We start from the raw sequence: 56,257 nt of genomic DNA, 5'->3' as shown, positions 1-56,257 counted from the left end.
TGTCTGCGAAAGCCATTCTTTTTGGAGGATTCCCCATGACGGCACCCCACGAGCCTGTAGATCAGACGCCCGAAGCCGGCCATAAGGCCGACGCGGCACCCGCCGAGCAGGACGCCGCACAGGCCGAGCTGAACGAGTTGCGCGCCCAGTTGGACGCCGCCCAGGCTACCGTCAATGAGCAGCACGACCAGCTTCTGCGTATTCAGGCCGAAGCCGAGAACGTGCGCCGCCGCGCCCAGGAAGAAGTGTCCAAAGCGCGCAAGTTCGGCATTGAATCGTTCGCCGAAAGCCTGGTGCCGGTCAAGGACAGCCTGGAAGCCGCTTTGGCCCAGCCTGACCAGACCGTCCAAACGCTGCGCGAAGGCGTCGAAGTAACCCTCAAGCAACTGACCGCTGCCTTTGAGCGCAATTTGCTGAAGGAAATCGCGCCGGCGCAGGGTGACAAGTTCGACCCGCACCTGCATCAAGCAATTTCGTCCATCCCCAACGAGCAGCCCGCCAATACCGTGGTTCAGCTGCTGCAAAAGGGCTACGCCATTACCGACCGGACGCTGCGTCCGGCGCTGGTGGTGGTGTCTGCCGGTCAGGGCTGAATCGCACCCTGGCGACATGACCGATCCCCGTTTTGATCCGGCTCAGGTCTTTCAGGTGTTCGGCATGCAACATGTCGACACCGGGGGATTTGATGCAGCCGTGGTCCAGGCGCCGGGATCGGATCTGCGCTGTGTGTTTCTGTGGGGCCAGGATTGCTATAACTGCAATCTTTTCAAGCAGGCGGCGCTATTGCATCAAGAGGCGCTGCTGGGTCTGGGCCTGACTTGGTTCCAGGCCGATGTCTATGCGGACGAGCCCCTGGGGCGCCGGTTTTCGCTGCACGGTGTCCCCACTTTTGTGTTGTACCGAGCCGGAAAACGGCTTGGACGTATAACGGGTTGGCCCGGATTGCCCCAATTTACGGCGGCAATCCAGCGGTTGCAGGACCAGGCTGCGGAAAATTCCGGCCAGGCGTCTTGAAAAACCCTGCGAGTAGCCCCAGTTATGTGGGGACAAGAAGTTTTTCTCTATTTTCATAGATTTAATTCAAGGTAACCCACCATGAGCAAGATTATTGGCATTGACCTGGGCACGACCAACAGCTGCGTAGCTGTCATGGACGGCGGGCAGGTCAAAATCATTGAAAACGCGGAAGGCACTCGCACCACCCCCTCGATCGTCGCCTACATGGATGACGGCGAGACCCTGGTCGGCGCCCCCGCCAAGCGTCAGGCCGTGACCAATCCGCGCAACACCCTGTATGCGGTGAAGCGCCTGATCGGCCGTAAGTTCGAAGAAAAAGCGGTGCAAAAGGACATCAACCTGATGCCCTATACCATCGCCCGCGCCGACAACGGCGATGCCTGGGTCGAAGTGCGCGGCAAGAAGATTGCGCCTCCTCAAGTGTCGGCTGACGTGCTGCGCAAGATGAAGAAAACCGCCGAAGACTATCTGGGCGAAGAAGTGACCGAGGCCGTCATTACCGTGCCCGCCTACTTCAACGACAGCCAGCGTCAGGCAACCAAGGACGCCGGCCGCATCGCCGGTCTGGAAGTCAAGCGCATCATCAACGAACCCACTGCTGCTGCGCTGGCGTTCGGGCTGGACAAGACCGAAAAGGGCGACCGCAAGATCGCCGTCTATGACTTGGGCGGCGGCACGTTCGACGTGTCCATTATTGAAATCGCCGACGTTGACGGTGAAAAGCAGTTTGAAGTGTTGTCGACCAACGGCGACACCTTCCTGGGCGGCGAAGACTTCGACCAGCGCATCATTGACTACATCATCGGCGAGTTCAAGAAAGAACAAGGCGTTGATCTGTCCAAGGACGTGCTGGCGCTGCAACGCCTGAAGGAAGCCGCGGAAAAGGCCAAGATCGAACTGTCCTCGACACAGCAGACCGAAATCAACCTGCCGTACATCACGGCGGATGCCTCGGGTCCGAAGCACTTGAACCTGAAGATCACGCGCGCCAAGCTGGAAGCGCTGGTTGAAGAGCTGGTCGAACGCACGATCGAACCTTGCCGCGTTGCCATCAAGGACGCGGGCGTTAAGGTTTCCGACATCGATGACGTGATCCTGGTCGGCGGTATGACCCGCATGCCCAAGGTTCAGGAAAAGGTGAAGGAATTCTTTGGCAAGGAACCGCGTAAGGACGTGAACCCGGATGAAGCCGTCGCCGCTGGCGCAGCCATTCAAGGTTCCGTGCTGTCGGGCGACCGCAAGGACGTGCTGCTGCTGGACGTGACGCCTCTGTCGCTGGGTATTGAAACCCTGGGCGGCGTGATGACGAAGATGATCCAGAAGAACACGACGATCCCGACCCGGTTCTCGCAGACCTTCTCGACCGCTGACGACAATCAGCCGGCCGTGACGATCAAGGTGTTCCAGGGCGAGCGCGAAATTGCCGCAGGCAACAAGGCGCTGGGCGAGTTCAACCTTGAGGGGATTCCGCCGTCGCCGCGTGGCATGCCGCAGATCGAAGTCACGTTCGACATCGACGCCAACGGCATTCTGCACGTGTCCGCCAAGGACAAGGGCACCGGCAAGGAAAACAAGATCACCATCAAGGCCAACTCGGGTCTGTCGGAAGACGAGATCCAACGCATGGTCAAGGATGCCGAGGCTAACGCCGAGGAAGATCACCGCGTTGCCGAGCTGGCTCTGGCGCGCAACCAGGCCGACGCGCTGGTGCATGCCACCCGCAAGTCGTTGACCGAGTATGGCGACAAGCTCGACGCTGCTGAAAAGACCAGCATCGAAGCCGCCATCAAGGACCTGGAAGACACGTTGAAGGACGGCGACAAGGCCGCGATCGACGCCAAGGTGGAAGTCTTGTCGACAGCTTCGCAAAAGCTGGGCGAAAAGATGTACGCCGACATGCAGGCACAACAAGCCGCCGGCCAGCAACAGGCGGCCGATAACGCGAAGCCGGTGGACGACAACGTCGTCGACGCCGACTTCAAGGAAGTCAAGCGCGACCAATAATGGCCGGGCGCTGACCAGCCTCTGCCGCCCGGTAGCCGGAGAAATCCGCCTACCGGGCGAACTCATTCTGTAGCACTGAAAAGACGGCTCGATTTTGAGCCCACGGATCATGGCAAAACGCGACTATTACGAAGTCCTGGGCGTAGCGAAAAACGCCGCGGACGACGAACTCAAGAAGGCCTATCGAAAGCTGGCCATGAAGTACCACCCGGATCGCAATCCGGACAGCAAAGAAGCCGAAGAGAAGTTCAAGGAAGCCAAGGAAGCCTACGAGGTCCTGGGTGACGAACAGAAGCGCGCCGCCTATGACCGCTATGGCCATGCGGGTGTTGATCCCAACTCCGCCGGCATGGGCGGAGCGGGTATGGGCGGCGGTTTTGCCGACGCTTTTGGGGATATCTTTGGCGAGATATTTGGTGGCGCAGGCGGTGGCGGCGGCCGTCGTGGCGGCGGCCCGCAGGTCTATCGCGGCGCTGACCTGAAGTACGCGCTGGAAATCACGCTTGAGCAGGCCGCGGCCGGTTTTGATACCGAGATTCGCGTACCCAGCTGGGAACACTGCGACACCTGCCACGGCTCTGGCGCCAAGGCGGGCACATCGCCCAAGACCTGCCGCACCTGCGGCGGTTCGGGCGCCGTGCGCATGCAGCAAGGTTTCTTCAGCGTGCAGCAAACCTGCCCGACCTGCCACGGTAACGGCAAGGAAATCACTGACCCTTGCCCGTCTTGCGATGGCGTGGGCCGTATTCGCCGCAACAAGACCTTGCAGGTCAAGATTCCGGCTGGCATTGATGACGGCATGCGCATCCGCTCCAGCGGCAATGGCGAGCCAGGCATCAACGGTGGTCCTCCGGGCGACTTGTATGTGGAAATTCACATCAAGCAGCACAAGATCTTCCAGCGTGATGGCGATGACTTGCACTGCGAGCTGACCATTCCGTTCACCTCGGCGGCATTGGGCGGCGAATTGCAGGTGCCTACGCTGGGCGGCAAGGCCGAGATCTCGATTCCCGAGGGTACCCAGTCGGGTAAGACCTTCCGCTTGCGCGGCAAGGGCATCCGCGGCGTGCGCGGCAGCTATCCGGGCGATCTGTATTGCCACGTAGTGGTCGAAACGCCGGTGCGCCTGAGCGAAGACCAGAAGAACATCCTGCGCCAGTTCGAGGCATCCCTTAACGACGGTGGTGATCGCCATTCGCCGCAGAGCAAGTCGTGGACGGATCGCGTGAAGGAATTCTTCAGCTGAATCGTCTGACGCGGATTCGTCCGCGGCGGCATTCAATCAAAACCCCGCAAACAGGCGTCGCCTGTAGCGGGGTTTTTTTCTTTTTCGCTTTGCGTGCGCTGACAACTCGCCGGGCATGGCCAGCCTCGCGAGCCGTCCACATTTGGGTGTTGCATCATGAAAAAAGCCGCGGCTTTCGCCGCGGCCGTACTGCTGTTGCTACACGTGCTGCATTTACATCTACATCTACATCGACTTCAGTTTCGACTTCAACTTCGACTTCAACGGCAACTTCAACTTCCATTGCAACTCAACCAGCAACTTCAACTTCAACTTCAACAGCAACCGCCGCTGTACCGGAAAAAACCGGCCTCAAACCATGATGCCGCCTGAGGCCGGCCGGGCTACAGCAAGCAGCTCACCGGGAGATCGGCGGGTATTCAAGCTCGCCGAACGTGTATTGGCCGCTGGCCTTGGCTTGCGCCAACTCTGCCTGAACTTCAGCGCGTGTCTTCACGCTGCTGGCAGCGGTGGCAACGGGCGGATATTGCAGTTCGCCAAACGTGTATTGACCGCTGATCTTGGCCTGTTGCAGCTGCGCTTGCACTTCCTGCGCGCTCAGGCTGGCGGCTTGGGGCAGGGCGGGCGGATAGTCCAGTTCACCGAAGGTGTATTGGCCGCTGGCCTTGGCTTGTTGCAACTCGGTCGCGACTTGGGCGCTGCTCTTGGCTTGTTCAACACCGGCGGCTTGCGCGCCAAAGCCAACCAGGGCTAGGGACAGAAGCAGGGTAGTGGTAAGGGTTTTCATGGTCAGACCTCCAATTCGTCTTTACGTGGGACCGAATCCGGCGGCCCTCCGTCGTGGTTCGTTGTTTGTTCCCGATGACTGAATTGTGCGCGTCATCCCACCTGGGATAAACCCTTATTCCTTGAAAACATTTTTCCAAATAACCGAGTAATGAGCGGATATGTTGAAAATCTCCCCGTTATTGGCATGGTCATGGACGGCTAGCAGGAGGGGGTGCGCATGCCCGAATTTCACGATGCAAAAAAAAGCCCCCGCGTGTGGCGGGGGCTCGTCATGCTTGCAGCAGACTCAGGGTGCTGTTTTCTTTTTGAAGTCGCCGGCAACTGCCGTGCTGAATCCGTCCGCACGCAGGTATTTGCGCAGAGCTGCATTCACCGCATCAGGGGTCAGCGCCGAGATCTTTTTGTCCATCTCGGCTGACCATTCAAAGGTGCGGCCGCGTTGCAGATAGTCCAGCCAGGTGCTGGCCAGGATGTCGTCCTGTGCGCGGGCCAGGTTGCGGAAGTTCAGCAGGGCGTTGATGCCGTCTGAGATTTCCTTGTCCGTGAAGCCGTCTTTCAGCACGCGGGCCAGTTCTTCGTTCATGGCCTTTTCCAGGCGCTCGCGGTTTTGCGGGGCGTAGATGGCGTACATGGTCCAGCTGGCGCTGGGTTCAAACGACGAGACCGACAAGGAGCTGCGAACGGTATAGGACAGCCCCTCCGTTTCACGTACGCGGTTCCACAGGCGCGACGTTTCCGATGCGCCGAACAGGTAGTTGCCCAGATACAGCGCGGCGTAGTCGGCATCCGTGTCCTGCAGCTTCAGGGGCATGCGGGACAGATAGAACGCGTTCGCCTTGTCGGGTGTGTCGATGTCGAATTGCTTGGCGGGAATGTCGCGGTACGGATTGGCGACGCGGGTATAGGCAGGAGCCTTTTTCCAGCCGGCAAGACCCGCCTTGATGGCTTTTTCCACGGCTTCCGGTTCAAAGTCGCCGACTGCCGAGTATTCGATCTTGCCCGTGCCGTAGAACTTGGCATGGAACTTGGCCAGGGCATCACGGTTCAGAGCGCGAACGTTGGCCAGGGATTCCTCGAATGTGGGCACATAACGCAGGTCATCGGCAGGCCACGGATTGTCCTGACGGGCCAGCGCGCGTCCGGCCAGGGCCGAGGGTTCGGTCATGGCGTTCTGGATCGACGTTTCAAGCTGACGCTGATATTCCTCGAGCTGGTCCTTCGGGAAGTTGGCGTTGCGCACAATGTCCAGCGCCAGCGCGGTCAGCTCGGGCAGATTCTCGCCTTTGGTCGACATGGCGATTTTCAGCGTGGTGCCACCGCCACTGAACCCCAGTTCTGCCTGCAACTTGTCCAGGCGGTCCTGGATGTCCTGGCGCGACAGCTTGGCCGTGCCGCGGGTTAGCAGATCTGCCACGGCGCTGGAATTCACGCGTTGGCCAAGCAGATCCTTTTCGTTGCCGAATTGGATCAACATTTGAGCTTGCACGCGATTGCCGCGCGTAGCCTTGGGCAGCAATGCCAGTTGAACCGGGCCGTTAGGCAGGTCCAGTTTCTTGCGTTGCGTCAGCTTGTCGATGTTTTCGGGCGTGGGGTCAAAGGCCGATGCGGCCTTGAAGTCCGGGTCACCCTTGTAGTCCTTGAAGACGGCAGTCAGGTCTACGCGCTGCGTTTGCGGCGCGCGCAGCGGTTTTTCCGTGGGGATATAACGGCCTTCAATGCGATTGCTTTGAACCAGATAGGTCGTTGCGGCTTGTTGGACCTCAGTGAGCGAGGCCTTGCGGGCGCGGTCGCGCTGCAAGAAGAACAGGCGCCAGTCGCCAGCGGCGATGGCCTCGGACAGCGCCACGCCGACTTGTTCGGGATCGCTATAAGTCTGCTCCCATGAGGTCAGCCACTTGCTGCGCGCCCGATCCAGTTCCTGCTGGGTGAAGGGTTTTTTCTTCAGGGATTCCAGCGTGCTGGTCAGCGTCGTCATGGCCGTGTCCAGGCTCTTGCCGGGCGTCAGTTGCGCGCCGAACATCGCCAGACCTGGGTCCAGGTTTTCCATCGTGAAACCGAAGACGCCCGAGGCCAGCTTGGTGGGAACCAGCGCATGGTACAGACGGCCTGACGGCGTGTCGGACAGAATGACCGTCGCCAGGTCCAGCGGCACGAAATCCGCGCTGCCAGCGGCAGGGATGTGATACATGGCAGCGACCAGCGGCGTGCCGCCGGTGCGGCGCAAGGTCACCGAGCGCTCGCCGTCTTGCGTGGGTTCCACGGTGTATTCGGGTGGCAGCTTGCGGTCCGGCTTGGGCAATTTGCCCAGCGTGGCTTCGATGTCGGCGAGCGTTGCTTGCGGGTCGAATTTGCCAGCCACGATCAGCACGGCGTTATCCGGCTGGTAGTACTCGTGATAGAAGGCGCGCAACTGGGCAATATCGACGTTTTCCACGTCGGCCCGCGCGCCGATGGTGTTCTTGCCGTAGCTGTGCCACTGATACGCAGCTGCCTGCATCTTCTGCATCAAGATCCGGGAAGGGCTGTTTTCACCGCTTTCCATCTCGTTGCGCACCACCGTCATTTCCGAATCCAGGTCTTCCTTGGCGATCAGGGAATTGACCATGGCATCGGCCTGCCAGCCCAGATACCACTTGAGGGTGTCCGGGTTGGCGGCGAAACTGGCGAAATAATTTGTGCGGTCGCTGGACGTTGAACCGTTGGCTTGCAGGCCGCGGCGCGAGAACTCGCCCATGGCGTTGCGGGTGGTGGACGTACCCTTGAACAGCATGTGCTCAAGCAGGTGAGCCATACCGGTCTGGCCGTAGTTTTCGTTGCGTGAGCCGACCAGGTAGGTCATGTTGACCGTGGTCGAGGGCTTGGATTCATCGGGAACCAGCAGCACTCTCAGGCCATTGGCCAAGCGGTATTCGGTGATGCCTTCAATCGAGGCGGCCTCCGAAACGCCGGCCGGCAGACTGGCGGCGCCGGCCTGGAAGGCCAGGAAGGAGGAAAACAGCAGCACACCCAGGGGGCGTGGCAGCTTCGACAGGGACAGGCGCATGGCAGACAATTCCTTTGGCATGGCAGAATCCGTTGGAGTGTATACGTTGGCATTGGTTCAGGGGCAGGTGCAATGCAAGAGCGGCTCCTTTGGCCGCTAAGCAAGGAATATCGTCATGTCTTTATCGCTGGAAGTTGAGACGCCGCGCCTGGTGTTGCGGCAATGGCGGGCCGATGACCGCAAACCTTTCGCGGTGCTGAATGCGGATACGCGCGTCATGGAATACATGCTGCCGTTGACCGGGCCAGACAGCGACGCGCTGGCCGGACGGCTGGCGGCGGGCATCGATGAACACGGGTGGGGTTTCTGGGCTGTCGAGGCGCCCGGGGTGGCGCCGTTCGTGGGTTTCGTGGGCATCAAGCCGCTGACGCCGCTGCTGCCCTTCGCGCCAGGGGTCGAGATCGGCTGGCGGCTGGCGCTGCCGTTCTGGGGGCGCGGTTATGCGAGCGAGGCCGCCGAGGCGGCTTTGCGCGTGGGATTTGAGCAAATCGGGCTGCGCGAGATCGTGGCGTTTACTGCCACGGGCAACCAGCGTTCGCGTGCGGTGATGGACCGCTTGGGCATGATTGCTGACGCAAACCCGTTCGATCATCCCGCCGTACCCGAGGGGCATGCGCTGCGCGAACACGTGCTGTACCGGCTGGGCAGGGAGCAATGGCAGCGGCAAACAAATGGTGACGCAGACGCAGGCGGGGCGCCGGTCGCCGCAGCATAAGGGCCGGAAAGCCGCAGTCTCATAGGGTGCTGCAGTGCAACACCCTTAGCGCGCAAGGCAAATTTGAGGTCTGCCGCCTTGCGGGTGTAAGCTTTTGAAGACGTAGTAGCTGTTGCCGACGGGATGCGCGACAGCCGTCTACCGGCTTCCCGTCCAACACCAGACGCCGCTCGATGCGCGGCGCCGGTGCTTGTCGTTCGCGCCTTCGCTGCCGGCATCCTGCCGGCGCATTTTTCGGAGGAACGACCCATGCTGACCGAAATCGTCACGCGTGCTTTGTCCCAGTTGACCGGTAGCGCCCTGAGCGGCGACGGAATCAAAGGACAGTTTCAGTACGCCTATGCCAGTGATGACGGCCAATTCGTGGCCATACTGACCCACGATATGACCACCTATGTGGTGGACTTGAGCACAGAACGATATTTTGCGGAGTGTGGCGGTTCGCCTCGCGGGTTTGCCGGACATGTGCTGGAAATGGAGGGCGCCGCAGCGCGCGTCCATCCCTGGCCTGCCGCCAATGATTTGTTCGATCTGGATATGGACGCGGATGAGCTGTCGTGGCGCCAGTGCCCGGGCCTGCGGCGCGCGGCGGCTGCCAACCGATCTGTGGAGAGCCGCGCCGCCTAAGAGTGGCCAGAAGCGGCAACACCTCACTGAACCGGCGGATTCGCCGGTTTTTTTTATGGAAGGCGTGCGCAGTCCGATTGGGCTGCCCGGTACAATTTCCGCCCATGACTACGCCTGCTGATAGCCGCGCCCCGGACGGCGCCACCCTGGTCGATTGCACCCATGAGCGCCATGCGGACCAGATACTTGCCATCTTCAACGATGCCATCGCTAACTCTACGGCCTTGTACGACTACAAGCCGCGCCCGCGCGAGGCGATGCAGACCTGGTTCCAGACCAAGCAGCAGGGCGGGTTTCCGGTGGTGGGCTTTGAGAACGAAGCCGGCGAGCTGATGGCGTTTGCCAGCTACGGCACGTTTCGCGCCTGGCCAGCGTTCAAATATTCGGTTGAGCATTCCGTCTATGTGGATGGGCGTTTCCGAGGCCTGGGTCTGGGAGAAGCGATGATGCGCGTGTTGATCGAGCGGGCGCGCGCCAATCAAGTGCACGTGCTGGTTGGCGGCATTGATGCGTCGAACGCAGGCAGTATCCACCTGCACGAAAAGCTGGGGTTCAAGCACTCCGGCACGATCCAGCAAGCGGGCTTCAAGTTCGGGCGCTGGCTGGATCTGGCGTTTTATCAGCTGACCCTGGATACGCCTGAAGAGCCGGTGGACGGCTGATACGCGCGATGAGGCGCGCGCGTTCGGCAGTGACGTTCTTGCAGGAGAATGCCCGCGCTATTGCCGCCCTACTTGGATAGGATGCGCATGGCTTGTTCCAGGCCGGCGACGGTTACGGGGTACATGCGGTCTTGCATGATGTCGCGCATCAGTGCGATGGATTGGCGGTATTGCCACGAGGCGGTGGGCTCGGGGTTCAGCCAGACCGATTTAGGCCAGGCGTCCAGCAGACGCCGCATCCATTCGGCGCCGGGCTCTTTGTTGTAGTGCTCGACGGAGCCGCCCGGTTGCAGGATTTCGTAGGGGCTCATCGTGGCGTCGCCGACGATGATCAGACGCCAGTCCGGGTTGAACTTGCGCAGCACATCCCAGGTGTCAAAGCGTTCGTTCTGGCGCCGCCGATTGCTTTGCCACAGGCTTTCGTACGGGCAGTTGTGGAAGTAATAGACTTCCAGATTGCGGAATTCGCTGCGGGCTGCCGAAAACAGTTCTTCGACACGGCCGATGTGGTCGTCCATGCTGCCGCCAACATCCAGCAGCATCAGCACTTTTACGGTGTTGTGGCGTTCGGGCACCATGCGCAGGTCCAGATGGCCCGCGTTGCGTGCGGTGCTGGCAATGGTGTCGTCCAGGTCCAGTTCCATCTCTGCGCCTTGACGCGCAAAGCGGCGCAGGCGGCGCAAGGCTACTTTGAAGTTGCGTGTGCCTAGTTCGACCTGATCGTCGTAGTCTTTGAACTGGCGCATGTCCCACACTTTGACCGCCGTGCGGTTGCCGGCCGATGCGCCGCCCACGCGGATGCCTTCAGGGTGATAGCCGCCATTGCCAAACGGCGATGTGCCGCCGGTGCCTATCCATTTGCTGCCGCCTGCGTGGCGTTCTTTCTGTTCGTCCATGCGCTCTTTGAAGAGCTCCATCAACTTGTCCCAGCCATGCTTTTCGATGGCCGCGCGTTCTTCCGGCGACAGGCTTTTTTCGAACTGCTTGATCAACCAGTCCAGCGGAATTTCCTTGCCGGCGGGCAGGGCGGCTTCGATGCCTTTGTAGTAGGCGCCGAAGGCCTTGTCGTACCGGTCGTAGAGCGATTCGTCCTTGACCAGCGTAGCGCGCGCCAGGAAGTAGAACTCGTCTAACGTGGGCGCCATCAGGTCCTGGCGCAAGGCGTCGACCAGGGTCAGGTATTCCTTGACCGAGACGGGCAGCTTGTGCGCCCGAAGGTGGTAGAAAAAGTCGATCAGCATATGCGGGGCGCCGTTGGCTGCAAGATCAGCGGCGCTGGCCGCCGCGCGTCATGGCCGCGAGGCGTTCCAGCAGGTGCACGTCTTGTTCGTTCTTCAAGAGCGCGCCAGCCATCAGCGGCACGGCGGTTGCCGTGTGCGCATCGATCTGGGCAGCGGTGGCGTCTTCAGCCAGCAGCAGGCGCAACCAATCCAGCAGTTCAGAGGTGGACGGCTTTTTCTTTAGACCCGGCGCATCGCGCAGGCCAAAGAAGGTGTCCAGCGCTGCGCGCAGCACGTCCTGCTTCAGGTGCGGATAGTGCACGGCCACGATGTCGCGCATGGTGTCGCGATCGGGGAAGCGGATGTAGTGGAAGAAGCAGCGGCGCAGGAAAGCGTCAGGCAGATCTTTTTCGTTGTTGGACGTGATGATGACGAGCGGACGGTGGCGCGCGGAGATGGTCTCGCGCGTTTCATACACATGGAATTCCATGCGGTCCAGTTCGCGCAGCAGGTCGTTGGGGAATTCGATGTCGGCTTTGTCGATTTCGTCGATCAGCAGCACGACCGGCTCGTCCGCCTGAAAGGCCTGCCACAAGGTGCCTTGCACGATGTAGTTGCGGATGTCGCGGACTTTTTCGTCGCCGAGTTGCGAATCGCGCAGGCGCGATACGGCATCGTATTCGTATAAGCCCTGATGCGCTTTGGTCGTGGACTTGATGTGCCATTGCAGCAAAGGCCTGCCGAGCGCACGCGCCACTTCTTCAGCCAGCATGGTTTTGCCAGTACCGGGTTCTCCCTTAATCAGCAGTGGGCGCTGCAAGGTCAATGCGGCGTTGACGGCGAGTTTCAGGTCATCGGTAGCGACATAAGTGTCGGTGCCGTCGAAGCGGACAGGCGAGCGGGACGTGGCGGACTGGGCTGCGGACATGGTCGGATGGCTTCAGGTGATTGACGGTGATCAATACCATCGTAAGGTATTAATCCTGAGCAATTATCGTACAATCAGGCGGTTTTGCAGTTGGGTTCGACCCGCAACGTGTTTGCCGGGGGCCTTTTCGTGTGAGCAGGCCCTAGTCCTTAAGCCATACCAAGAAGAGCCATTCCAATGAAGTTGCGAACCTCTCTGAAGTGCACGGTTTCCGTGTTGGCCGCGATGGCATCCTGTGCGATCGCCGGCCAGGCTGTTGCTGCGGATGCAGCGCCTGTCGGTAATATTCAAAATGCCCGCGACAAGGTTTCCATGTGCATCGGTTGCCACGGCATCGAAGGCTACAAGGCAACATTTCCCGAGCTCTATCACGTGCCGATGATTGCTGGCCAGAACGCCAAATACATCGAAACGGCCCTTAACGAGTACAAGAAAGGCGCGCGCAGCCATCCCACGATGGACGCCATTGCCGGCAGCTTGTCCGACCAGGACATCGCCGACTTGGCCGCGTACTACTCGAATCTCAAATAAAGGGGCAAATAGATGAACCGGACCATGCTTGCCCTTGCGGGCGCGACCTTGGCCTTTTCGGGCGTTACCGCCCAAGCGCAGGACCTGGCGGCCGGCAAGGCCGTCTTCGATAAATTCAATTGCGCATCCTGCCACGGCGCCGACGCCAAGACGGCGGTGGACCCGGCCTATCCGACCCTGGCGGGGCAACATGCCGATTACCTGGCGCATGCGCTGAAAGCCTATAAGCGCGGCGCGTCCGGCAGCGCCGCTACGGCCAATGTGCGCAAGAACCCGATCATGGGCGCTTTTGCTACACAGCTGTCTGACCAGGACATCAGCAACGTGTCTGGATGGCTGTCGTCATTGCCCAGCGATCTGGGCGTGCGCAAGTAATCCACGCCGGCAACAAAAACCCTCGGATGCGAGTCCGAGGGTTTTTTTTGACCGGCAGGTTTGCTTAAAGGCTCGCGCGGCGGCGGATCAGGTCAATGTAGGTGTCGCTGTCCAGCGGCGTACCCAGGCGTTGGGCTTCCCAGACGACCTGGCCCAGGCATTCCATGATTTCATGCGCCGCATGATGGGCGTCGGAGCGCGCCGTCAGTTGCTGATAGGCGCGGCGGATGCCGGGCGGATGGTCGATGGACAATTGTTCCGCGATGGCCAGATGCATCGACAGGTGCAGAAAAGGATTAGTGCGCCCCTTTTCCACGTCGTACTCGGTCGTCATGGCGTCGGGGCTTTCCAGGTCGCCATGGTATTCAGGATGTTCGATGATCCAGTCCAGCGCTATAGCCTCAAGCGGGGTCAGGACTTCGTTGGCGCGGTGCTTGCGCCAGGTATCGATAAAGAATTCGCGGACTTGGTCGCGGGAGGGATTGAACATCGGCGGGGTACGGAATGCGGGCTATGGACCAAGTATTTTACCGCTGAGCCGCTCCCGAGGTAAAAAGCGCCCCCTTGGGGGGCAGCAAACTCACGAAGTGAGTGCGGCGTGGGGGCTCTTTTCCCGCTGGGCCGCCCCCGAGGAAAAAAACGCTCTTTTTGGAGCGGCAAACTCATTTTCGTGAGTGCGGCGTGACGCCTTTTTTTCCCGCCCTGCGAGTACTGTCAGGTCTGCTGGGCGCTTTGCGATATAGAATTGGTTGCTATCCGCCATCCGGTGTGCGGTCCGCGAGGGTGATATTTCCCGCGGAATCGGACGCTTTCCGATGCGGCGCGTGCAGAAAATCACCCGGAGCAAATGGAGCATTCATGTCCTACCAACATATCAAGGTTCCCGCTGGCGGCCAGAAAATCACGGTCAACGCTGATTTCTCGCTGAATGTGCCTGAACAGCCCATCGTTCCCTTCATTGAAGGCGATGGCACAGGCGCCGACATCACCCCGGTGATGATCAAAGTCGTAGACGCGGCGGTGCAAAAAGCCTATGCCGGCAAGCGCAAGATTCACTGGATGGAAGTCTATGCCGGTGAGAAAGCGACCAAGGTCTATGGTCCGGATGTCTGGTTGCCTGACGAAACCCTGGAAGTCGTCAAAGACTACGTGGTTTCCATCAAGGGTCCGCTGACCACGCCCGTGGGCGGCGGCATCCGTTCGCTGAACGTCGCGCTGCGTCAGCAGCTGGACCTGTACGTCTGCCTGCGCCCCGTGGCGTACTTCAAGGGCGTGCCGTCCCCCGTGCGTGAACCCGAGAAGACCAATATGGTGATCTTCCGCGAGAACTCGGAAGACATCTACGCCGGTATCGAATACATGGCGGAAAGCGAGCAAGCCAAGGAACTGATCCAGTTCCTGCAAACCAAGCTTGGCGTGAAGAAGATCCGCTTCCCGAACACGTCCTCGATCGGCATCAAGCCTGTGTCGCGTGAAGGCACCGAGCGTTTGGTGCGCAAGGCGGCGCAGTACGTGATCGACAACGACCGCACGTCGCTGACCCTGGTGCACAAGGGCAATATCATGAAGTTCACGGAAGGCGGCTTCCGGGACTGGGGTTATGAACTGCTGCAGAAAGAATTTGGCGCTCAACTGATCGATGGCGGTCCGTGGTGCAAATTCAAGAATCCCAGGACTGGCCGCGAGATCATCGTCAAAGACGTGATCGCCGACGCCTTCCTGCAACAGATTCTGTTGCGTCCGGCCGAATACGACGTGATTGCCACGCTGAACCTGAACGGCGACTACATCTCGGACGCGCTGGCCGCGCAAGTGGGCGGCATTGGCATTGCGCCGGGCGCAAACCTGTCGGATTCCGTTGCCATGTTTGAAGCCACCCACGGCACGGCGCCCAAGTACGCGGGTAAGGATTACGTGAATCCGGGCTCGGAAATCCTGTCCGCTGAAATGATGCTGCGCCATATGGGCTGGACTGAAGCAGCCGATCTGATCATCTCCAGCATGGAGAAATCCATCCTGTCCAAGAAGGTCACTTATGACTTCGCCCGTCTGCTGGAAGGCGCGACGCAGGTGTCGTGCTCGGGCTTTGGCCAGGTCATGATCGAAAATATGTAAATCGCCGTTTATCACTGCGTTTTTTCGAAGAACCCGCCCGCCGTCATGGCGGGCGGGTTTTGTCTGAAGGCTACCGCCATTGCGCGGAGTCTGTCTGTTCTGATCAGGTTGAGTGCTGTGCCCCGAATTTATGTTTCTCTGGCCACCTGGCTTGTATTGCTGGTACCGGCGCTGGCGTTGACCAGCCCCGTGGGTGGCCCTGCCGTTCTCTATCTAAGCGCCTTGGTCGCGCTGACAGCTATTGCAGTCAACTTGATCAAGCGCTACGAACCCGTGGATTTCCAGGCGTTGTGGCCGATGTGGCTGGCGTTGCTATTGCCGCTGGCCTGTATGTTCATTACGTCCGCAGTGCGAGGCGTATGGAGCAATTCGGAACTGGAGAAACTGCTGCGGTTTGCGCTGGCGTTACCGGTGCTGTGGCTGTTGTTGCGCGCCCCGCAGCGGTGGCTAAAACATGTGCAATGGAGCATTCTTGCTGGCGCGCTAGGTGGCGCGGTGCTGTTGATCGTGACCATGCTGTGGATGGGGCGCGCTGCGGTGGTCGAGGTCGGTGGCCGCTATAACGCGGTTGCTTTTGCGGATATGACTTTGCTGTTCGGCGCTATGACGCTGTTGACGCTGGGTTGGGGCGCCAGCACCCGCTGGCCTCGCGTTGAGGCCGGTGTGAAGTGGCTGGCTGTTTTTTTGACCGTGTACGCCACTTGGATATCAGAAACGCGCAGCAGCTGGATGCTATTGCCCATCTTGGCGCTGGTTTTTTTGTTGGGCCTGCGCCGGTGGACGGGTCGTCAGAAAGCCTATTGCGCAGTGGGGCTGACAGTGGCGCTGATCATCAGTGCAGCCACGATTTGGACGTTCAGCAGCCGTATGCAGGAAATTTCCGGCGACGTGCAGGGTTTTGCCACGTCAACCAATCGTGATACGTCGTTTGGGATTCGGCTGCAGCTGTGGCATGCGGCAATGATGATGTTCGAGAAGAGCCCAATCGTAGGTGTGGGACCGAGTCAGTTCAGGCACGAGTTGCTGGAACTCCAGACCAAGGGCGTGGTGTCGGCAGAGGTGGTTGAGGGCTTTGGCGAGCCGCACAACGATTTCCTGGCTGCTTTGTCTGGATATGGATTGCTGGGTCTATTGGCATTTCTCTCTTTGTACCTGGTGCCGGCCTGGGTGTTCTTCCGCCGGCTCGCCAGTGATGACCGCGTAATCCGGGTCGGCGCGCAGTTGGGTCTGCTGTTCTGCCTGGGCTATTGCGCGTTCAGCCTGACCGAGATGATGTTCCGCAATATGCGCAGCGTGCCCACCTATGCGCTGATCGTCGTGACGTTGATCGCGTTGACCACGCCGCGCGCCGGTAGCGCGCACCGGCCTGGCAGCTAGTGTAGGAACACGGCGGCAAGGCCCGCCACATATGGAATTCAGAACGCAAGGCGTCCTCCCTATCCGGACGCCTTGCGTTTTTTTATGGCCTTTTCCTGATGCCTTTGCGTTATATCAATATTGCCGTTTGATCTAAGTGAAAACCCTGCTGGCTCCCCGTATCCTGATGAAACGCAATACATAAACCGTCACATTCTGCCGCTAACAGTTTCACGCGCAAGAATGGGCATCAAGAGGAGAGCCTGTGAAGAATTCGAGTTTGCGCCGAGAGTTGTTGTGGTTCGTCTTTGCGATCGGCGCTGCCGTGCTGGCCCTGGGCGCATGGGACGCTTGGGAGCGCCGCGCCGATATGGTTGCCGAGCGCAAGACCGAATTGCGTCATGTGCTGGATCTGGCGGCAGGCATTCTGCGCAATGGCAAGCAAAGCGCGGCCGAGGGCATGCCCTTGGCTGACGCGAAACGCAATGTGGCGCGCCGGCTGGCGCAACTGCGTTATGGCGCTGACGGTTATGTAGGCGCGTTTGGCGACGACTACAACCTGCTCGTCCACCCTGATGCCAAGCTTGTGGGCACAAACGTGCGCGCCATCAAGGACGTTGATGGCCTGCCGATCTTTGAAGATCTGTATGCGCAAGGCAAGGGAGGCGGCGGTTATGTGCAGTACCGATTCCCCCGTCCGGGCGAGGAAGAAGCCTTGCCGAAGATCAGCTATGCCACGTATGACAACGAATGGGGCTGGCTGCTGTTTACGGGTCTGTACGTGGATGATGTTGATGCGGCGTTCTACGGCACCTTGTGGCGGCAAGGCAGCGTGACGCTGGGTTTGCTGGCGCTGGTGCTGTTGGCTGCATTGCGCTTCTTCCGCACGCATGTCATCAGCCCGCTGGATGAGGCCGTGGCGCTGTGTGAAAGGGTGGCCAATGGCGACCTGTCCAGCGTCATTTCGCGCCATCACCGCGGTGAAATCGGCCGCTTGTTTGACGGGATGGCCCGCATGCAGCAGCGCCTGGATGTGGCGGTTCGCAGCATTGTGCACTCGACAGGTTCGATCGCAGCCGCTTCGCGTCAGATCGCCGCAGGGAGCATGGACTTGTCGGACCGTACCGAAAAGCAAGCTGCCGCGCTGGAACAGACGGCAGCTAGCGTGGAACAGATAACCGCCACGGCCAAGCAAAGCGCCGACCATGTGCGTGAAGTCAGTTCGTTGGCAAGCCAGTCAGCGCAGTTGGCGCGCCAGGGTAGCGAAGAGACCCAGCATGCCATTGATGCGATGGGCGAGATCTCGCACAGCTCGCAACGCATTGACGAGATCATCAGCGTGATTGATGGCATTGCCTTCCAGACCAACATCCTGGCATTGAACGCGGCCGTGGAAGCGGCGCGGGCCGGCGAGCAGGGGCGGGGGTTTGCCGTCGTGGCAGGCGAGGTGCGCGCTTTGGCCCAGCGCTCGGCCACTGCCGCCAAGGAGATCAAGGGGTTGATCGAGGCGTCCTCGGATTCCGTGGCGCGGGGCAGTCAGCGCGTTGAGCAAGCCAGCGCCACGATGAGCAGCGTGCTGGAATCGGCCACCACCAGCGCGCCGCTGATGGGCGAGATTGCCACCGCGTCGACCGAGCAGAGCGTGGGCATTGAACAGATCAATCAGGCCGTGACCCACCTGGACAGTGTGACGCAGCAAAACGCCGCGCTGGTCGAGGAATTTGCGGCATCGGCCGCGACCTTGCACGAACAGGCCGACGACCTGGCGCGTGCGGTGTCTGTGTTCAAGCTGTCTGTAGCCGGCTAGACGAACCCTGAACCACGCTCATTGCGCGCTGCAAGCGCGAGCCCAGCTCGCGGCTTGCGGGCATCATGGGCATGCGCAGTTCGTCGGCGATAAGCCCCTGCATGGCCAGTGCGCGCTTGATGGGTGCGGGGTTGGGTTCGGAGAACAACAGGCGGATCAGTCCCCGCAGCGGCTCGAATAGTTCGCGCGCGGCTTCGATGTGGCCGTCGCGGGCCAGTTGCATGACTTCGACATAGCGTTCGGGATACAGATGCGCGGCGGCAGGAATGGCGCCGCGGCCGCCCGCAAGAAAATGATCAAGAAAGGCCAGATCTTCACCGCATAACGCCGCCAGCTTGCCGCGCGCGTTCAGGGTGGCGAGCACCGGCGGATTGCACTCTTTGACGGCAGGAAAGTTGGGTAGCGCGGCCAGCGTTTCCATGGTTTCCACGGTCATCGTCACGCCGGTGCGTTTCGGTATGTTGTACAGAATGATGGGGCGTTCGGTGGCCCATGCGATCTGCCGGTAGTGCCACAGGATGCCCGCTTGGGATGGCCCCAAGTAGTAAGGGGGCGGCACCAGATAAGCAGCGGGTGCATATTTGTCCAGGCGCCGGATGGCGGTCGCGACGCCGCGAGTATCCACGCCGCCTGCGCCAAACACCAGTGGCAAGGCGTGCGGATCGCTAAGAATGGCGTCGATCATGTCGCACTTTTCCGACAGACTGAGCAGATTGCCTTCCCCCGTGGAACCGAACAGGACCAAGCCCGCGATGCCTGCGTTGCGATAGTAGCGGGCCAACGCCTGGGCGGCGTCCAGATCCACATAACCGCCCCGCATTGGCGTGACCATGGGCAGCCAAATGCCCTCAAAAACCGGTTTGATAGGCATGTCCATGGCTTATTGCACCGTGATGGCAGGGGCCGGGCGAACCGGGCCGAACTCGGCTTGGGGCAGGCCGCACATGACGGCGTGCATCAAGGCATCCAACTCGCTGCGGGCGCACTGGAGTTGCAGCGTGCTTTGCGCATGGGCGTGGTCCACGGACAGGACATAAATGCCGATGCGCGCTCCCAATTCGCGGTGCAGCGCCAGGCGCACGTTCAACGCATCCAGGGTGTCTATTCTGACGGTCAGCGCGACCATCTCGCGTGGGGCCGGTTGCGCTTCGGGCGCAGCGGAAAAACGATCGGGGGAATGGGGCGGACGGCGGTCCAGTCTGGGGATCATGGCGGGTCGGGGTACAGGCGCCGTGTGCGGCGGTCTGCGTATCCGGTTGGTTGATGACGATTCCACTATAGAAATCGTGCCGTAAATCCTGCCGATAAATGCGGGCGCGCCGCGTAAAAATCGCGTCAACGCCCTGACGGTTCAGAAGGTCTTGGTGAGGGACAACAAACCGGTCGCACGGCCCATGTCGCGGCCATGCGTGTTGGTGTAAACGGCACGGTCGGCATTGGTGTCCAGGTAGGCCAGCGACACGGACAGACCTTGCCCGAAGTCTTTGGTCAGGCCGAGTTTCCAGTCGGTGTAGGAGCCGTTATTCACGTTGCGCACCAGTTGACGGCCGATGTGGGCGTTGACCGTCAGGCCCCAGACCCCCGTGTCAAAGTTGCCCGACAGGTCGAAATATTGGCTGTACTTGCTGTCGGCGAATCCGAACAGATTGGTCATGGCGATGGAATACTTGAACATCACCGGGCCGTAGCCTATGCCGGCGTAGAGTTCTGTCGTGTCGGGGCTGGTGTAGCCCGACGGGTAGTCGCCGGGGTAGTAGTACTGCAAGACGCCCAGATCTACCGGCAGTCCGTCGGCAAGGTTGCCCTTGTAGCCGCCATAAAAATCCATTTCCACGGGTGCGGACACGCGGCTGTTGCTGTCGCCAAGCCAGCTGATGCTGGAGTTCCAGTTGCCCAGGTAAAAACCGCTGGCGTGGGCAAGGTCAAAGCCGCCTTGAATGGCGGGTTTGTTATTGGTTTGCATCAAGCCGCGGTAGCGGTACTGGCTGGCCAGCGTGACGTTGGCCGTCAGCGTGTAGTCGGACGTTGCGTCGGTTGCGGCTGGCGCGTCATTGGCGTTGGCGGTGCAGGTCAGAGTCAGCAGCGCAAGCGCGGCCAGGGTGTTGCGGGACATGGGATGCTCCTGATGTTGAACGGGATCGCAACAATAGGAGCATCGGCATAAAGGGCGAGATAAGAGTCGCGCGTCCCGCGTAAACGCGGCATCAATTCATTGCGACGGGGCTGGGCAGATGCGGCGTCTTATCCTGCGAAGCGGTAGCCGACGCCGATTTCAGTCAGCAGGAATACGGGCTGGGCGGGGTCCGCTTCCAGCTTCTGGCGCAAATGGCCCATGTAGATGCGCAAGTAGTGATTGCTTTCAACATGCGACGGCCCCCACACATCGCGCAGCAGTTCACGATGCGTCATCACCTTGCCGCGATGCGCCAGCAATGCTGCAAGCAGGCGGTACTCCATCGCAGTCAGGTGCACGTGCTGGCCCGCGCGTTCCACCACCCGCTTGGAGAAGTCCACGCGCACGTCGCCAAAAGAAATCTCCGCCGCATTGCCCGCGCCACCCTTGGCATGACGGCGCAATAGCACCCGCAGCCTGGCCAGCAGCTCGCTGACGCCGAAGGGCTTGGTCAGATAGTCATCAGCCCCCGCATCCAGCGCCGCCACCTTGTCGGCCTCGGCGCTGCGGGCGGACAGCACCAGCACCGGCACCTCGGTCCAGCCGCGAAGTTCACGAATCAACGTCATGCCGTCTTCGTCGGGTAATCCCAGGTCCAGCACGATGGCGTCGGGTTGACGGGTACCGGCTTCGATCAGCCCGCGCTTGACGGTGTCGGCCTCATGAACCGTGCAGCCCTCGCTTTCCAGGGCCTGGCGGACGAAACGCCGGATGTTGGCGTCATCTTCGATGATCAGGACGGTAGGCTGGTAGTCAAACATACGGCTTGGCTTTCAAAGGGTTTCGGGGTGCATGGGGGGCGGGGTGCCCAGCGGCAGGCTGAATACGAATTGCGCGCCAGACGCCAGCCCAGGCGTGTGCTCGACCCAGATGCGGCCGTGATGAGCCGTGATGATGGCTTCGCACACCGCCAGGCCCAGGCCGACGCCCGGGGTCGCGGATTCGCGTTCGCCGCGCGTGAATTTTTCAAATATGCGGCGTTCGGCGCCAGGCGCGACGCCGGGTCCGTTGTCGCTGACGGCCACGCGCAGTTCGTTTTCATGAACTGCCGCATGCAGATGCAGAGTGCTGCCAGCAGGCGTGTACTTGGCGGCGTTTTCCAGCAAATTGCACAGCACGCGCTCGATCAGCACGCCATCGCATTCCACCAGGGGCAGGTACGACAGGCTGGCCACCGTGACGCGGTGAGCAGCCAGCGATTCGCGCATGGCGGCCAGAGACGCACCCACCAATTCTTCAATGGATTGCCATTCCAGCCGCAGCGGCGTGTCGCGGCTTTGCAGACGCGCCATGTCCAGCAGATTGACCACCAGCGCGTGCATGCGCTGGGCTTGATCGCGCATGGCGCGGATGGTGTCTTGAATATCGGGCGGCAGCGTTGATTGCTGACGCATCAGCGTATCGGTCATGCCGACCAGACTGGTCAGCGGCGTGCGCAGGTCATGCGATACCGCGGCCAGCAAGGAGTTGCGCAGCCGTTCGGATTCCATGCTGACCAGCGCTTGCTGGGCCACTTCCACATAGTGCAGGCGTTCCAGCGCAATGGCGATCAGGGTAGCGTAGGCCTCGATCTGACGGCGGGAATCCGGATGGGAAAAAAGGCTGCGGCGCGGCGCTGCCAGCGCCAATACGCCACGCGTGCGCATGGGCGCCTTCAGCGGCAGGTACAGCAGGTCGCTGTTGGACAAGGTGGCCGTACCCGCGCCCGCAGGCTGGCCGTGATCGTAGACCCATTGGGCCAGCGCGGATTCCAGCGGCGGCATGTCGTCGGCGGCGGGCGAGGCCAGCTTCAGCCTGTCGTCCAGACCCAAGATATAGAGCGCGCAGCGCGAGCCAAAGGTGGCGTGGACGAAGGCGCCAGCCGACGCCACGATTTGCTCGGGCAGCAATGCGGATGACAGCTCGCGTGCAAACTCATACAGGCTGCGCGCGTCGGCCTCGCGTTTGACGGACGCCAGAGCCTGCAAGCGCAGGCCGGCGGTCAGTTGCCCGATGAGCAGTCCCACGGACAGCAACACCCCGAAGGTCAGAAGATATTGCACATCTGATACTGCGAACGAGGCCAGAGGCTGCACAAAGAAAAAGTCGAAAAGCGCCACGCTGACGACCGAAGCCAGCGCGGCCGGCCCTCTGCCATGGCGCAGCGCCACGCCCACGACCGCCAGCAGGAAGAGCATGACGATATTGGTCTGGTGCAGCACCGGAAACGCCAGCATCGACAGCCCGGTGGCCGCAGCGCAATAGCACAGCGCCCAGGCATATCCGGCCCATGGAGAGCCGTTGCGATCGTCGGTGGCCGAGCGGGCCCGGCGTCCAAGCGTGAGCGGATCGCGGCCGGGGGCGGCGCTGGCAGGCAAGGGCGGCGCGCCCAGGCGGATGATGTCGATTTCGGGGCAGCCAGCGGCCAGCATGTCGGCAAAGCTGTGACGGCGCCAAAGCCAGCCGGGCGTAATGGCGGCGGTAAGCAGGGCGGACACGGACAGGCGCAAGCGTTGCAGGCCCGTGGCGCGGGTGCGGCCCACGATGGCCTTGGTGATATTGTGGCGGCGCACATAGCGGACAACGGCATCGACCATGTCGCCGCCCGCCAGCGTTTCCGTGCGCGCGCCCAGCGAGTCGGCCAGCGCCAGGCTGCGTTGCATGCGGTCCTGTTCCGCCTGCGGCGTTGGCGCCGCGCGCGGGGTGTCGATGGTGACAACGTGCAGATCGCATTCCAGCTGCTGGCTGAGGCGATGAGCGCTGCGGATGACATATTCGGCGTCGGCATCGGGTCCGATGCAGGCGACGACTGCCTCGCGCGTGCGCCACACCGGTTCAATGGCACGGTCGCGGCGGTAGGCCTGGACGTCGTCGTCCACATGGTCTGCCGTGCGGCGCAACGCCAATTCGCGCAAGGCAATCAGATTGCCTTTGCGAAAGAAATTGCGGGTGGCGTGGCGGGCTTGTTCGGGCAGGTAGACCTTGCCTTCTTTTAGCCGGCGCAGAAGTTCGTCTGCTGAAAGATCTACCAGGATGACTTCATCGGCGGCGTCAAAGACTTCGTCGGGCACGGTCTCCCAGACCCGCACGCCCGTGATGCTGCCTACGGCTTCGTTCAGGCTGTCCAGGTGCTGCACGTTCAGCGTGGTCCAGACATCGATGCCGGCGGCCAACAGTTCTTCGATGTCTTGCCAGCGCTTGGCGTGGCGTGAACCTGGCGCGTTGGAGTGCGCCAGCTCGTCAACCAGCACCAGTCCCGGGCGCGCAGCCAGCGCGCCGTCCAGATCGAACTCCTTCAGCACGTGGCCACGGTACGCCACTTCTTTCAGCGGCAGTATCGTCAGACCGTCCAGCAAGGTCGCGGTTTCGCGGCGGCCATGGGTTTCGACGATGCCGGCCAGCACGCTGGCGCCCTGGGCTGCCTGCGCGCGGGCCGCGACCAGCATGGCGTAGGTCTTGCCCACGCCGGCCGACGATCCGAAGTACACGCGCAGCTTGCCGCGCACCGCTTGCCGGGCGGCGTCGTCCAGGGTCTTCAAGAGCGCGTCCGGATCGGGACGCTCGCCAGCAATATCAGCCATGAACGCGCAAGAGTAGGAGGGGGACGGCTGGCAATACTATACGCTGCGCCATCAGCGCGCCGGACTCAATTGATCCAACGCCAGATTCAGCGTCAGCACGTTGACGGCCGGGTCTCCCAGGACGCCCAGCCATGGCTTTTCGGTGTGGGCCTGAATCAGCGCATCGATCTGCGCGCGCGTCAAATGCCGGACCCGCGCCACGCGCGCCGCCTGGTAGGCGGCGGCTGCCGGACTGATGTGCGGATCGAGCCCGCTGCCCGAAGCCGTGATCAGATCTACCGGCACGGGCGTGGGGTTGTCAGGGTCTGCCGCCTTCAGGGCCGCAATACGCGCCTGGATGGCTTCCGCCAGCGCGGGGTTGCGAGGGCCCAGATTGGACCCGCCGGACGCCGCGCCGTTATATGGCATGGGCGCGGTGGCCGACGGACGGCTCCAGAAATACTGCGGCGATGTGAAGGTTTGGCCGATCAACTCAGAGCCCACAATCTTGTCGCCTTGCGTGATCAACGAGCCTGCCGCTTCGTGCGGGAACACGACAGCCGCCACGCCGCGCGTCAGGAACGGGTAGGCCAGCCCTGTCACCAGCGACAGGGCCGCGAAAACGACCAGCGCGGGGCGCAGGATGCCGCCTTGACGGGGCAGGGATGGGGCGGATTGCATAGTGTGTTTCATGATGGATTCCTTGCTTGTGTCGGGCGGGGGTCAGACCCAGCCCAGGGCGGCCAGCACCATGTCGACGAGCTTGATGCCGACGAAAGGCACCAGCAGGCCGCCCAGGCCATAGATGAGCAGGTTGCGGCGCAGCAGCACCGAGGCGCCCAGCGGCCGATAGCGCACGCCTTTGAGCGCCAGCGGGATCAGCACAACGATGATCAAGGCATTGAAGATCACGGCCGACAAGATGGCCGAGGCCGGCGTCGTCAGGTCCATGATGTTCAGCACATTCAACTGCGGGTAGACGGTGGCGAAGGCGGCGGGAATGATGGCGAAATACTTCGCCACGTCGTTTGCCACGCTGAACGTCGTCAGCGCGCCGCGCGTCATCAGCATCTGTTTGCCGATTTCGACGATTTCAATGAGCTTGGTGGGATTGGAGTCCAGGTCCACCATGTTGCCGGCCTCTTTCGCGGCCTGGGTGCCCGAGTTCATTGCCACGGCTACGTCGGCCTGCGCCAAGGCGGGCGCGTCGTTGGTGCCGTCGCCTGTCATCGCAACCAACCGGCCTTCGGCCTGGTAGGCGCGGATCAGTTTGAGCTTGGCTTCGGGCGTGGCTTCGGCCAGAAAATCATCCACGCCCGCTTCGGCGGCGATGGACGCCGCGGTCAGCTTATTGTCGCCCGTGATCATCACCGTCTTGATGCCCATGCGCCGCAGTTCCGCGAAGCGCGACTGGATGTCAGGCTTGACGATGTCTTTCAGCTCGACAACGCCCAGCGCCCGGTTGCCATCGCTGACCATCAGCGGCGTGCTGCCACGGCGCGCCACATCTTCAGCCAGGCGCAGCACTTGCTCGGGGACCACGGTATCCTGCGCGGCCAGCCAGGACTGGATCGCATCCACCGCGCCTTTGCGGATCAGGCGGTCGCCAAGGTTCACGCCGCTCATGCGCGACTGCGCCGTGAAGGGCACGAATTCGACATTGAGCATGTTGGCGGCGGGCGCGTGGATGGCCTTATCGGCCAGCGCCACGATGCTGCGGCCTTCCGGCGTTTCGTCGGCCAACGAGGCCAGACGGGCCGCATCGGCCAGCTCGCGCGGCGACACGCCGGGGGCGGGCAGGAAGGTCGATGCCTGGCGGTTGCCGAAGGTGATGGTGCCCGTCTTATCCAGCAGCAGCACATCAACGTCGCCTGCGGCTTCCACTGCTCGGCCCGAGGTCGCGATGACGTTGGCGCTCATCATGCGGCTCATGCCCGCGACCCCGATGGCCGACAGCAGGCCGCCGATGGTGGTGGGGATCAGGCAGACCAGCAACGCGACCAATACCGTCACCGTAACCGCCGCGCCGCCACCGGCCGCGCTGACGGCATAGATCGAGAACGGCATCAGCGTTACGACCACCAGCAGGAACACGACAGTAAGGCCCACCAGCAGAATGGTCAGCGCCAATTCATTCGGTGTCTTCTGGCGTTTGGCGCCTTCGACCATGGCGATCATGCGATCCAGAAAGCTCTCGCCGGGATCGGCTGCTATACGCACGAAGATCCAGTCGGACAGCACGCGCGTGCCGCCGGTGACGGACGAAAAATCACCGCCGGATTCCCGGATGACGGGCGCGGATTCCCCTGTGATGGCGCTTTCATCCACCGAGGCGACACCGGCGACGACCTGGCCGTCGCCAGGAATGGTCTCACCCGCTTCGACCAGCACGATGTCATCGCGGCGGAGCAAACCCGAGGCTTGGCTGACGGCCTTGTCGCGCCACTGCTCCGGGTGGGCCTGGCGGGCGTCGGCCTCGCGAAATCCTTTCAGCAGCCGTGCGTTGATGGTGGTGCGCAAGCCACGCAAGGCGGCCGCTTGCTGCTTGCCGCGGCCTTCGGCCAGCGCCTCGGCAAAGTTGGCGAACAGCACCGTGAACCACAGCCATACGCTGATGGCGAGGATGAAACCCGCAGGAGCTTCGGCCTCGCCGCGCAGGGCCATGATCCACAGCAGCGTCGTCAGGATGCTGCCCACATAGACCACAAACATCACGGGATTCTTCAACTGCGCAGCAGGCGACAACTTGCGCAGGCTGTCCAGCACGGCAGGCCCGACCAGCGAGCTCGACCACATGCCGAAAGAACGTTCTTGCGGTGTTGCCGCCGGCGTACGGGCGGCTCCGCCGCCTGCGCCGGGGGTTGGCATTTCAATCTTGGCCATTTTCTTTCCTAGCCTGTTGCATTCAGGGTTGCAGGTGTTCCGCGACCGGGCCCAAGGCCAGCGCGGGCACATATGTCAGGGCGCCCACCAGCAGCACGGCGCCGATAAGCAGCACCACGAAGAGGGGGCCGGTGGTGGGCATGCTGCCGGGTCCGGCAGGCAGCCGGCGTTTGGCCGCCAGGGACCCGGCCATGGCAAGCACGGCAATGATCACGGCGAAGCGTCCGAACCACATCGCGATGCCCAGCAGCACGTTGTAGAAGGGCGTATTCGCGGACAAGCCAGCAAACGCGCTGCCGTTGTTGTTGGCGGCCGAAGAAAGCGCATACAGGATTTCCGAGAACCCATGGATGCCGGGATTCAGCACTCCCGCCTGGCCCGCAGACACGGACACGGCCAGCGCCGTCCCGCCCAGCACCAGCAAAGGCGTGGCCAGGATGACGATGGACACCATCTTCATGTCATAGGCTTCGATCTTCTTGCCCAGGTATTCAGGGGTGCGGCCGATCATCAGGCCGGCAATAAAGACACCCAGAATCGCAAAGGCCAGCATCCCGTACAGGCCGGAGCCCACGCCGCCGTAGACCACTTCGCCCAGCTGCATCAGAAGCATCGGCGACAATCCTCCCATTGCGGTCAGCGAGTCGTGCATGCCATTGACCGCGCCGCAGGACGCGGCCGTGGTGACGGTGGCAAACAGCGATGTGGCGGCGATACCGAAGCGCGTTTCCTTGCCTTCCATATTGCCGCCCGGCGAGAACGCGCTGAGCGTGCTGTCGGCGCCTGCTTGCGCGGCCATGGGATTGGGCTGCTGTTCAAAGTACGCGGTCGTGAGCGCAAAGACCGCAAACAGCAGTGTCATTGCGGCCAGGATCGCGATGCCCTGGCGCCGGCTACCCACCATTTCGCCGAAGGTGAAGCACAGCGCCGCGGGTATCGCCAGGATGGCCAGCATTTGCAGGAAGTTTGCCAGCGGCGTGGGATTCTCGAAGGGATGCGCCGAGTTGGCATTGAAGAAACCGCCGCCGTTGGTACCCAGCAGCTTGATGGCCTCTTGCGACGCCACTGGACCCATGGCCAGCGTTTGCGTGGTGGCGACGGCGGGGTCGGTCACTCCCTGGCCCTTGGCGTCCAGCACGGGCTGGCCCTGCGCATCCACGCGCGGCTGGTCGTAATGCACGGCTTCAACCGTCTGCACGTCTTGATAGGGGCTGAAGTTCTGGATCACGCCTTGGCTGACCAGGGCCAGGGCCAGAATGAAAGACAGGGGCAGCAGCACGTACAGCGTGCAGCGGACCATGTCAGCCCAGAAGTTGCCTACGGTAGCGGAACAGTGGCGCGCCAGGCCGCGGATCAGCGCGAACAGTACGGCGATACCGGTGGCAGCCGACACGAAGTTCTGCACCGTCAACGCCAGCATCTGCGTCAGGTAACTCATCGTGGATTCGCCGGCGTAGCCTTGCCAATTGGTATTGGCGACAAAGCTGATGGCGGTGTTCAGCGCGGAGTCCGGCGTCACGGCGCCCATGCCTGCCGGGTTCAGCGGCAGCATGCCCTGGAGCCGTTGCAGGGCGTAGACCACGACGATGCCAAGAATGTTGAAGGCCAGCACGGCCAACGCATAGCGCTTCCAGCCCATCTCGGCCTGCGGGTCGATGCCCGCAAGCCGGTAGATGCCGCGCTCCAGCGGGCGGCCCCAGGCGGTCAGCCGGGATTGCCCGTTTTCCATTGTGATGCGGATGTAGCGCCCGAGCAGGGGCGCTATCGCAAGCAGGACTGCCAGGTACACGACCAGCAATCCGACGAATTCGGCGGTCATCAGAATTTCTCCGGTTTGAACAGGGCGACCAGCAGGTATACAAACAGCAGGGCGGCCGTCAGGCCGCTGACCCAATAGAGCCAGTTCATGACGGCTCTCCGGTAGACAGGGCTTCGCAGAACCAGAGCAGGGCAACAGTCAGCCCGGCCATGACGGCGAAGACGGCGATATAGATGGCATCCACGTTTTTTCCTCCCGGGAGCAGCGCTCCCTTCGAACGACGGGCCTGCGCGGCAATAGCGGATGCGCGCCGGGCAGGCCAGGTGACCAATCAGGACACCGGCAGGTTACGGAGCAGGGGGTAAAAACGGGATATAGGTTTGGGCAGGGGGTGTAAACGGGATATAAAGATGCCCGCCGAGGGCCCAAGGCTCGCGCCCGTTTCCGGGCACAACGCGGTGGCGGGCGTCATATTTCGGGATTGTCGCGATTCCTGAATTGGGCTCAATTCGTGGGTTTCGGACAAAAAATCCCAATATTTAGTACTTTGCGGTCAAAATGCACCGCTGTGGTGCATAGAATATGCAAATGAATGCTCCGTCTTAGGGCATTCCCCTAGTGTGACAATCCCGCACTTGGTGCAGAATCTCTTCCCATGCAGGTGAGGAGACAAAGCCCTGCATGGGCAAATACCGGCGGCACCGGTACATAAAAAAAGTAAAGCAGTACTCAAAAAAAGCAAAACGCACAACGGCTGGCACCAGGCAGTGCCAGCCGTTGTCGCATAAAAAGCCTGGATTTCTTCAGCAAAGGCTTTTCAGACGCAGCGTTTCGCGCTATTCAGGTAGGGTCTGAACATCCTAGCTATGCCGGAATCCCGCGCTTCGTCACCGACCTCTTCTGTGTCCACCCCCTATTGGCGCCGCAACTTGCGGCTGATCTTGTTGCTGCTTGTCGTCTGGGCGGCACTGACATTCATCCCCTCATTCTTCGCGCGCAGCCTGAATTTTGATTTCATAGGCTGGCCGTTCTCGTTCTGGATGGCGGCTTACGGCGCGCCGCTGGCTTACCTGATCATCATTGCTGTCTACGCCCGGGTCATGAATCGCGCCGATGAGCGCGCCGAAGAAACCGGGGGAGATCGCTGATGCCGTTTTTCAGCGGAGACACTCCCCAAGAGTTCAGTATCCGGTTGCGCCGCATCTACGTGCTGTACACGGCAGGCTTCGCGCTGATGATTCTGCTGATGGCGCTGGCCGAAATTCTGGGCATGCCGCGCAATTGGATCGGCTATGTGTTCCTGCTGGTCACGGTCAGCTTGTACGCGGGCATCGGCATCGTCTGCCGCACTTCAGACCAGGTTGAATACTATGTGGCCGGCCGCCGGGTGCCGGCCATCTATAACGGCATGGCGACCGCCGCGGACTGGATGTCCGTGGCCTCGTTCATCGGGGTTGCGGGCACGCTGTACCTGACCGGGTATGGCGGCTTGGCGTACATCATGGGATGGACGGGGGGATACGTGCTGGTGGCCATGCTGCTGGCGCCCTACCTGCGCCGTTTCGGCCAATACACCATTCCCGATTTCATGGGCGCCCGCTACGGCGGCAACATGCCGCGCATGGCGGGCGTGGCGTGCGCCATTCTGTGTTCGTTCACCTATCTGGTTGCCCAGATTTATGGCGTGGGCATCATCACCACGCGCATGACCGGCATTTCGTTCGAGCTCGGCATCTTTGTTGCGCTGGGCGGCATGCTGGTCTGTTCATTCCTGGGCGGCATGCGCGCCGTCACATGGACGCAGGTAGGCCAATACATTATTTTGGTCATCGCCTATCTGGTGCCGGTGGTATGGCTGTCGATCAAGCACACCAATATGCCAGTGCCGCAATTGTCGGCGGGCGTGGTGCTGCAGCAGGTGACAGAGAAAGAAGTCTATTTGCAGAACGATCCGTCCGAGATCGAGGTGCGCCGGCTGTGGCAGAAGCATGCCGATGAAATGGCGCAGCGGGTGCAGGCGCTGCCTGAATCCTGGGCGCTGGAAAAAGACAAGCTGCGCAGCCGTCTGGCGCAGTTGAATGCCGGTGACGCGCCGATGGTCGAGCTGCGTTCCGTCGAACGGGAACTGGCCGCATACCCTGCCAGCGTCGAAGAGGCGCGCATTGCCTGGTCCCAATCCAAAGCCACCTACGAGGCCCGAGCCGCGCCGCTTACGCCGCACGCGGAACCGTTTCCCGCCAAGGACCCCGAGGAACGGCGCAATATGCGCATCAACTTCCTGGCGCTGGTGTTGTGCCTGATGCTGGGAACGGCAGGGATGCCGCACATCTTGATGCGGTCATACACCACGCCATCGGTCATCGAGGCGCGCAAATCGGTGTGCTGGTCGTTGCTGTTCATTCTGTTGCTGTACTTCATGGCGCCAGCGCTGGCGCTACTGGTCAAGTACGAGGTGTATACCCAGGTGGTGGGGTCCAACTTCCTGAGTCTGCCCAACTGGGTGCATGCGTGGAGTGCGGTCGATAGCAATCTGCTGGATGTCACCGACATCAACCGCGACGGTGTGGTGCAACTGAGTGAGATAAGCATGGGGGCGGACGTCGTAGTGCTGGCCATGCCCGAGATCGGCGGGCTGCCCTATGTGATTTCCGGACTGGTTGCGGCCGGCGGGCTGGCGGCAGCCCTGTCGACCGCGGATGGTTTGCTGCTGACCTTGTCCAATTCGCTCTCGCACGACATGTGGTACCGGATGGTGTCGCCGCGCATGTCGGCAGCGCGCCGTGTCATGGTGTCGAAAATCCTGCTGCTGGTGGTGGCCTTTGGCGCGGCTTGGGTTGCGGCGCGCAAACCTGCGGATATTCTGTTCATGGTGTCGGCTGCGTTCTCGTTCGCGGCCTCGTCCTTCTTTCCGGCGCTGGTCATGGGCGTGTTCTGGCGGCGCGCCAACAAGTGGGGCGCCACGTTGGGAATGGTGGCGGGGCTGGCGGCGACCTTTGCCTATATGACGCACACGCATCCGTGGCTGCGGGAATGGGTGCTGGGCATATCGCGTACGCAGCCCGTGGATCTGTGGTGGGGAATTCAGCCGATTGCGGCGGGCGTGTTCGGTGCGCCAGTAGCCTTCCTGACCATCATCGTGGTGTCTTTGCTGACGCCGCCGCCGGATAGCGCGACATTGGCGCTGGTGGATTATTTGCGGCACCCGGGCGCGCCGCGGCCGCCCAGCGAGAACGCTTAACGCGCGCCGCAGGCCTCGGGCTGGCGGTTTTCAGGATCGGTGCAAGCCGCCCAGACGGCTTCAGGTAGGGATTGCAGCAGTGTGTACGTCTGGCCAGGCGCCCATAGCCATTGCACACCGCCCGGCGTCTGGCCTGCGGCGTCCCAAATGCGCTGGCGTTGTGCTGGCGTGACGTCGAACTGGCCGTTTGCACCGCTATTGCCGCTAGCCAGCACCGACGCCGGGTCGCGGCGGGCTTCGTAGATGTCCTGCCCGCTGCCCTTGCCCTTGGGCTGCACGATGGCCCAGTCATAGTGGCTGGATTCCATGGCGGGCGCCTTCCAGTTCGGGCCGGGCAGCACCAGGACCGCATATTCCGACGGGCGCTCGCGGAACGGCAGGCCCAGCATCAGCTTTTCATTCTTCCAGTCCAGTCTTTGGCGGCGGTAGCGTTGCGCGGGGTTGCCGTCGCTGTCGTACACCACAACCTCGATCGCATCGCCTTGATTTTCTACGTAGGAAATCGTGCGCAGCAGCCGGCCGGCCGCGTCATGGACATAGCGCGCCAGGGGCTGGGGCGGCTCGTTGCAAGCGTTGGCGCTACGTTCAGCCAGCCAGCCGTTGCCGTCATAGCGGAAGCAGTAGCGCAATGGCGTATTTGGCGTGCCATCGTGGGCGTACGACCGCAGTTCATAGCCGTACAGGCGGCCGTTGTTTTCATAGAGAAAACGCGTCTCGGCTTCCGGTTTGGGCAGCGAGGCCTGACCGGAGGCCTGTGTTTGGTCGACGATATTTGGGTTGTACTGCGCGATGCCGCAAAGATGCCGGACACCGTCAGCGCCACGTTCAAAGCGCAGCAGCGTGGGGCCGATGCGGGCGTCCGGCGCTGCGGCATAGACAGACCAGTCCACGCGTTCCGCCCAGATGACAGGTGCGGCGCGCCGTCCGATTTCCACGCCCACATGAGGTTCCCAGGTCTTGATGCGCGAACCATCCAGCGCCAGCAGGGTATTGGTGTCATCCAGCGAGACGCCGGCCACCACGGTTTCCCGTTGGCCAGCTGCGGCCATAGGCTGGCAAAGGGCGTGTGCCCATGCGGGGCTCAGGGCCAGAGCCATAAAGGCCAGCCCTTGCAGGGTGGCGTTAGCGCGCGGCATTGCTCAAATACACGATCAATCCCCACAGCTCATTGCTGACGCCGCCCAGGCGCAGCGCGCCGTGTTGGGTATCCATCAGCAGAAAGGGGTAGGCGTTGCGCTCCAGCGTGCCGGCGGCTGGCAAGCGATAGGGCTGGAAATGCTCGGGCGACAGCAGATAGGTATTGGTCATGTCGCCCACATCGACGTGCATGTACCAGACAGTCAGATCCGTGCCTTTAAGGCTGGCTTCCGTCTCCGGGTAGATGCCGCCCTGGCCTGCCGGAATGCCGGTTTCCAACACGCCAATGAACACGCTACGGGGTCCGTGCACCGGCAGGTAGGCGCCATCGCTGCCGCGCTGGGTGAACGACTTGCGAATGAATCCTGCGCCGCGCGAACCGGGCACCACCGTGCGTTCGAACATGGTGTCCAACTGCGCGTCAGTCAGGGGCGTGCGGACGGCAGATAGCCGATCCATGTCTTCTTTGAAGTCTTGCAGCCAGACCCGGTAGCGCTTGAGTTCGGTAGCGCGATTGAATTCTTGCGCCATTGCACTGCCAGCGAACAGGCAGCCCAGGCACAGCCAGGCCGCCATCCAGCGCAGCAGCACCATCCGCGCGTGACCCGCTGCGGCGCGCGTCAATGCGAGACGGATTTCGAAAACACGTTCATCACCACAACGCCGGCGATGATGAGCCCGATGCCGATCAGCGCAGGCGTGTCCAGGTGCTGCTTGAAGAACACGGCCCCCACTATCGAGATCAGCACAATGCCCACGCCGGACCAGACCGCGTAGGCGATGCCCACGGGCAGTTCACGCAGGGTCAGCGACAGGAAATAGAACGAGATCATGTAGCCGAAAACCGTAATGATGGACGGCGTCAGGCGGGAAAAGCCCTCAGAGCTTTTCAGGGCGCTGGTGGCGAAGATCTCGGCGATGATCGCCACGCCCAGATAGAGCCATTTCATTTGCGCATTCCTTCAGATTGCCGCAACAGCACCAGCAACGCGCCCGCGCCGCCTTCGCGTTCGGGCGCTTCGGAAAACGCCAGCACTTCCGCTTTCTGCACCAGCCACGTGCGCGCCATGTCTTTAAGCACGGGTTCCAGCCCTTGCGAGCCATAACCCTTGCCGTGCACGATGCGCACACAGCGGATGCCGTGTTCCTGGCATTCATCCAGGAACGACAGCATGGCGTGGCGGGCCTGTTCCACACGCAAACCGTGCAGATCCAGTTCCGCACCCGCTCGCCACTGGCCGCGCCGCAGGTTGCGGGCGGTATCGGGCGCGGCGTCGCTGCGCACGAAGGCGGTGCCGCCCTCGGACAGCAAGTGCGTGATTTCGCCACCGTCGGAAACACCGGCATCCGCGCGCGACGGGGTTTCTCCCAGCGCGTTGGCGCGGCGCAGCGCCGGGGCAGGTTCCGCCACGGGCTTGTGTTCCGCCCGCGCGGTCTGCTTGATCGGCGTGACGGACTTCATGGTGCGCTTGAATGCCGCCATGTCGTCCACCGGGGCAGTCTCCGGCTTCTTCAGAACGGCGACCCGCTTGGCGAGCGCTTCGCGTTCGCGCTCGGCTTGCAGGTCCTTCTTCAGACGTTTCAGGTCGGCCAGGCCGACCTTACTGCCCCGCATTCTCCAGCCACCGTTGGGCGTCCAGTGCGGCCATGCAGCCCGTGCCGGCGCTGGTGATGGCCTGGCGGTAGACGTGGTCTTGCACATCGCCCGCGGCGAACACGCCCGGCACCGAGGTCATCGTGGCCATGCCCGACAGACCGCTCTTGGTGACGATGTAGCCGTCCTTCATTTCGAGCTGGCCCTGGAAGATTTCCGTGTTGGGCTGGTGGCCGATGGCGATGAACGCGCCGGTCACGGTCATGTCTTCGGTGGCGCCAGTGTCCACGTGGCGTACACGCACGCCTGTAACACCGCTGTCGTCGCCCAGCACTTCTTCCAGCGTATGGAACAGCTTGAGTTCCATGTTGCCGTTCTCGACCTTGCTCATCATCTTGTCGATCAGGATGGGCTCGGCGCGGAACTTGTCGCGGCGGTGGATCAGGGTGACCTTGCGGCAAATATTGGACAAATACAGCGCTTCTTCGACGGCCGTGTTGCCGCCGCCGACCACGACGACATCCTGGTTACGGTAGAAGAAACCGTCGCAGGTGGCGCAGCCGGAAACGCCGCGGCCCATGAAGGCCTGTTCAGAGGGCAGACCCAGGTATTTGGCCGATGCGCCCGTGGCGATGATGAGGGCGTCGCAGGTGTAGATCTTGCCGGTATCGCCCGTGAGGGTGAACGGGCGCTTGGACAGATCGACCTTGGCAATGTGGTCAAACAGCATTTCGGTGTTGAAGCGCTCGGCGTGCTTCTGGAAACGCTGCATCAGGTCCGGACCCTGAACGCCATCTGCGTCGGCCGGCCAGTTGTCGACGTCCGTGGTGGTCATGAGCTGGCCGCCTTGGGCCAGACCTGTAACAAGAACAGGGCTCAGATTGGCGCGTGCCGCATAGACGGCCGCCGTGTAACCGGCAGGGCCGGAACCGAGTATCAAAACTTTAGCGTGCGTGGGCGTGGACATGGGCGGGTATCTTTAGGTTAACGCCCAATTATAATGAGCCGCATGCCGCGTATCTCGACTGCTTCTCCGCGCGCCTCGCGCAACACCCGCAACGGGCCTTCGCCGCTACAAACGCGTATTTCCGCGTTGCTGCGCGAAGCCCGCTGGATTCTGTTTGCCGCCCTGGCGGCCTGGCTCACCCTCGTGCTGGCCACTTGGAGTGCGTCTGACCCTGGCTGGTCGCACTCTGTTCCAGGAGACGTGGTCCGTAACCACGGGGGCCGGTTGGGGGCCTATCTGGCCGACATCCTCCTATATTTGTTCGGATTTTCCGCCTGGTGGTGGGTCATCCTGCTGCTGCATCGTGTCCGCGCCGGTTATCGGCGCCTGGCTGCGCAGCTCAAGGTAACTAATAGTAAGCAACCGGAAGTGTTGCCACGTGTCCACTGGGAAGAGGGCATAGGCTTTGTCCTGCTGCTGGTCGGATCGCTGGGCATGGAAGCCCTGCGTTTGACCAGCCGGGGCACACATTTGCCCGGCGCCTCGGAAACCGCCAGCGGCGCCGGCGGGGTCATCGGCCACACCTTGGCCGACCTGATCGGCCGCAGTATCGGATTTACCGGAAGCACGCTGGCCTTTTTGGTCATGCTGGCGATTGGCCTGAGCCTGTTTTTCTCGTTTTCGTGGCTGGCCGTGGCCGAGCGCGTGGGCTCGTGGATGGAAGGCATCATCCGCCGCATCCGCAATTCCTATGCCGCACGCGAAGACCGCAAGGTTGGTCAGGTGGCCAAGGCGGTGCGTACCGAGCAGGTGGAAGCCAAGCAGGAAAAGCTGGTGCACGAACAACCGGTCCGTATTGAACCGGCCATTACCGTCGTGCCCAAATCCGAACGCGTCGAAAAGGAAAAGCAGCAGTCGCTGTTCTTCGCGCCGTCCGGCGGGGCCGAAGGCGACCTGCCTGCCATCAGCTTGCTTGATCCGCCGTTGTCCAACCAGGAAACGGTGTCGGCCGAAACCATCGAATTCACGTCGCGCCTGATTGAAAAGAAGCTGGCCGACTTTGGCGTATCCGTCACGGTGGTGGCAGCACAGGCCGGGCCGGTCATTACGCGCTACGAAATCGAACCGGCCACTGGCGTGAAGGGCAGCCAGATCGTCAACCTGGCCAAGGATCTGGCCCGGGCGCTCAGTCTGGTCAGCATCCGGGTGGTGGAAACCATACCCGGCAAGAATCTGATGGGCCTGGAATTGCCCAACCCGCGCCGCCAGATGGTGCGTCTGTCGGAGATTCTGGGTTCGCAGACCTATCACGCCAGCCATTCCGTGGTGACGATGGCGCTGGGCAAGGACATCGCCGGCAATCCGGTAGTGGCCGACCTGGCCAAGATGCCTCACCTGCTGGTGGCAGGTACAACCGGTTCGGGCAAATCCGTGGGGATCAACGCGATGATCCTGTCCTTGCTGTATAAGGCCGACGCGTCCCATACCCGCCTGATCCTGATCGACCCGAAGATGCTTGAAATGAGCGTCTACGAAGGTATCCCGCATCTGCTGGCGCCAGTCGTCACCGATATGCGTCATGCTGCCAACGCGCTGAACTGGTGCGTCGGAGAAATGGAAAAGCGTTACCGCCTGATGAGCAAGATGGGCGTGCGCAACCTGGCTGGCTACAACACCAAGATTCGCGATGCGATCAAACGCGAAGAGCCGATTCCTAACCCATTCTCGCTGACGCCGGATCAGCCCGAGCCCTTGTCGACCCTGCCTACCATCGTGGTGGTCATCGACGAATTGGCCGATTTGATGATGGTGGTGGGTAAGAAGATCGAAGAACTCATTGCCCGCCTGGCGCAGAAAGCGCGCGCGGCTGGCATTCACTTGATCCTGGCCACGCAGCGCCCCAGCGTGGACGTCATCACGGGCCTGATCAAAGCGAACATTCCGACGCGCATCGCGTTCCAGGTGTCGTCCAAGATCGATTCCCGCACCATTCTTGATCAGATGGGCGCCGAGACCTTGCTGGGTCAGGGCGACATGCTCTACATGCCGCCGGGCACCGGCTTGCCGGTGCGCGTACACGGCGCGTTCTGCAGCGACGATGAAGTGCACCGAGTCGTGGAAAGCCTGAAGGCTCAGGGCGAACCCAACTATATCGAGGGCCTGCTGGAAGGCGGGGTCGAGGGCGACAACGGCGAAGGCGCCAGCAGCGTTACCGGTATCGGTGGCGATGCCGAATCCGACCCGATGTACGACCAGGCATGCGAAGTGGTGCTCAAGCACCGCCGCGCGTCGATCTCGCTGGTGCAGCGCCATCTGCGCATTGGTTACAACCGTGCGGCCCGGTTACTCGAGCAAATGGAGCAATCAGGTATGGTGTCGGCGATGCAATCCAATGGCAACCGGGAAATTCTGGTCCCGGCTGCCGCCGCCGCCCGAGAGGAAGCATGATGAAGTCGTTACGCCGCCTGACCCTTGCCGCGGCCCTGAGCCTGGCTCCCGTGCTGGCCTTTGCCGCCAGCGCCCAAGAGCAATTGAAGGCCTTCGTTGCCACGGTTACCTCTGCCACCGGGTCTTTCTCGCAATACACGGTGAACAACCAAGGCCGCACGCAGCCCGCCCAAACCGGCGTGTTTTCGTTCCAGCGTCCGGGAAAATTCAAGTGGGCCGTGCAAAAGCCCTACGAACAACTGGTGGTATCCGACGGCCGCGTCCTGTTTCAGTTCGACCCGGACCTGGCGCAAGTGACCGAGCGCAAAGTCGATGCCGCCATCGGCACATCGCCCGCCGCTATTCTGTTTGGCTCGGGTTCGCTTGAGCAGTCGTTCGACGTCTCGCCGCTGCCGTCCAAGGACGGCGTGGAATGGCTGCGCGCCAAACCGCGTACTGCCGATGCGGGTTTCTCACGCGTGGATATCGGCATGAAAGACAACTTGCCGGTGCGCGTGGAATTGCTGGATTCTTTTGGACAGACCACACGGGTTGATCTGTCGGCCATCGCGGCGAATCCCAAACTGGCAGACAAGGAATTTCAATTCACCGCGCCCAAGGGTGTGGATGTGGTGAAAATGTAAGGTGCTCGCAAGAGAATTGAAGCGCGAGAGTTGAATTCGATCTTGATGTCTTGACCCAAGCAAAAAGCCCAGCATTGCTGGGCTTTTTCTCGTCTGGCGATGGATCAGGGGCGCTTGTACGCCACGCAGTCAATCTCGACCTTGGCGTCCACCATCAGGCTGGATTGCACGCAGGCGCGGGCCGGGGGATTGGCGCCGAAGTATTCCTTGAACACTTTGTTGAACGACGGAAAGTCGCGGGCGTCGTCCAGCCAGACGCCGCAACGCACGACGTGTTCCGGGCCGTAGCCTGCTTCTTTCAGGATGGCCAGCACTTGCTGGATGGCCTTGTGGCATTGCGCCACCGTGCCGCCTTCGATCACTTCGCCGTTGTCCATCGGCACCTGGCCTGACACGTACAACCAGCCGTCTGCGGCGACGGCGCGGGCGAACGGCATGTGTGAACCGCCTTGACCGGTGCCGCCGGCAACGCCGTAGCGGGTGATGCCATTGTTGTCGGGGGTGGGGGCATTGCTCATGGATACGCTCCTAAAGTGTGGGGGCGGACGCTGCCGCGAAACTTGCGCGCAGGTCTCCGTTGCGGGGCAGCCAGCGGCCGGCGCGATCGCCGGTGGGTTGCCCCTGGTGATAGGACAGGGCGCCATTGACCCAGACCGCTTCAATACCGGCTGCGGTCTGGACCGGCGCGTCGAAGGTCGCGCGGTCGATAACTGTGTCCGGGTTGAACAGCACCAGATCGGCGTGATAGCCCTCGCGGATCAGGCCCCTCTCGGCCAGACCGAATCGGGCGGCGGACAGGCCCGTCATCTTGTGCACGGCCTGGGTCAGCGGGAACAGGCCTTCGTCGCGGCTGTAGTGGCCCAGGACGCGGGGGAAGGCGCCCCACAGGCGCGGGTGCGGCATCGGATCGTTGGGCAGACCGTCGGAGCCCACCATGGTGAGCCTGTGCGACAGCACGCGCCGTACGTCGTCTTCGTGCATGTTGTGATACACCGCGCCCGCTGGTTGCAGACGGCGCGCGGCGTCCATCAGGCTGATTCCCCAATCGGCGGCAATGTCGGCCAGCTTGCGGCGGGCCTGCTCCGGATGCGGCACTGACCACGTGATCACGATGTCGAATTCGTCGGTGACTTGCTTCAAGTCCAACGTGGAAGAACTGGCCGAATAGGGGTAGCAGTCGCACCCTACGTGTTGCATGCGCCCAGCATTCTCCAGATTGAACAGCACTTCTTTTGTGCGGCCCCAGTTGCCCGCGCCCGCACATTTCAGATGTGACACCACCACCGGCACGTGCGCGTGCTGGGCGATATCGAAGGCTTCCTGCATGGCTTGCAGAATGGCCGCGAATTCCGAGCGCAGGTGCGTCGTGTACAGCGCGCCAAATTCGTCCAGCGCTTCGGCCAGCAATTTGACCTCGGCGGTGTCGGCTTCAATCGCGGACGCATAAGCCAGGCCGCTGCTCAGGCCAATCGCACCATGAGCCAGCGCATCACGCAATTGGGCGCGCATGGCCAGCACTTCGTCTTTGGTGGCGGCGCGATCCAGCCGGTCCATGTGATTGCTGCGCAAGGCGGTATGGCCCACCAGCGCGGCGACATTCACAGCGGGGCCTGCGGTCTGGATGGCCCGTGTGTAGTCGGCGAAGGTCGGGTAATTGAAGTCTTCGCGCTTGCCCAGCAGGTTCATCGGATCTGGCGGCTCGCCGCGCAGCGATACGGGAGATGCGCTGATGCCGCAGTTGCCCACCACCACGGTCGTCACGCCTTGCGACAGCTTGGGCAGCATGCCCGGCGTGCGGATGACGTTGGTGTCGTCGTGAGTATGGACGTCGATGAAGCCGGGAGCCAAGGCAAGGTTGGCTCCATCGATGACGCGGCGGGCGGCGGAGCCGGGCAGGGCGCCGATGGCGGCAATGCGGCCATCGGCCAATGCCACGCTGGCGCGGTATTCAGGACCGCCAGTGCCGTCCAGGACACGGACGTTGGCTATCAGGGTGTCGTACATCTTGAGTTCCTGGGTCAATCGCCCAACGGCAAACGGTTCGGGCCGCCGCGGTGTTCGTCCAGCGCCAGCTTGATGCGGCGCAGACGTTCGCGGTTTTCCTCTTGGTTCAGCATGGCCAGTTCAGTCGACAGCAGGTCAATGGCCAGCATCATCGCGTAGCGCGACGCCGAGGGTTTGTAGATAAAGTCGGTTTCGTCCGTGCGGATAGGCAGCACCACGTCGGCCAGTTTTGCCAGCTCTGAGGTTGCGTCGGTGATCGCAACGATGCGTGCGCGGTATTGCTTGACGATGCGGGCCGCGCCCACGATTTCAGGCGTCAGGCCGGAGGCAGACAGGATCAGCACGGCGTCGCGCTCATCCAGCGTGGCGGCGACCATGCGCAGCAGCACGGCATCGCTGTAAACGGCTATGGGATAACCCAGCCGCACCAGGCGCGACTGCACTTCCTGCGCCAGCACGGCGGAGGCTCCGCCCATACCGAAGACGTAGATCATGCGGGCGCCGTCGACGATGGACGTGGCCGCTTCAAACAACTGCTCGGTAAAGGTGGGCAGGTGAGCGCGCAGCGTGCTTTCGATGTCGGCGTAAATCCGGGCGTAAAAAGTGCTTTCTTCGGGCGCTGCATTGGGGTCCAGAAAGCGGCTGCCCACCGTGCTGGCTTGCGCCAGCTTCATTTTCAGGTCCCGCGTGTCTTCGCAGCCGACTGTGCGCGCAAAGCGTGAAATGGTCGCGATGCTGACGCCGGCCTTCGTGGCCAGCTGGTCCACCGTGGCGCTGGCGCCCCAGATGATGTCGTCCAGAATGGCATCGGCGACTTTGCGCTCCGTGACGCTCAATGCGTCCCGCCGACTGCGTATCTGGAAGACGATGTCGCGGATCATATTCATGTGGTGTTCCTGGGTCTAGTCGGGCGGGGCAACAGGCCTTAAACCGCCAGCGCGGGGTCGTCGATGCGCGTACAGGCCACAAAGTGACCCGGACCCACGCTGACGGGCTTAGCCTCGGTTGCCGCGCAGGCGTCGATGGCATGCGGGCAGCGCGTGCGGAACACGCAGCCAGAGGGGGGATTGACCGGGCTGGGGATATCCCCTTTAAGCAGAATACGCGAACGCGGGGCGCGCGGATCTGGCACGGGTGCGGCCGACAGCAGTGCGCGAGTATAGGGATGGCGCGGCCGGGCGTATACCTCGCTGGTGGGGCCGCGTTCCATGACGCGTCCCAGATACATCACGATGACTTCGTCGCACAGGTAGTCCACCACGGCCAGATCGTGGGCCACGAACAGCATGGTCAGACCCAGGTCGCGTTGCAGGTCCTGCAACAGATTCAGCACCTGCGCCTGCACCGATACGTCCAGCGCCGAGACGGGTTCATCCGCCACGATGAAGTCGGGTTCCACCGCCAGCGCCCGGGCGATGCCGATGCGCTGGCGCTGGCCGCCAGAGAACTCGTGCGGATACCGCCGGCTGTGGTCGGCGTTCAGCCCCACGCGTTCCAGCAGTTCGCCAATGCGGGCCGAGCGGCGATGCTGCGCCAGCTTGTGCGTGTCCAGCGCTTCGCCCAGGATGTCCGCCACCGTCATGCGCGGGTTCAAACTGGCATACGGGTCCTGAAACACGATCTGCATGCGCCGCCGCCAGGGCAGCATCTGCTTTTCGTTCAGCTTGGTGATGTCTTGTCCGTCAAACAGGATGCGTCCGGCCGTTGGCGCGAACAGGCGCAGTAACGCACGGCCCGTCGTGGTCTTGCCGGAACCGGATTCGCCGACCAGACCCACAATGGTGTTTCTTGGCACATCAAAACTGACGCCGTCCACCGCCCGCACGACGGGCGCGTTACGCGCCTGTGAAGTCGGAAAATGGACCTTCAGGTCTTCGATACGGACCAGCGGCTCTTCAGCGCGGATCGGGGTGAGTGTGCTCGTCATACGGGATTCACCTTGATGCAGCGTGCGCGGTGTGCCGTCTGCACCGTGATCAGCTCGGGCACGCCGGCGCGGCAGTCGTCGGCGGCCAATTCGCAGCGCGGCGCGAACGTGCATCCGGGGGGTAGCGACAGAACGCTGGGCACGTTGCCGGGAATGGCGCGCAAGCGTTCGCCCGAGGCCAGCAGCGCGGCGGTGGGCAGACAGGACAGCAAGCCCCGGGTATAGGGATGCGTGGGCTTTTCGAACAGGTCGTAGACGCCCGCGTCTTCCACTACCCGTCCGGCATACATGACGGCCACGCGATGCGCGATCTCGGCCACCACACCCAGGTTGTGCGTGATGAACAGGATGCTCATGTTCATTTCGGCCTGCAACCGGCGCAGCAGATCCAGAATCTGCGCCTGCACGGTGACGTCCAGCGCGGTGGTAGGTTCATCGGCAATCAGCACCGCCGGGTTGCAGGCCAATGCCAGCGCGATCATCACGCGTTGGCGCATGCCGCCCGACATCTGGTGCGGATATTCATTGACGCGGCGATCGGCTGCGGGAATCTCCACGCGTTCCAGCATCTCGCGGGCGCGTTTCATGGCCGCTGCGTTGGAACCGCCTTCGTGCTGAAGCACGGCTTCGGCGATCTGGTCGCCCACCGTGTACAGCGGGTTCAGGCTGGTCATCGGCTCTTGGAAGATCATCGCGATCTCGGCGCCGCGAATCTTCTGCAACGTGGCGGGCTTGGCCTGGGCCAGGTCATGCTGCGTGCCCTGGCGGTCGCGGTACAGGATCTTGCCGGCTTCGATACGGCCCGCCGGCTTGGGCAGCAGGCCCATGATGGACAGGCTGGTCACGGACTTGCCGGAGCCGGACTCGCCCACGATGGCCAGCGTTTCGCCGCGAGCCAGGTCGAAGGTGACGCCGTCCACGGATTTGGCAATGCCGTCTCGGCTATGAAACCACGTCTTGAGTCCTTCCACGGACAGCACGACGTCTCGGGTGCTTGCCGTCATGATTACAGCTCCTTGCGCAGGCGCGGGTCGAGTACGTCGCGCAGTCCGTCGCCCACCAATTGCAGCGACAGGACGGACAGCACGATAGCGATGCCGGGGAAGATCATGATCCAGTCAGCCGAACCCATGTATTGCTGGCCGGCGTTGATCATGGTGCCCCAGGTGGGAATGTCGGGCGAAACGCCCACGCCCAGGAACGACAGGCCTGCTTCGGCCAGGATCGCGTAGGCGAAGATGAACGTGCCCTGCACCAGAATGGGCGACACCAGGTTGCGCAGCACGTGAACAGTGATGATGCGCCAGGTGGGCACGCCGAGCGCGCGGGCCGCTTCAACAAAGGGCAGTTCGCGGATCACCAAGGTCGATGCCCGGACAATACGCGCCAGACGCGGCGTGTAAACAATGCCCAGCGCAATCACCACGTTGATCAGTGACGGGCCCAGCGCCGCAACCAGCGAGATCGCCAGCAGAATATCGGGAAACGCCATCATGGCGTCGATCAGGCGCGACACGAACTTGTCTGCCGAGCGGAAAAAGCCCGCCACCAGACCCAGAGCAATGCCCAGCACGCTGGACAGAATCACCACTGAAAAACCCACCATTAAGGACAGCCGGCCGCCATAGATGACCCGGCTGAACACGTCGCGGCCGAAGTCGTCGGTGCCAAACCAATGCGCGGCGCCGGGGGCCTTCAACCGGTTCATGATGGACAGCTTGAAGGGATCATAAGGGCTGACCCACGGCGCAAGCAGCGCGGCGGCCACCAGTACGATGATCACGATCAGACTGATCAGGACCGTCTTGCGGGACACCAGCAGGCGTAAAACCTGCCAGCGGTCGGCGCCGGAATTGTCGGAAATTGCGATAGCCATGTCAGTAGCGCACCCGGGGATCGACCACCAGATACAGCAGGTCGATAAGTAGATTGATCAGGACGTAAATGGCCGCGATGATCAGCAGCGCGCCCTGGATGACGGGATAGTCGCGGCGCAACACTGCCGACACCACCAGACTGCCCACGCCGGGCAGGCCGAACACGGTTTCCGTCACGACGGCGCCGCTGATCAGCAGAGCGGTCGTCAGGCCCAGCACCGTCAGGATGGGGATCAGCGCATTGCGCACAGCGTGTTTCAGAATGACCTTGCTCTCCGGCAAGCCCTTGGCGCGTGCGGTACGCACGTAGTCATCGCGCAGCACGTCCAGCATGCTGGCGCGGATAAAGCGGGTGATCAGCGCGGAGTTCACCAGGCCCAGCACGACGGCGGGCAAGATCAGGTGCGACAGGCGCGTGGCCAGCGATGCGTCGGGGCCGCCATAGCCGGACACCGGCAGCCAGCCCAGCTTGACCGAAAATATCTGCATCAGCAGCAGCCCCAGCCAGAAGCTGGGCACGCTGGAGGTGAACATCGAGAACGACAGCACCGACTGGTCCAGTGTCGTGCCGCGTTTGACTGCCGAAAGTATGCCCACTGGCAGCGCAATAGCGCTTGCGATCAGTAGCGACATCAGAGTCAGCAGGATCGTGGGTTCGGCGCGGTCGGCCAGCGCTGACAGCACGGGCTTGTTCATGAAGATGGATTGGCCCAGGTCGCCCTGCACCAGCTTGCCCAGCCACGACACGTATTGCAGCGCCATGGGCTGGTCCAGCCCCAACTGAGCGCGCAGCGCGGCGATGTCCTGCTGGCTGGCCTGCGGACCCAGCATCACTGCGGCCGGGTCACCGGGCGTGACGCGGATGATCACGAACACGATGGTTGCGACGATGAACATCACGACCACGAGTCCGACCAGCCGGTTTAAGAGATAACGCAACACGGTGAAAGTCCTAAAAAAGCGTCAGCCGGGACGGTGCGCGGGATGGGCTGTGGAGGATTCCGCCACAGCGCCTCTTTCCTGTGATGGGTTACGCGCGGCAGGCAATCAGGTTCTTGCCTTGCCTGTGCCGCGCTGCGCCCATCCTACGTGCCTTCTTCTGGCTTATTTCCCCGCCTTCCATGCGTTCCAGAAGAACGGCCACGGGGCAGGTTTCGTGCCTTGCAGCGACGGCGAACGCGCGGCTTGGGCATTGAAGTCGCCGACCTTCACGAAGGGGATCTCGTCATAGACCGCCTGCTGCACGTCGGCCCAGCGCTTGATGCGTTCTTCCTGCGTACGCGCCTGGTTAAAGGCATCCATGACCTGAGCGCGGCGCGGCGTGTCCCACCAGCCGGGCGCGTCCTTGGACGGGAAGTCGATCAGCGCGGGTTCGGGCAGGAACACGCTGTGCGTGATGAAGATGTCCCACACGGCCGGGTCCTGGCGGCGTTGCGTCAGCGTGGCCCAGTCCACGACCTGCATGTCCACCGTGAAACCCGCGGCCTTCAGGTATTCAGCAGCGACCAGAGCCATCTTGTAATGGAACTCGTACTGCTGGCTGGTCAGGATGCGGATCTTCTTGTCGGCGACGTTGGCGCTATCCAGCAGCTTCTTTGCAGCAGCGGAATCGGCCTTGTTGTAGACCTTGCCGCCCAGCGACGTGGCCCACGGATAGCCTTCCGGATACAGATCGCCGTTGAGTTTGTAGAAGTCCTTGTTGCCAAAGGCGGCGTACAGCATGTCTTCTTCGTTCAGCGCCAACTGCACTGCCTGGCGCACGGCCAGGTTGGACATGATGCCTTGCTTGGTGTTGAGCACCAGACGCGGCCAGCCGAAGGGCTTGAGCATCACCGGGTCGGATCGGCCGCCCTTAAGCTTTTCCAGCGCTTCCACAGGCAGCGAGTCAACGTAGTCGAACTGGCCCGCGGCGGCGGCTTCCGAACGCGTGTTGGCATTGCTGACCGGCACGAAGCGGATTTCGTCCAGATATTGCTTGCGCGCGCCGCCGTAACCATCGGGCTCGCCTTCGCGTTGTTTGTAGCCTTCAAAACGCACCAGCTGAATGTATTGGTCCGGCACGCGGGCCTTCAGTTGGTACGGACCCGTGCCGACGATTTCGGTCAGGACCGGCGCGATTTTGCCCTTGGGCATGATGACGGCCGCGGCATTGTTCATCGCCAGCAGCGCGGTCAGCGGTGCGTACGGTTGTTTGAGCGTGATGCGGATGGTGTTGGCATCCGGCGCTTCGATGCTGCTGATCACCTTGGCTGCGCCCTTGCCGCGCGTGGCGGTTTCGGTCCAGCGCTTGAGCGAGGCCAGCACGTCCGACGAATCCATCTTGGAACCGTCATGGAAGGTGATGCCCTGGCGCAGGGGAATCGTATAGATCAGGCCGTCGGGCGTGACGTCAGGCATCTTGTCGGCCAGCAGCGGGGTCAGATTCCACTTGGCGTCGAAGGTGTACAGCGTTTCAAAGAAATGCTGCGTCAGGATGCCCACCAGATCGGCGGTACTGCTCATCGGGTCCAGCGTCGGCGGTTCACCGATGGTGGCGACGGAAATCGTGCCTCCCTTGACCGGCGTGGCACAGAGGGCGGGGGTCGACAATGCGGTCAAGCCAATTGCGCCGGCTGCGAGCAGGCTTTTCAGCCCGACGCCTCGCCGGGAGGTACGGAAGTTCATGATTCTCTCTCCAGAGGGTCAAAAACAGGTTGTCGCGAGTGATCAGATAAGCGCCGGGAACCAGGTCTTGAAGCCCCCTCGGGTCTGGCGCGGTGCAGCGAACGCCGGGGGGGCGCTTAAAAGAAGGTTTCGGCCACGTCGGTGACGCGGAACTGCTCATCCACCAGCAATACCTGGCGCCACTTGTCGAACGTCAGGCAGGGGTGGGAAATATCGAAAGCGATCATGTCGCCGACCTGGATGTCGTCGCCGTCGCTGATTTGCATGAAGGCGTGTTGATCCATCATGGCGGTCAGCTTCCAGGCGCCAGGAGCCGCAGCGGGCGCATCCTGGCCCGACCGGAAGTGCAGTGCGGGGGTGGGCAGGCCGGCGTCGAACGCCGCGTCGCGCTTGCCCATCGCGATGATGGCGCGGCCGGACTCCGGCAGCGATTGCACATACGCCCAGACCTGCAAGGCGGGCTGCAAGCCCGGTTCCATCTTTTGCGCCACGGGGTTGTGGGCATTGATGCGCTCGGCGGCAGAGCGGTAAACGCCCACGTCATGAGACAAATAGCAGCCGGGACGCAGCACCACTTCCAGGGGCGCGCCAATATCCAGTTGCGAGAACTCCTCGGCCACAACGTCGAACCAGGCCGAACCGGCGCCGGAGATCAAGGCGGGGCCGTTCTTGCGCAGGCGGCCGGCAGTGGCCAGGCCACGCAAGGCGTCGGTCGCGCGGCGCAAGAACGCGCGGATGGCGTTTTCGTCTTGCAGCACGCCTTCATAGACTTCGATACCGGCCAGCGCCAGATTGGGCCAGCGGGCAATTTCATCGGCTACGGCTTGCAATTGCGCGTCATCGCGCACGCCGGTGCGGCCGCCAGCGGGGCCCAGTTCTATCAGCACGGGCAAGGTCTGCCCTTGCTCGCCGAAGAACTTGCCCAACTGGGCGGCGTTTGCAGCGGAATCCACGATGCAGAAATAGGTAAAGGCGGGGTCTTGCAGCAGACGCGCGATGATGGCCATGTTGGCGCGGCCAACCAGCTGGTTGGCCATCAGCACGCGCCGGATGCCGTGCTGATAGGCGGCCAGCACTTGCGGCGCGGTCGCCAAGGTGATGCCCCAGGCTCCACTGTCGATCTGGCGCTTGAACAGCGCCGGACTCATGGTCGTCTTGCCATGCGGCGCCAGCTTGACGTGGTAGGCCTCCATGAAACGCTGCATCCACTGCAGGTTATGGCGCACGCGCGCTTCGTAAAGCACCGCAACGGGCAGACTCACGTCCTCGTTCAGCAGATTCCAGTTCAGCGCCGCCACGTCGGCGGTGGTACAGGATTCCGGGAAGGCACCCAGGCCTTTGCCGTTTACGTCCAACGGAGCTGCGGGGGTGGAGGAATTCGTCATGGGGCGGTGTCTGTTATGGAAAATATTTACGTCAAATCTTCTTTTTTTCATTATCGTGAAAGAAATTTACAAGCGGGAGCTGGGAGTTACCCGTAGTCGGCGCAAGCGGACAGTTGGCGCGACAATAGGAAAAACGTCCTACCGAGGAAGAGTCATGCTGAAAGTTGCTTTGGGTCAGTTCGCCGTGAGCCGCGTCTGGGAAGAGAACGCGCAGGTTTGCGTTGATCTCATGGAACGGGCCAGTGCGGGCGGCGCGGATCTGCTGGTGCTGCCCGAAGGCATTCTGGCCCGCGACATCACCGATCCGCAGATTGTGCTGAAGGCCGCGCAGCCGCTGGACGGCCCTTTCATGACGCGTCTGCTGGAAGCCAGCCGCGGATCGTCTCTGGCGACCATGATGTGCGTGCACATTCCCACGGGAGAAGGCCGGGTCTGGAACACATTGGTCACCCTGCAAGACGGCAAGATCCTGACGCAATACCGCAAGCTGCATCTGTACGATGCCTTCACGATGAAGGAATCCACCAATGTCACCCCCGGCACGGAAATTCCGCCGCTGCTGGAAATCGCCGGGCTGCGCGTTGGTTTGATGACCTGCTATGACGTGCGTTTTCCGGAATTGGCGCGCCGTCTGGCGTTGGATGGCGCCGACCTGCTGGTGCTGCCGGCCGCCTGGGTGCGCGGTCCGTTAAAGGAAATGCACTGGGAAGTTCTGGTGACGGCGCGCGCGCTGGAAAACACCTGCTATGTTGCAGCAACAGGCGAGTGCGGCGAACGCAACATCGGTTGCAGCATGGTGGTGGACCCGCTGGGCGTTGTTACCGCGCGCGCTGGCGAAGCGCCGGCACTGGTGTTTGCCGACATCGACCCGGAACGCCTGGCCCACGCCCGCAATGTCTTGCCGGTGTTGGCCAACCGCCGCTTTGCTCCGCCTGAATTGGGCTGACTGGCTGGCGGAGGCGTCCCGACAGCCCTGGCGGCTGATCGGGGCGGCGGCCATGGTGTAATGCTGACTTGAACTTCTTGCTGTCTTCCCTCATCTGCTGCCAATGAGCAACGATCTCTTCTCGGGCGATCCTGCGCATCGGCCCTACGTGCCCCTGGCCGAGCGCCTGCGCCCGCGCACCCTGTCCGACGTGGTCGGCCAATCGCACCTGTTGGGGCCGGACAAGCCCCTGCGCGTCGCATTTGAATCCGGCCGTCCGCATTCCATGATCTTCTGGGGGCCGCCCGGCGTGGGCAAGACGACGCTGGCGCGTCTGATGGCCGATGGTTTCGATGCCCAGTTCATTGCCATTTCGGCGGTGCTGGGCGGGGTCAAGGACATCCGCGAAGCCGTGACGGTGGCTCAGGTGGCGCAGGGCCAGGGCCGGCGCACCATTCTGTTTGTGGACGAAGTGCATCGCTTCAACAAGGCGCAGCAGGATGCTTTCCTGCCCTATGTGGAAAGCGGGCTGTTCACCTTCATTGGCGCCACCACCGAAAACCCGTCATTCGAGGTCAACTCGGCTTTGCTGTCGCGGGCGCGCGTGTATGTGCTGCAATCGCTGACATCCGAAGAACTCCAGCATCTGGTCGATCGCGCCGTCGTTGCGCTAAATGACGGCCTGGAAGACGGCCAGACCATACACGTCGCCGACGATGCGCGAGAACAGCTCGCTGCTTGGGCCGATGGCGACGCGCGCCGCCTGATCAGCGCGGTGGAGGTCGTCTCCGAATCCGCGCAATCGGCGGGCCGCGATACGGTGGACGCGGAGTGGCTGGAAATTTCCCTGTCGCAGAACCTGCGGCGCTTCGATAAGGGCGGCGACGCCTTCTACGACCAGATCAGCGCGCTGCATAAGTCCGTGCGCGGCTCCAACCCGGATGCCGCGCTGTACTGGTTTTGCCGCATGATCGATGGCGGGGCCGATCCCAAATACCTGTCCCGCCGGCTGGTGCGCATGGCCATCGAAGATATCGGCCTGGCCGATCCGCGCGCGACGGATCTGGCTGTCAATGGCGCCGACATTTACGAACGGCTGGGCTCGCCCGAAGGCGAACTCGCGCTGGCGCAGGCAGTGGTCTACATGGCCTGCGCCGCCAAGTCGAACGCGGTCTACGAGGCCTACAACCAGGCGCGTAAATTTGCGTCGGAACATGGCAGCGCGCCGGTGCCTATCCATCTGCGAAATGCACCTACCAAATTGATGAAGCAGTTGGGCCACGGCAAGGCCTACCGCTATGCTCACGATGAACCCCACGGCTATGCTGCGGGGGAGCAATATTTTCCTGACGGACTCAAGCCTTCCTTCTATCGGCCGACTGATCGCGGCCTGGAGGCTAAAATCCAGCAAAAGTTGGCATTTCTGCGCGAGTTGGATGCGCAGGAACGCGCTAAAAACCGGTAACGGACCGCGTCCGTTGCTTTTCTTGCAACCTCACTGACATCACCATGCTAGACCCGATACTGCTGCGCAAAGACCTGCAAACCGTCGTAGACCGCCTCAAGAGCCGTGGCGTGTCCTTCGATACGGAACGGTTTAACGACCTGGAATCTCGCCGCAAGGCCGTCCAGACCGAGACCGAGTCCCTGCAAGCCCGCCGCAATGCGCTGGCCAAGCAGATCGGTCAGTTGAAGGCCAAGGGCGAAGACGCCAGCGCCGTCATGGCGGAATCGCAGGCTGTGCCTGTCCGCTTGAAGCAGCTGGAAGAAGAACTCTCTGCCTTGCAGCAGCCGCTGAACGAGCTGCTGATGTCGGTGCCGAACCTGCCGCACGCCAGCGTGCCGCTGGGCGAATCCGCTGACGACAACGTCGAAGTCCGCCGCTGGCTGCCCGGCGCTGCGGGCGCTGACGGCAATCCGCCCGCCCTGGCGTTCGAGGCTCGCGACCATGTCGCCATTGGCGAACCGCTGGGCCTGGATTTCGATATGGCCGCCAAGCTGTCGGGCGCGCGCTTCTCGTTCATGCGTGGTTCCATTGCCCGCCTGCACCGCGCGCTGGCCCAGTTCATGCTGGACCTGCAAACGGGCACGCACGGCTACACCGAGTGCTACACGCCCTATATCGTCAATGCTTCGACGCTGTACGGTACGGGCCAGTTGCCCAAGTTCAAGGACGACATGTTTGCCGTGTCCAAGGGCGGCGACGACGATCCCAAGGTGGACGCGAACGGCAATCCCTATGTGCGCGAAGACCAGTACCTGATCTCCACGTCGGAAATCACCCTGACCAGTGTCGCCCGCGACACTATCCAGGCTGCTGCCGATCTGCCGCTCAAGCTGACCGCGCACACGCCTTGCTTCCGTTCCGAAGCCGGCAGCGGCGGCCGCGACACGCGCGGCATGATCCGCCAGCACCAGTTCGACAAGGTTGAAATGGTGCAGGTGACGCAGCCTGACCAGTCCTACGAGGCGCTGGAAGATATGGTCGGTCACGCAGAACGCGTGTTGCAGCTGCTGGGTCTGCCTTACCGCGTCATGTTGCTGTGCACCGGCGACATGGGCTTCGGTTCGGCCAAGACCTACGATCTGGAAGTGTGGCTGCCGGCGCAAAACACCTGGCGCGAAATTTCGTCGGTGTCCAACTGCGAAACTTTCCAGGCCCGCCGCATGCAAGCGCGTTTCCGCAATGCGCAGGGCAAGCCGGAATATGTGCACACGCTGAATGGTTCCGGTTTGGCGGTTGGCCGAGCGTTGGTTGCAGTACTGGAAAACCATCAGCAAGCCGATGGCAGCGTGCTGGTGCCCGAGGTGTTGCAGCCTTATATGGGCGGCGTAACGGTTCTGAAAGCTTAATGAAATCGGTGTCCATCGGTCTTACGGCCGATTAAAAGACGGAGCCTTCGGGCTCCGTTTTTTTTTATGATGTCGACATATTCCTGTCGTGTTTGCTGATTATGCTGACGACATGAGTGCTTGAATATGATGTTAGAAATTGTGTATTCCAATATAAGGGCCGGATAGTTGCGGCACAATACACCCGCGTTCTACACGCTTCATTCGCTTATATAACAAGGAGTTGTCCATGACTTCAAGAATGATTGGAGATTTTCGTGTGAGATGCTCTGTCGCTCGTGAGGACGAACAGGGTTACCGCGTGCAGATATGGACCCGCAGAGTTGGCGGAACCGCACCGGAAAAATGCTGGACAGTGCCAGGACAGGCGCCGTTTTCAGACTTGCATGAAGCAGAACAGGAAAGCCGTCAATTGTTCCAAGAAATCAATGGTGTGCGTTTTAACGGTGAACCGGAGTTTGCTCATGCGTCCGCATAATGGTTGGTGGCGGGCGTCCAGTGCGCCCCGCAGATGGATTGATCTTGTTCAAGAGTTGCCGCAGGAAGCCAATAAGGCCACTCCGGTTTTGGAAAAACCTGCCGTCATGGCGGGCAAGCCTGTACAGACTCCCGCAGTCTGACTCTTTCCAGCGGGGCACCGGACATTGTCCCGGCGGAAAAAAGGCCACTCGTCAGAGTGGCCTTTGTATTTCAGGTGCCGCGCATACCGGAGCAACGGTTGCTGGTCATACGATCAACGGCGCCAGTCGCCGCCATGGCCTCGACCATCACCGTGGCCGTGCCCGCGATAGTAGCCGGGACCCGGGCCGTAGTAGCGCGGGGGCGGAGGGCCGCCGTGCCAATAACGGCCGCCGCCGCCACGGTAGTACACGGGGGCAGGGTAGACCACTGGGGGCGGCACGACATACACAGGTGCCGGGCGGTAGTAGACCGGAGGGGGAGGCGCGACATAAACCGGAGCAGGAGCGACGTAGACAGGCGCCGGATAAACCACTCCGGGCACGCCGATGGAAATACCTACGTCCACACGTGCCAAAGCCACGCTGGAGATCAGCAGACCTGCGGCTCCCACACTAGCAATCAGCCATTTTTTCATGTTGCACCTGCCCGCTGCATCACACAGCAAAGTTAAGTATTCGATGCCCCTATTTTCGGGCTTTTCCCGCCGCTTTTCGTAAGCAGCGCGCCCTCAATAGCGACAATCCGCAACTGTCCCCTTGTGTGAATCACCAGTCGTGTTGCAGTGCGGTGTGGTGCTGCCGCTCTGGTAAAACCGCACTTGAAATCGATTGAAATGAGGTGGAATGCGCTGAAGTCTTGCAGGTGCGTTACACGCCGTCACCATCGATACGCGTGGACTAACGTTCCGGCTCCTCGCTGGGCTGATGGCGGCGGTATTCAACCACCCATACCCAAGGATTTGCCGCCCATGCGTGGGCCCCATACCGTTCGCACCACATCAACGCAAACGCTGTTTGAAGTGGTACGCCAGGCAGCAATGCCGACGCCTCATACAACGCTTGGGTGCCTTCAGCCCGCGCGTCGGCTTCAGTCAGACTTTGCAAACGCTGTATGCGCACGCCGACCACGACGGCCGTTGCAAATGGCGTCCCCGCTTCATCGATCAAGATAATGGACTCGCCGGATTTTCCGTAAGGGCACCGGACCCACGTGGACGTTTTACGCTGCTCGGCGGGATTATCCCGCGATGGACCCATGGCCACCCATCTGCCGGAATCCGCAGCATCGGCATACCAGGCCGTGGTGGGCTTGGTAGGCTGCGGTTTCAAGATACGACGGCTTTGCACTTTAGAGCCGTTTAAAACGGCTTGTTTAAGCGGTTCGCTGAATTGAAGTGACTGCCTTTTCATGCGTACGCTAGCCCCCTCGCGATCAACACGCTGGCGTGGGTGCCGCCGTGTTGGAGTCGTTGTGTGACAACTGCACTAGCTGTTTCAGCTTAGGAGCAAGAAGTATGACCTGTCGCGTTCATGATGTCAGGCGCGGCTTCATGATGTGTTGTCTTTTTGTACCGCCTTGGTTGTTTGTATACTCAAGCCATGAATACAGACCTGCATGATCTCAAGCCCGGTTACTACTGGTACACCATGGCCAATGACCCGCTGGCCGTCATCCACATCCATGAAGACGGCGGCGCCACGCTGATGGGCACTGACTATCGCATTGGCGCGGAAGGCGTTGCCGATATGGTTCGCCAGGGTGAGCGCTTTTTCTGGATTGAACCGCCCCAACTCTGAAGCCTGATGGCTTCCCGCGGCCGGCGCTGCCGGCCGTTTGCGTTCGTCCAGGAAATCCTATGACTGATCTGTTGTTGAAGAACGTCCGCCTGCCGCAAACCGGAATGGTGGACGTGCTGGTGCAAGAGGGCCGCATCCGGCAAATCGATGCTCAGATCAACGCGGCCGCCGCCATCGTCGAAGACGGCGGCGGCGCTTTGTTGCTGCCGGGGTTGGTGGAAGGCCATACCCACCTGGACAAAACGACTTGGGATTCGCCTTGGTACGTGAACGAGGTGGGTTCGGCGCTGACAGACCGCATCAACAACGAACGCGAATGGCGCGCTCGCACCGGGCACGACGCCGCCAGCCATGCGCGCGCGCTGGCTCTGGCGTTCCTGCGCGAGGGCACGACCCGCATCCGCACGCACGTTGACGTCGATACCGACGCCGGTCTACGCCATCTTGAAGGTGTGCTTGCCGCCCGTGACGACCTTGCCGGCCGCATCGATATTCAAACGGTGGCCTTTCCGCAGTCCGGGCTGTTGATAAGACCCGGCACGGCCGAGTTGCTGGACGACGCGCTTCTGATGGGCGCGGATGTGCTGGGCGGGCTGGACCCGTCTGCCATCGATCGTGATCCGGCGCGATCACTGGATGTGCTGTTTGGCCTGGCCAGCAAGCACGGCAAGCCGGTGGACATTCATCTGCACGAACCCGGAGAACTGGGTGCATTCACGCTGGACCTGATCTTGGACCGCACGCAGGCGCTTGCCATGAAAGGGCAGGTCGTCGTGAGCCATGCTTTCTGTCTGGGCGGCGTGGACGCCAAGCGGCTGGATGGCCTGCTCAAGCGACTGGCCGCGTTGGACGTGGCCGTGCTGACTACGGCGCCGCCGTCGCGGCCCGTGCCGCCGGTACGCGCTTGCCGCGAAGCCGGTGTGATCATCTTTGGCGGCAATGACGGCATTCGTGACACCTGGACGCCTTATGGAAGCCCCGACATGCTGGCGCGCGCCATGATGATCGGGCTGCGCAATGATCTGCGCCGCGATGACGAAGTGGAGTGGGCCTTTGATTGCGTATCCAGCGCCGCCGCGCGCGCCTGTGGCTTTGCGGATTATGGCCTGACGCCGGGTGCGCGCGCTGACTTGGTGCTGGTGGACGCATGCTGTGTCGCAGAAGCCGTGGTCACCCGCAAGCCGCGCCGCCTGGTGGTTTCGGGCGGCGCCATCGTTGCGCGCAACGGACAGGACGCGATCGCCTAACGTCCTTCCCGCAAGGGGATCAGCCCAGGCCGAGTTGCGCCTCGGTCAGTTCCACGAATGCCCGCATCAATTCCGACCGCACGCCCGCGCGCGGCCAGATCGCGCCGACGGTGCGAACCGGGCAGGGCGCCGGCAGCGGCCAGCGTTTGACGTGGGCAAGCGGCGTGCCCGTTGTGGCCCAATCAGGCAGCAGCGCCACCCCCAGTCCTTCTGACACGAGTTTGGCGATGGAATCGATTCCATCGAGTTCAAACCGCACTTGCGGCCGCAAATTACGCGCTCGCAGGTAGTCGTCCGCCATCTTGCCGCCCACTACGCTGCGGTCGTAGCAGATGTAGGGTT

General features: G+C 62.0%; 53 protein-coding genes (1 of these 53 only partly in view). 22 read left to right on the top strand and 31 right to left on the bottom strand.

The features are described from left to right. The first annotated feature begins 35 nt into the window (after window positions 1–35). From grpE to dnaJ, 4 genes are all read left to right on the top strand, one after another. On the top strand, window positions 36–593 hold the full coding sequence (gene grpE / locus RAS12_RS16690; protein WP_306937277.1) for a nucleotide exchange factor GrpE: 558 nt from the start codon (window positions 36–38) through the stop codon (window positions 591–593). A gap of 16 nt (window positions 594–609) precedes the next feature. Next, the gene (locus RAS12_RS16685) at window positions 610–1,014 is read left to right on the top strand and encodes a thioredoxin family protein (RefSeq protein ID WP_306937275.1); all 405 of its coding nucleotides are present in this window, start codon (window positions 610–612) and stop codon (window positions 1,012–1,014) included. Between the two features lie 81 nt (window positions 1,015–1,095). Beyond that, window positions 1,096–3,021 (top strand): molecular chaperone DnaK, encoded by a 1,926-nt coding sequence (dnaK, locus tag RAS12_RS16680; protein ID WP_306937273.1) that lies wholly within the window; start codon window positions 1,096–1,098, stop codon window positions 3,019–3,021. 109 nt (window positions 3,022–3,130) lie between these two features. Further along, window positions 3,131–4,267, top strand: a complete 1,137-nt coding sequence (dnaJ, locus tag RAS12_RS16675) for a molecular chaperone DnaJ (protein ID WP_306937272.1) — start codon at window positions 3,131–3,133, stop codon at window positions 4,265–4,267. 397 nt (window positions 4,268–4,664) lie between these two features. On the opposite strand, the gene RAS12_RS16670 is transcribed toward dnaJ, so the two are convergent. After that, entirely contained in the window at window positions 4,665–5,054 is a 390-nt protein-coding gene (locus tag RAS12_RS16670; RefSeq protein ID WP_306937270.1) for a DUF4148 domain-containing protein, read from the bottom strand. Between the two features lie 288 nt (window positions 5,055–5,342). Continuing rightward, window positions 5,343–8,099 (bottom strand): M16 family metallopeptidase, encoded by a 2,757-nt coding sequence (locus tag RAS12_RS16665; RefSeq protein WP_306951488.1) that lies wholly within the window; start codon window positions 8,097–8,099, stop codon window positions 5,343–5,345. 115 nt (window positions 8,100–8,214) lie between these two features. On the opposite strand from RAS12_RS16665, the gene RAS12_RS16660 reads away from it, so the two are divergent. The 3 genes from RAS12_RS16660 to RAS12_RS16650 all read left to right on the top strand — a co-directional run bounded on the left by RAS12_RS16660 (window position 8,215) and on the right by RAS12_RS16650 (window position 10,103). Further along, complete coding sequence (locus RAS12_RS16660) at window positions 8,215–8,814, top strand: GNAT family N-acetyltransferase (protein WP_306937269.1); 600 nt, start codon at window positions 8,215–8,217, stop codon at window positions 8,812–8,814. A gap of 249 nt (window positions 8,815–9,063) precedes the next feature. Next, window positions 9,064–9,441, top strand: a complete 378-nt coding sequence (locus tag RAS12_RS16655; protein WP_306937267.1) for a hypothetical protein — start codon at window positions 9,064–9,066, stop codon at window positions 9,439–9,441. A gap of 104 nt (window positions 9,442–9,545) precedes the next feature. Then, window positions 9,546–10,103 carry a GNAT family N-acetyltransferase gene (locus RAS12_RS16650; protein ID WP_306937265.1) on the top strand — a complete coding sequence of 186 codons (558 nt, stop codon included), beginning with the start codon at window positions 9,546–9,548 and terminating at the stop codon, window positions 10,101–10,103. A gap of 68 nt (window positions 10,104–10,171) precedes the next feature. Here RAS12_RS16650 and RAS12_RS16645 read toward each other — a convergent pair whose 3' ends face one another. Continuing rightward, the gene (locus RAS12_RS16645) at window positions 10,172–11,344 is read right to left on the bottom strand and encodes a vWA domain-containing protein (RefSeq protein WP_306937264.1); all 1,173 of its coding nucleotides are present in this window, start codon (window positions 11,342–11,344) and stop codon (window positions 10,172–10,174) included. A 25-nt stretch (window positions 11,345–11,369) separates the two neighbouring features. Then, window positions 11,370–12,251, bottom strand: a complete 882-nt coding sequence (locus RAS12_RS16640) for an AAA family ATPase (RefSeq protein WP_306937262.1) — start codon at window positions 12,249–12,251, stop codon at window positions 11,370–11,372. A gap of 177 nt (window positions 12,252–12,428) precedes the next feature. On the opposite strand from RAS12_RS16640, the gene RAS12_RS16635 reads away from it, so the two are divergent. Both RAS12_RS16635 and RAS12_RS16630 read left to right on the top strand, forming a co-directional pair. Further along, window positions 12,429–12,782, top strand: coding sequence for a c-type cytochrome (locus RAS12_RS16635; protein ID WP_006217806.1), 354 nt, complete (start codon window positions 12,429–12,431; stop codon window positions 12,780–12,782). Window positions 12,783–12,794: 12 nt separating this feature from the next. Continuing rightward, complete coding sequence (locus RAS12_RS16630) at window positions 12,795–13,157, top strand: c-type cytochrome (protein WP_306937261.1); 363 nt, start codon at window positions 12,795–12,797, stop codon at window positions 13,155–13,157. Between the two features lie 64 nt (window positions 13,158–13,221). Here the strand turns inward: RAS12_RS16630 and RAS12_RS16625 are convergent, their stop codons facing one another. Next, entirely contained in the window at window positions 13,222–13,647 is a 426-nt protein-coding gene (locus RAS12_RS16625; RefSeq protein ID WP_306937259.1) for a DUF1841 family protein, read from the bottom strand. A 368-nt stretch (window positions 13,648–14,015) separates the two neighbouring features. Here RAS12_RS16625 and icd point away from each other — a divergent pair, with 368 nt between their 5' ends. From icd to RAS12_RS16610, 3 genes are all read left to right on the top strand, one after another. Continuing rightward, the gene (gene icd, locus RAS12_RS16620; RefSeq protein ID WP_306937257.1) at window positions 14,016–15,272 is read left to right on the top strand and encodes an NADP-dependent isocitrate dehydrogenase; all 1,257 of its coding nucleotides are present in this window, start codon (window positions 14,016–14,018) and stop codon (window positions 15,270–15,272) included. Between the two features lie 117 nt (window positions 15,273–15,389). Beyond that, complete coding sequence (locus RAS12_RS16615) at window positions 15,390–16,649, top strand: O-antigen ligase family protein (protein ID WP_371321203.1); 1,260 nt, start codon at window positions 15,390–15,392, stop codon at window positions 16,647–16,649. A 244-nt stretch (window positions 16,650–16,893) separates the two neighbouring features. Beyond that, entirely contained in the window at window positions 16,894–18,435 is a 1,542-nt protein-coding gene (locus RAS12_RS16610) for a methyl-accepting chemotaxis protein (protein ID WP_306937254.1), read from the top strand. Here the strand turns inward: RAS12_RS16610 and RAS12_RS16605 are convergent. The 9 genes from RAS12_RS16605 to kdpF form a co-directional block, all read right to left on the bottom strand. Beyond that, the gene (locus tag RAS12_RS16605; protein WP_306937251.1) at window positions 18,413–19,312 is read right to left on the bottom strand and encodes a 4-hydroxy-tetrahydrodipicolinate synthase family protein; all 900 of its coding nucleotides are present in this window, start codon (window positions 19,310–19,312) and stop codon (window positions 18,413–18,415) included. The two genes, RAS12_RS16610 and RAS12_RS16605, sit on opposite strands and share 23 nt — an antisense overlap. Window positions 19,313–19,315: 3 nt before the next feature. Beyond that, window positions 19,316–19,645 carry a hypothetical protein gene (locus RAS12_RS16600; RefSeq protein WP_306937250.1) on the bottom strand — a complete coding sequence of 110 codons (330 nt, stop codon included), beginning with the start codon at window positions 19,643–19,645 and terminating at the stop codon, window positions 19,316–19,318. Between the two features lie 141 nt (window positions 19,646–19,786). Further along, a complete protein-coding gene (locus RAS12_RS16595) occupies window positions 19,787–20,548 on the bottom strand; it encodes a TorF family putative porin (protein ID WP_306937248.1) in 762 nt (253 codons plus the stop codon). 128 nt (window positions 20,549–20,676) lie between these two features. After that, a complete protein-coding gene (gene kdpE / locus RAS12_RS16590; protein WP_306937246.1) occupies window positions 20,677–21,369 on the bottom strand; it encodes a two-component system response regulator KdpE in 693 nt (230 codons plus the stop codon). A 12-nt stretch (window positions 21,370–21,381) separates the two neighbouring features. Further along, the gene (locus RAS12_RS16585) at window positions 21,382–24,168 is read right to left on the bottom strand and encodes a DUF4118 domain-containing protein (RefSeq protein WP_306937245.1); all 2,787 of its coding nucleotides are present in this window, start codon (window positions 24,166–24,168) and stop codon (window positions 21,382–21,384) included. 51 nt (window positions 24,169–24,219) lie between these two features. Further along, on the bottom strand, window positions 24,220–24,828 hold the full coding sequence (gene kdpC, locus RAS12_RS16580) for a potassium-transporting ATPase subunit KdpC (RefSeq protein ID WP_306951484.1): 609 nt from the start codon (window positions 24,826–24,828) through the stop codon (window positions 24,220–24,222). 42 nt (window positions 24,829–24,870) lie between these two features. Continuing rightward, entirely contained in the window at window positions 24,871–27,030 is a 2,160-nt protein-coding gene (gene kdpB / locus RAS12_RS16575) for a potassium-transporting ATPase subunit KdpB (protein ID WP_306937243.1), read from the bottom strand. Window positions 27,031–27,052: 22 nt separating this feature from the next. Then, entirely contained in the window at window positions 27,053–28,849 is a 1,797-nt protein-coding gene (gene kdpA / locus RAS12_RS16570; RefSeq protein WP_306937241.1) for a potassium-transporting ATPase subunit KdpA, read from the bottom strand. Beyond that, complete coding sequence (gene kdpF / locus RAS12_RS16565; RefSeq protein WP_006223569.1) at window positions 28,849–28,938, bottom strand: K(+)-transporting ATPase subunit F; 90 nt, start codon at window positions 28,936–28,938, stop codon at window positions 28,849–28,851. The genes kdpA and kdpF overlap by 1 nt, the downstream gene beginning before the upstream one ends. Window positions 28,939–29,655: 717 nt before the next feature. On the opposite strand from kdpF, the gene RAS12_RS16560 reads away from it, so the two are divergent. Together RAS12_RS16560 and RAS12_RS16555 are read left to right on the top strand one after the other, a co-directional pair. Further along, window positions 29,656–29,937: a DUF4212 domain-containing protein gene (locus RAS12_RS16560; RefSeq protein ID WP_306937236.1), complete on the top strand. Its 282-nt coding sequence runs from the start codon at window positions 29,656–29,658 to the stop codon at window positions 29,935–29,937. Next, window positions 29,937–32,027 carry a sodium:solute symporter family protein gene (locus tag RAS12_RS16555; protein ID WP_306937235.1) on the top strand — a complete coding sequence of 697 codons (2,091 nt, stop codon included), beginning with the start codon at window positions 29,937–29,939 and terminating at the stop codon, window positions 32,025–32,027. The genes RAS12_RS16560 and RAS12_RS16555 overlap by 1 nt, the downstream gene beginning before the upstream one ends. Here the strand turns inward: RAS12_RS16555 and RAS12_RS16550 are convergent. Genes RAS12_RS16550 through trxB form a run of 5 tightly spaced genes read right to left on the bottom strand, consistent with a single transcriptional unit; the run spans window position 32,024 to window position 35,725 of the window. Continuing rightward, entirely contained in the window at window positions 32,024–33,163 is a 1,140-nt protein-coding gene (locus tag RAS12_RS16550; protein WP_306937233.1) for a hypothetical protein, read from the bottom strand. The two genes, RAS12_RS16555 and RAS12_RS16550, sit on opposite strands and share 4 nt — an antisense overlap. Continuing rightward, a complete protein-coding gene (locus RAS12_RS16545) occupies window positions 33,150–33,788 on the bottom strand; it encodes a hypothetical protein (RefSeq protein WP_306937232.1) in 639 nt (212 codons plus the stop codon). Before RAS12_RS16545 ends, RAS12_RS16550 begins: the two co-directional genes overlap by 14 nt. Further along, a complete protein-coding gene (locus RAS12_RS16540) occupies window positions 33,785–34,114 on the bottom strand; it encodes a DMT family transporter (RefSeq protein WP_306937231.1) in 330 nt (109 codons plus the stop codon). Before RAS12_RS16540 ends, RAS12_RS16545 begins: the two co-directional genes overlap by 4 nt. Next, on the bottom strand, window positions 34,111–34,779 hold the full coding sequence (locus RAS12_RS16535; protein ID WP_306937229.1) for a Smr/MutS family protein: 669 nt from the start codon (window positions 34,777–34,779) through the stop codon (window positions 34,111–34,113). Before RAS12_RS16535 ends, RAS12_RS16540 begins: the two co-directional genes overlap by 4 nt. Beyond that, complete coding sequence (gene trxB / locus RAS12_RS16530) at window positions 34,766–35,725, bottom strand: thioredoxin-disulfide reductase (RefSeq protein ID WP_306937228.1); 960 nt, start codon at window positions 35,723–35,725, stop codon at window positions 34,766–34,768. Before trxB ends, RAS12_RS16535 begins: the two co-directional genes overlap by 14 nt. 42 nt (window positions 35,726–35,767) lie before the next feature. Here trxB and RAS12_RS16525 point away from each other — a divergent pair, with 42 nt between their 5' ends. After that, window positions 35,768–38,152, top strand: a complete 2,385-nt coding sequence (locus RAS12_RS16525) for a DNA translocase FtsK (protein WP_306937226.1) — start codon at window positions 35,768–35,770, stop codon at window positions 38,150–38,152. After that, on the top strand, window positions 38,152–38,775 hold the full coding sequence (lolA, locus tag RAS12_RS16520; protein ID WP_306951482.1) for an outer membrane lipoprotein chaperone LolA: 624 nt from the start codon (window positions 38,152–38,154) through the stop codon (window positions 38,773–38,775). The genes RAS12_RS16525 and lolA overlap by 1 nt, the downstream gene beginning before the upstream one ends. Before the next feature lie 104 nt (window positions 38,776–38,879). On the opposite strand, the gene RAS12_RS16515 is transcribed toward lolA, so the two are convergent. The 9 genes from RAS12_RS16515 to RAS12_RS16475 form a co-directional block, all read right to left on the bottom strand. Next, window positions 38,880–39,293 (bottom strand): RidA family protein, encoded by a 414-nt coding sequence (locus RAS12_RS16515; RefSeq protein ID WP_306937225.1) that lies wholly within the window; start codon window positions 39,291–39,293, stop codon window positions 38,880–38,882. 10 nt (window positions 39,294–39,303) lie between these two features. Beyond that, window positions 39,304–40,779 carry an N-acyl-D-amino-acid deacylase family protein gene (locus RAS12_RS16510; protein ID WP_306937224.1) on the bottom strand — a complete coding sequence of 492 codons (1,476 nt, stop codon included), beginning with the start codon at window positions 40,777–40,779 and terminating at the stop codon, window positions 39,304–39,306. Window positions 40,780–40,793: 14 nt separating this feature from the next. Further along, window positions 40,794–41,666 carry a MurR/RpiR family transcriptional regulator gene (locus RAS12_RS16505; RefSeq protein ID WP_306937223.1) on the bottom strand — a complete coding sequence of 291 codons (873 nt, stop codon included), beginning with the start codon at window positions 41,664–41,666 and terminating at the stop codon, window positions 40,794–40,796. Between the two features lie 38 nt (window positions 41,667–41,704). Continuing rightward, complete coding sequence (locus RAS12_RS16500) at window positions 41,705–42,706, bottom strand: ABC transporter ATP-binding protein (RefSeq protein ID WP_306937222.1); 1,002 nt, start codon at window positions 42,704–42,706, stop codon at window positions 41,705–41,707. Next, window positions 42,703–43,710 (bottom strand): ABC transporter ATP-binding protein, encoded by a 1,008-nt coding sequence (locus tag RAS12_RS16495; RefSeq protein WP_306937220.1) that lies wholly within the window; start codon window positions 43,708–43,710, stop codon window positions 42,703–42,705. The genes RAS12_RS16500 and RAS12_RS16495 overlap by 4 nt, the downstream gene beginning before the upstream one ends. Before the next feature lie 2 nt (window positions 43,711–43,712). Next, the gene (locus tag RAS12_RS16490) at window positions 43,713–44,582 is read right to left on the bottom strand and encodes an ABC transporter permease (RefSeq protein ID WP_306937218.1); all 870 of its coding nucleotides are present in this window, start codon (window positions 44,580–44,582) and stop codon (window positions 43,713–43,715) included. 1 nt (window position 44,583) lies between these two features. Beyond that, window positions 44,584–45,525: an ABC transporter permease gene (locus RAS12_RS16485; protein ID WP_306937217.1), complete on the bottom strand. Its 942-nt coding sequence runs from the start codon at window positions 45,523–45,525 to the stop codon at window positions 44,584–44,586. 162 nt (window positions 45,526–45,687) lie between these two features. Beyond that, window positions 45,688–47,247 carry an ABC transporter substrate-binding protein gene (locus tag RAS12_RS16480; protein ID WP_306937215.1) on the bottom strand — a complete coding sequence of 520 codons (1,560 nt, stop codon included), beginning with the start codon at window positions 47,245–47,247 and terminating at the stop codon, window positions 45,688–45,690. A gap of 116 nt (window positions 47,248–47,363) precedes the next feature. Next, on the bottom strand, window positions 47,364–48,632 hold the full coding sequence (locus tag RAS12_RS16475) for an amino acid deaminase (RefSeq protein WP_306937213.1): 1,269 nt from the start codon (window positions 48,630–48,632) through the stop codon (window positions 47,364–47,366). Between the two features lie 154 nt (window positions 48,633–48,786). Here RAS12_RS16475 and RAS12_RS16470 point away from each other — a divergent pair, with 154 nt between their 5' ends. The 4 genes from RAS12_RS16470 to RAS12_RS16455 all read left to right on the top strand — a co-directional run bounded on the left by RAS12_RS16470 (window position 48,787) and on the right by RAS12_RS16455 (window position 52,888). Continuing rightward, the gene (locus RAS12_RS16470; RefSeq protein WP_306937212.1) at window positions 48,787–49,578 is read left to right on the top strand and encodes a deaminated glutathione amidase; all 792 of its coding nucleotides are present in this window, start codon (window positions 48,787–48,789) and stop codon (window positions 49,576–49,578) included. A 103-nt stretch (window positions 49,579–49,681) separates the two neighbouring features. Next, entirely contained in the window at window positions 49,682–51,022 is a 1,341-nt protein-coding gene (locus RAS12_RS16465) for a replication-associated recombination protein A (RefSeq protein ID WP_306937211.1), read from the top strand. A 44-nt stretch (window positions 51,023–51,066) separates the two neighbouring features. Continuing rightward, window positions 51,067–52,410, top strand: coding sequence for a serine--tRNA ligase (serS, locus tag RAS12_RS16460; protein WP_306937209.1), 1,344 nt, complete (start codon window positions 51,067–51,069; stop codon window positions 52,408–52,410). Between the two features lie 229 nt (window positions 52,411–52,639). Further along, complete coding sequence (locus RAS12_RS16455) at window positions 52,640–52,888, top strand: hypothetical protein (RefSeq protein ID WP_082134366.1); 249 nt, start codon at window positions 52,640–52,642, stop codon at window positions 52,886–52,888. 255 nt (window positions 52,889–53,143) lie between these two features. Here RAS12_RS16455 and RAS12_RS16450 read toward each other — a convergent pair whose 3' ends face one another. Together RAS12_RS16450 and RAS12_RS16445 are read right to left on the bottom strand one after the other, a co-directional pair. Further along, window positions 53,144–53,506, bottom strand: coding sequence for a virulence factor (locus RAS12_RS16450; protein ID WP_306937205.1), 363 nt, complete (start codon window positions 53,504–53,506; stop codon window positions 53,144–53,146). Between the two features lie 262 nt (window positions 53,507–53,768). Beyond that, window positions 53,769–54,281 (bottom strand): ASCH domain-containing protein, encoded by a 513-nt coding sequence (locus RAS12_RS16445; protein ID WP_306937203.1) that lies wholly within the window; start codon window positions 54,279–54,281, stop codon window positions 53,769–53,771. 189 nt (window positions 54,282–54,470) lie between these two features. Here RAS12_RS16445 and RAS12_RS16440 point away from each other — a divergent pair, with 189 nt between their 5' ends. Further along, window positions 54,471–54,668, top strand: a complete 198-nt coding sequence (locus RAS12_RS16440; protein ID WP_057287287.1) for a hypothetical protein — start codon at window positions 54,471–54,473, stop codon at window positions 54,666–54,668. A 59-nt stretch (window positions 54,669–54,727) separates the two neighbouring features. Beyond that, window positions 54,728–55,915, top strand: a complete 1,188-nt coding sequence (locus tag RAS12_RS16435; protein WP_306937200.1) for an amidohydrolase family protein — start codon at window positions 54,728–54,730, stop codon at window positions 55,913–55,915. Between the two features lie 19 nt (window positions 55,916–55,934). Here RAS12_RS16435 and RAS12_RS16430 read toward each other — a convergent pair whose 3' ends face one another. Further along, a protein-coding gene (locus tag RAS12_RS16430; RefSeq protein WP_306937198.1) for a LysR family transcriptional regulator crosses the window boundary here: on the bottom strand, window positions 55,935–56,257 show its final stretch. The gene runs 556 nt beyond the window's last position; the window shows 323 of its 879 coding nt (coding positions 557–879); its start codon lies beyond the right edge, outside the window; its stop codon occupies window positions 55,935–55,937.

Origin of the sequence: Achromobacter seleniivolatilans, assembly GCF_030864005.1 — a bacterium.
In the GTDB taxonomy this organism is placed as follows: domain Bacteria; phylum Pseudomonadota; class Gammaproteobacteria; order Burkholderiales; family Burkholderiaceae_B; genus Achromobacter; species Achromobacter seleniivolatilans.
Note: the sequence above shows the minus strand (reverse complement) of the source record. Positions and strands in the feature narration are given on the sequence as shown.

Coding starts and splice junctions, on each gene's coding strand:
- grpE (WP_306937277.1), top strand. CDS start 36: ATGACGGCACCCCACGAGCCTGTAGATCAGACGCCCGAAGCCGGCCAT.
- RAS12_RS16685 (WP_306937275.1), top strand. CDS start 610: ATGACCGATCCCCGTTTTGATCCGGCTCAGGTCTTTCAGGTGTTCGGC.
- dnaK (WP_306937273.1), top strand. CDS start 1,096: ATGAGCAAGATTATTGGCATTGACCTGGGCACGACCAACAGCTGCGTA.
- dnaJ (WP_306937272.1), top strand. CDS start 3,131: ATGGCAAAACGCGACTATTACGAAGTCCTGGGCGTAGCGAAAAACGCC.
- RAS12_RS16670 (WP_306937270.1), bottom strand. CDS start 5,054: ATGAAAACCCTTACCACTACCCTGCTTCTGTCCCTAGCCCTGGTTGGC.
- RAS12_RS16665 (WP_306951488.1), bottom strand. CDS start 8,099: ATGCGCCTGTCCCTGTCGAAGCTGCCACGCCCCCTGGGTGTGCTGCTG.
- RAS12_RS16660 (WP_306937269.1), top strand. CDS start 8,215: ATGTCTTTATCGCTGGAAGTTGAGACGCCGCGCCTGGTGTTGCGGCAA.
- RAS12_RS16655 (WP_306937267.1), top strand. CDS start 9,064: ATGCTGACCGAAATCGTCACGCGTGCTTTGTCCCAGTTGACCGGTAGC.
- RAS12_RS16650 (WP_306937265.1), top strand. CDS start 9,546: ATGACTACGCCTGCTGATAGCCGCGCCCCGGACGGCGCCACCCTGGTC.
- RAS12_RS16645 (WP_306937264.1), bottom strand. CDS start 11,344: ATGCTGATCGACTTTTTCTACCACCTTCGGGCGCACAAGCTGCCCGTC.
- RAS12_RS16640 (WP_306937262.1), bottom strand. CDS start 12,251: ATGTCCGCAGCCCAGTCCGCCACGTCCCGCTCGCCTGTCCGCTTCGAC.
- RAS12_RS16635 (WP_006217806.1), top strand. CDS start 12,429: ATGAAGTTGCGAACCTCTCTGAAGTGCACGGTTTCCGTGTTGGCCGCG.
- RAS12_RS16630 (WP_306937261.1), top strand. CDS start 12,795: ATGAACCGGACCATGCTTGCCCTTGCGGGCGCGACCTTGGCCTTTTCG.
- RAS12_RS16625 (WP_306937259.1), bottom strand. CDS start 13,647: ATGTTCAATCCCTCCCGCGACCAAGTCCGCGAATTCTTTATCGATACC.
- icd (WP_306937257.1), top strand. CDS start 14,016: ATGTCCTACCAACATATCAAGGTTCCCGCTGGCGGCCAGAAAATCACG.
- RAS12_RS16605 (WP_306937251.1), bottom strand. CDS start 19,312: ATGGACATGCCTATCAAACCGGTTTTTGAGGGCATTTGGCTGCCCATG.
- RAS12_RS16600 (WP_306937250.1), bottom strand. CDS start 19,645: ATGATCCCCAGACTGGACCGCCGTCCGCCCCATTCCCCCGATCGTTTT.
- RAS12_RS16595 (WP_306937248.1), bottom strand. CDS start 20,548: ATGTCCCGCAACACCCTGGCCGCGCTTGCGCTGCTGACTCTGACCTGC.
- kdpE (WP_306937246.1), bottom strand. CDS start 21,369: ATGTTTGACTACCAGCCTACCGTCCTGATCATCGAAGATGACGCCAAC.
- RAS12_RS16585 (WP_306937245.1), bottom strand. CDS start 24,168: ATGGCTGATATTGCTGGCGAGCGTCCCGATCCGGACGCGCTCTTGAAG.
- kdpC (WP_306951484.1), bottom strand. CDS start 24,828: ATGCAATCCGCCCCATCCCTGCCCCGTCAAGGCGGCATCCTGCGCCCC.
- kdpB (WP_306937243.1), bottom strand. CDS start 27,030: ATGGCCAAGATTGAAATGCCAACCCCCGGCGCAGGCGGCGGAGCCGCC.
- kdpA (WP_306937241.1), bottom strand. CDS start 28,849: ATGACCGCCGAATTCGTCGGATTGCTGGTCGTGTACCTGGCAGTCCTG.
- kdpF (WP_006223569.1), bottom strand. CDS start 28,938: ATGAACTGGCTCTATTGGGTCAGCGGCCTGACGGCCGCCCTGCTGTTT.
- RAS12_RS16560 (WP_306937236.1), top strand. CDS start 29,656: ATGCCGGAATCCCGCGCTTCGTCACCGACCTCTTCTGTGTCCACCCCC.
- RAS12_RS16555 (WP_306937235.1), top strand. CDS start 29,937: ATGCCGTTTTTCAGCGGAGACACTCCCCAAGAGTTCAGTATCCGGTTG.
- RAS12_RS16550 (WP_306937233.1), bottom strand. CDS start 33,163: ATGCCGCGCGCTAACGCCACCCTGCAAGGGCTGGCCTTTATGGCTCTG.
- RAS12_RS16540 (WP_306937231.1), bottom strand. CDS start 34,114: ATGAAATGGCTCTATCTGGGCGTGGCGATCATCGCCGAGATCTTCGCC.
- RAS12_RS16535 (WP_306937229.1), bottom strand. CDS start 34,779: ATGCGGGGCAGTAAGGTCGGCCTGGCCGACCTGAAACGTCTGAAGAAG.
- trxB (WP_306937228.1), bottom strand. CDS start 35,725: ATGTCCACGCCCACGCACGCTAAAGTTTTGATACTCGGTTCCGGCCCT.
- RAS12_RS16525 (WP_306937226.1), top strand. CDS start 35,768: ATGCCGCGTATCTCGACTGCTTCTCCGCGCGCCTCGCGCAACACCCGC.
- lolA (WP_306951482.1), top strand. CDS start 38,152: ATGAAGTCGTTACGCCGCCTGACCCTTGCCGCGGCCCTGAGCCTGGCT.
- RAS12_RS16515 (WP_306937225.1), bottom strand. CDS start 39,293: ATGAGCAATGCCCCCACCCCCGACAACAATGGCATCACCCGCTACGGC.
- RAS12_RS16510 (WP_306937224.1), bottom strand. CDS start 40,779: ATGTACGACACCCTGATAGCCAACGTCCGTGTCCTGGACGGCACTGGC.
- RAS12_RS16505 (WP_306937223.1), bottom strand. CDS start 41,666: ATGAATATGATCCGCGACATCGTCTTCCAGATACGCAGTCGGCGGGAC.
- RAS12_RS16500 (WP_306937222.1), bottom strand. CDS start 42,706: ATGACGAGCACACTCACCCCGATCCGCGCTGAAGAGCCGCTGGTCCGT.
- RAS12_RS16495 (WP_306937220.1), bottom strand. CDS start 43,710: ATGACGGCAAGCACCCGAGACGTCGTGCTGTCCGTGGAAGGACTCAAG.
- RAS12_RS16490 (WP_306937218.1), bottom strand. CDS start 44,582: ATGGCTATCGCAATTTCCGACAATTCCGGCGCCGACCGCTGGCAGGTT.
- RAS12_RS16480 (WP_306937215.1), bottom strand. CDS start 47,247: ATGAACTTCCGTACCTCCCGGCGAGGCGTCGGGCTGAAAAGCCTGCTC.
- RAS12_RS16475 (WP_306937213.1), bottom strand. CDS start 48,632: ATGACGAATTCCTCCACCCCCGCAGCTCCGTTGGACGTAAACGGCAAA.
- RAS12_RS16470 (WP_306937212.1), top strand. CDS start 48,787: ATGCTGAAAGTTGCTTTGGGTCAGTTCGCCGTGAGCCGCGTCTGGGAA.
- RAS12_RS16465 (WP_306937211.1), top strand. CDS start 49,682: ATGAGCAACGATCTCTTCTCGGGCGATCCTGCGCATCGGCCCTACGTG.
- serS (WP_306937209.1), top strand. CDS start 51,067: ATGCTAGACCCGATACTGCTGCGCAAAGACCTGCAAACCGTCGTAGAC.
- RAS12_RS16455 (WP_082134366.1), top strand. CDS start 52,640: ATGACTTCAAGAATGATTGGAGATTTTCGTGTGAGATGCTCTGTCGCT.
- RAS12_RS16450 (WP_306937205.1), bottom strand. CDS start 53,506: ATGAAAAAATGGCTGATTGCTAGTGTGGGAGCCGCAGGTCTGCTGATC.
- RAS12_RS16445 (WP_306937203.1), bottom strand. CDS start 54,281: ATGAAAAGGCAGTCACTTCAATTCAGCGAACCGCTTAAACAAGCCGTT.
- RAS12_RS16440 (WP_057287287.1), top strand. CDS start 54,471: ATGAATACAGACCTGCATGATCTCAAGCCCGGTTACTACTGGTACACC.
- RAS12_RS16435 (WP_306937200.1), top strand. CDS start 54,728: ATGACTGATCTGTTGTTGAAGAACGTCCGCCTGCCGCAAACCGGAATG.